This window comes from Pseudomonas libanensis, assembly GCF_001439685.1.
GTDB lineage: Bacteria > Pseudomonadota > Gammaproteobacteria > Pseudomonadales > Pseudomonadaceae > Aquipseudomonas > Aquipseudomonas libanensis.
Map to the genome: position 1 here is coordinate 1 of NZ_JYLH01000008.1, position 57,671 is coordinate 57,671.

The 57,671-nt window shown below is 58.7% G+C and carries 50 protein-coding genes and 2 tRNA genes (1 of these 52 running past the window's edge); 19 read left to right on the forward strand and 33 right to left on the reverse strand.

Going from position 1 to position 57,671, the window contains the following annotated elements:
- Positions 1-262: 262 nt before the first annotated feature.
- From msrQ to mrcB, 9 genes are all read right to left on the reverse strand, one after another.
- The gene (gene msrQ, locus TU73_RS13980) at positions 263-883 is read right to left on the reverse strand and encodes a protein-methionine-sulfoxide reductase heme-binding subunit MsrQ (protein ID WP_057012739.1); all 621 of its coding nucleotides are present in this window, start codon (positions 881-883) and stop codon (positions 263-265) included.
- Positions 883-1,896: a protein-methionine-sulfoxide reductase catalytic subunit MsrP gene (msrP, locus tag TU73_RS13985; RefSeq protein ID WP_057012740.1), complete on the reverse strand. Its 1,014-nt coding sequence runs from the start codon at positions 1,894-1,896 to the stop codon at positions 883-885. Before msrP ends, msrQ begins: the two co-directional genes overlap by 1 nt.
- 63 nt (positions 1,897-1,959) lie before the next feature.
- Positions 1,960-2,817 carry a CDP-diacylglycerol--serine O-phosphatidyltransferase gene (pssA, locus tag TU73_RS13990; protein ID WP_043050593.1) on the reverse strand — a complete coding sequence of 286 codons (858 nt, stop codon included), beginning with the start codon at positions 2,815-2,817 and terminating at the stop codon, positions 1,960-1,962.
- 144 nt (positions 2,818-2,961) lie between these two features.
- Positions 2,962-3,978, reverse strand: a complete 1,017-nt coding sequence (gene ilvC / locus TU73_RS13995) for a ketol-acid reductoisomerase (RefSeq protein WP_003176099.1) — start codon at positions 3,976-3,978, stop codon at positions 2,962-2,964.
- Positions 3,979-4,025: 47 nt separating this feature from the next.
- Positions 4,026-4,517 carry an acetolactate synthase small subunit gene (ilvN, locus tag TU73_RS14000; protein WP_003176102.1) on the reverse strand — a complete coding sequence of 164 codons (492 nt, stop codon included), beginning with the start codon at positions 4,515-4,517 and terminating at the stop codon, positions 4,026-4,028.
- A gap of 2 nt (positions 4,518-4,519) precedes the next feature.
- On the reverse strand, positions 4,520-6,244 hold the full coding sequence (locus tag TU73_RS14005) for an acetolactate synthase 3 large subunit (RefSeq protein WP_057012906.1): 1,725 nt from the start codon (positions 6,242-6,244) through the stop codon (positions 4,520-4,522).
- Between the two features lie 431 nt (positions 6,245-6,675).
- Positions 6,676-7,005, reverse strand: a complete 330-nt coding sequence (locus tag TU73_RS14010) for a YqcC family protein (protein WP_057012741.1) — start codon at positions 7,003-7,005, stop codon at positions 6,676-6,678.
- Complete coding sequence (locus TU73_RS14015) at positions 7,005-7,739, reverse strand: tetratricopeptide repeat protein (RefSeq protein WP_057012742.1); 735 nt, start codon at positions 7,737-7,739, stop codon at positions 7,005-7,007. The genes TU73_RS14010 and TU73_RS14015 overlap by 1 nt, the downstream gene beginning before the upstream one ends.
- Before the next feature lie 16 nt (positions 7,740-7,755).
- Positions 7,756-10,080, reverse strand: a complete 2,325-nt coding sequence (gene mrcB / locus TU73_RS14020) for a penicillin-binding protein 1B (protein ID WP_057012743.1) — start codon at positions 10,078-10,080, stop codon at positions 7,756-7,758.
- Positions 10,081-10,198: 118 nt separating this feature from the next.
- Between mrcB and TU73_RS14025 the strand changes: the two genes are divergently transcribed.
- The 3 genes from TU73_RS14025 to TU73_RS14035 all read left to right on the forward strand — a co-directional run bounded on the left by TU73_RS14025 (position 10,199) and on the right by TU73_RS14035 (position 12,668).
- The gene (locus TU73_RS14025; RefSeq protein ID WP_057012744.1) at positions 10,199-11,755 is read left to right on the forward strand and encodes a bifunctional aminoglycoside phosphotransferase/ATP-binding protein; all 1,557 of its coding nucleotides are present in this window, start codon (positions 10,199-10,201) and stop codon (positions 11,753-11,755) included.
- A gap of 92 nt (positions 11,756-11,847) precedes the next feature.
- Positions 11,848-12,192: a pentapeptide repeat-containing protein gene (locus TU73_RS14030; RefSeq protein ID WP_057012745.1), complete on the forward strand. Its 345-nt coding sequence runs from the start codon at positions 11,848-11,850 to the stop codon at positions 12,190-12,192.
- A 203-nt stretch (positions 12,193-12,395) separates the two neighbouring features.
- Positions 12,396-12,668 carry a TfoX/Sxy family protein gene (locus TU73_RS14035; protein ID WP_046069533.1) on the forward strand — a complete coding sequence of 91 codons (273 nt, stop codon included), beginning with the start codon at positions 12,396-12,398 and terminating at the stop codon, positions 12,666-12,668.
- A gap of 243 nt (positions 12,669-12,911) precedes the next feature.
- On the opposite strand, the gene TU73_RS14040 is transcribed toward TU73_RS14035, so the two are convergent.
- From TU73_RS14040 to TU73_RS14050, 3 genes are read right to left on the reverse strand one after another with little or no spacing between them, the layout of a single operon-like run.
- Complete coding sequence (locus TU73_RS14040; protein WP_057012746.1) at positions 12,912-13,679, reverse strand: heme ABC transporter ATP-binding protein; 768 nt, start codon at positions 13,677-13,679, stop codon at positions 12,912-12,914.
- The gene (locus TU73_RS14045; protein WP_057012747.1) at positions 13,679-14,716 is read right to left on the reverse strand and encodes a FecCD family ABC transporter permease; all 1,038 of its coding nucleotides are present in this window, start codon (positions 14,714-14,716) and stop codon (positions 13,679-13,681) included. Before TU73_RS14045 ends, TU73_RS14040 begins: the two co-directional genes overlap by 1 nt.
- Positions 14,713-15,591: a heme/hemin ABC transporter substrate-binding protein gene (locus TU73_RS14050; RefSeq protein ID WP_057012748.1), complete on the reverse strand. Its 879-nt coding sequence runs from the start codon at positions 15,589-15,591 to the stop codon at positions 14,713-14,715. Before TU73_RS14050 ends, TU73_RS14045 begins: the two co-directional genes overlap by 4 nt.
- A gap of 156 nt (positions 15,592-15,747) precedes the next feature.
- On the opposite strand from TU73_RS14050, the gene TU73_RS14055 reads away from it, so the two are divergent.
- Positions 15,748-16,065 (forward strand): Rieske (2Fe-2S) protein, encoded by a 318-nt coding sequence (locus TU73_RS14055; protein ID WP_057012749.1) that lies wholly within the window; start codon positions 15,748-15,750, stop codon positions 16,063-16,065.
- On the opposite strand, the gene sfsA is transcribed toward TU73_RS14055, so the two are convergent.
- Together sfsA and TU73_RS14065 are read right to left on the reverse strand one after the other, a co-directional pair.
- Positions 16,062-16,775: a DNA/RNA nuclease SfsA gene (gene sfsA / locus TU73_RS14060; RefSeq protein ID WP_057012750.1), complete on the reverse strand. Its 714-nt coding sequence runs from the start codon at positions 16,773-16,775 to the stop codon at positions 16,062-16,064. The two genes, TU73_RS14055 and sfsA, sit on opposite strands and share 4 nt — an antisense overlap.
- Entirely contained in the window at positions 16,775-17,947 is a 1,173-nt protein-coding gene (locus TU73_RS14065) for a pyridoxal phosphate-dependent aminotransferase (RefSeq protein WP_057012751.1), read from the reverse strand. The genes sfsA and TU73_RS14065 overlap by 1 nt, the downstream gene beginning before the upstream one ends.
- A gap of 321 nt (positions 17,948-18,268) precedes the next feature.
- Between TU73_RS14065 and dksA the strand changes: the two genes are divergently transcribed.
- The 14 genes from dksA to TU73_RS14135 all read left to right on the forward strand — a co-directional run bounded on the left by dksA (position 18,269) and on the right by TU73_RS14135 (position 37,838).
- Complete coding sequence (dksA, locus tag TU73_RS14070) at positions 18,269-18,703, forward strand: RNA polymerase-binding protein DksA (protein WP_005791430.1); 435 nt, start codon at positions 18,269-18,271, stop codon at positions 18,701-18,703.
- A gap of 83 nt (positions 18,704-18,786) precedes the next feature.
- A complete protein-coding gene (gene gluQRS, locus TU73_RS14075; protein WP_057012752.1) occupies positions 18,787-19,674 on the forward strand; it encodes a tRNA glutamyl-Q(34) synthetase GluQRS in 888 nt (295 codons plus the stop codon).
- Between the two features lie 62 nt (positions 19,675-19,736).
- Complete coding sequence (locus TU73_RS28985; RefSeq protein WP_003176118.1) at positions 19,737-19,913, forward strand: hypothetical protein; 177 nt, start codon at positions 19,737-19,739, stop codon at positions 19,911-19,913.
- On the forward strand, positions 19,897-22,851 hold the full coding sequence (locus TU73_RS14085; protein WP_162276331.1) for a sensor histidine kinase: 2,955 nt from the start codon (positions 19,897-19,899) through the stop codon (positions 22,849-22,851). Before TU73_RS28985 ends, TU73_RS14085 begins: the two co-directional genes overlap by 17 nt.
- A gap of 22 nt (positions 22,852-22,873) precedes the next feature.
- Positions 22,874-24,313 (forward strand): sigma-54-dependent transcriptional regulator, encoded by a 1,440-nt coding sequence (locus TU73_RS14090; RefSeq protein WP_057012754.1) that lies wholly within the window; start codon positions 22,874-22,876, stop codon positions 24,311-24,313.
- Positions 24,314-25,010: 697 nt separating this feature from the next.
- The gene (locus TU73_RS14095; protein ID WP_057012755.1) at positions 25,011-26,414 is read left to right on the forward strand and encodes a polynucleotide adenylyltransferase PcnB; all 1,404 of its coding nucleotides are present in this window, start codon (positions 25,011-25,013) and stop codon (positions 26,412-26,414) included.
- A gap of 2 nt (positions 26,415-26,416) precedes the next feature.
- Positions 26,417-26,902, forward strand: a complete 486-nt coding sequence (gene folK / locus TU73_RS14100; protein WP_057012756.1) for a 2-amino-4-hydroxy-6-hydroxymethyldihydropteridine diphosphokinase — start codon at positions 26,417-26,419, stop codon at positions 26,900-26,902.
- A 365-nt stretch (positions 26,903-27,267) separates the two neighbouring features.
- A complete protein-coding gene (panB, locus tag TU73_RS14105; RefSeq protein WP_057012757.1) occupies positions 27,268-28,068 on the forward strand; it encodes a 3-methyl-2-oxobutanoate hydroxymethyltransferase in 801 nt (266 codons plus the stop codon).
- A complete protein-coding gene (gene panC / locus TU73_RS14110; RefSeq protein ID WP_057012758.1) occupies positions 28,065-28,916 on the forward strand; it encodes a pantoate--beta-alanine ligase in 852 nt (283 codons plus the stop codon). Before panB ends, panC begins: the two co-directional genes overlap by 4 nt.
- A 225-nt stretch (positions 28,917-29,141) precedes the next feature.
- Positions 29,142-30,806, forward strand: coding sequence for a glucose-6-phosphate isomerase (gene pgi / locus TU73_RS14115; RefSeq protein WP_057012759.1), 1,665 nt, complete (start codon positions 29,142-29,144; stop codon positions 30,804-30,806).
- Between the two features lie 102 nt (positions 30,807-30,908).
- Positions 30,909-32,846 (forward strand): acetate--CoA ligase, encoded by a 1,938-nt coding sequence (gene acs / locus TU73_RS14120; protein ID WP_057012760.1) that lies wholly within the window; start codon positions 30,909-30,911, stop codon positions 32,844-32,846.
- 16 nt (positions 32,847-32,862) lie between these two features.
- Positions 32,863-33,732: an oxygenase MpaB family protein gene (locus TU73_RS14125; RefSeq protein WP_046069547.1), complete on the forward strand. Its 870-nt coding sequence runs from the start codon at positions 32,863-32,865 to the stop codon at positions 33,730-33,732.
- Between the two features lie 68 nt (positions 33,733-33,800).
- A complete protein-coding gene (locus tag TU73_RS14130; RefSeq protein WP_057012761.1) occupies positions 33,801-34,817 on the forward strand; it encodes a class I SAM-dependent rRNA methyltransferase in 1,017 nt (338 codons plus the stop codon).
- Between the two features lie 87 nt (positions 34,818-34,904).
- Complete coding sequence (locus TU73_RS14135) at positions 34,905-37,838, forward strand: DUF748 domain-containing protein (RefSeq protein ID WP_057012762.1); 2,934 nt, start codon at positions 34,905-34,907, stop codon at positions 37,836-37,838.
- A gap of 283 nt (positions 37,839-38,121) precedes the next feature.
- Here TU73_RS14135 and TU73_RS14140 read toward each other — a convergent pair whose 3' ends face one another.
- The 16 genes from TU73_RS14140 to rlmE all read right to left on the reverse strand — a co-directional run bounded on the left by TU73_RS14140 (position 38,122) and on the right by rlmE (position 54,338).
- Positions 38,122-38,742 (reverse strand): BON domain-containing protein, encoded by a 621-nt coding sequence (locus TU73_RS14140; RefSeq protein WP_057012763.1) that lies wholly within the window; start codon positions 38,740-38,742, stop codon positions 38,122-38,124.
- Between the two features lie 295 nt (positions 38,743-39,037).
- The gene (pnp, locus tag TU73_RS14145; RefSeq protein ID WP_057012764.1) at positions 39,038-41,143 is read right to left on the reverse strand and encodes a polyribonucleotide nucleotidyltransferase; all 2,106 of its coding nucleotides are present in this window, start codon (positions 41,141-41,143) and stop codon (positions 39,038-39,040) included.
- Positions 41,144-41,339: 196 nt separating this feature from the next.
- Entirely contained in the window at positions 41,340-41,609 is a 270-nt protein-coding gene (gene rpsO, locus TU73_RS14150) for a 30S ribosomal protein S15 (protein WP_003176135.1), read from the reverse strand.
- 115 nt (positions 41,610-41,724) lie between these two features.
- Entirely contained in the window at positions 41,725-42,642 is a 918-nt protein-coding gene (truB, locus tag TU73_RS14155; RefSeq protein ID WP_043051764.1) for a tRNA pseudouridine(55) synthase TruB, read from the reverse strand.
- 3 nt (positions 42,643-42,645) lie between these two features.
- Positions 42,646-43,041 carry a 30S ribosome-binding factor RbfA gene (rbfA, locus tag TU73_RS14160; RefSeq protein ID WP_003176137.1) on the reverse strand — a complete coding sequence of 132 codons (396 nt, stop codon included), beginning with the start codon at positions 43,039-43,041 and terminating at the stop codon, positions 42,646-42,648.
- Positions 43,042-43,200: 159 nt separating this feature from the next.
- Positions 43,201-45,717 (reverse strand): translation initiation factor IF-2, encoded by a 2,517-nt coding sequence (infB, locus tag TU73_RS14165; protein ID WP_057012765.1) that lies wholly within the window; start codon positions 45,715-45,717, stop codon positions 43,201-43,203.
- A gap of 27 nt (positions 45,718-45,744) precedes the next feature.
- The gene (gene nusA, locus TU73_RS14170; protein WP_043051766.1) at positions 45,745-47,226 is read right to left on the reverse strand and encodes a transcription termination factor NusA; all 1,482 of its coding nucleotides are present in this window, start codon (positions 47,224-47,226) and stop codon (positions 45,745-45,747) included.
- A 47-nt stretch (positions 47,227-47,273) separates the two neighbouring features.
- Positions 47,274-47,732 carry a ribosome maturation factor RimP gene (gene rimP / locus TU73_RS14175; protein ID WP_032862957.1) on the reverse strand — a complete coding sequence of 153 codons (459 nt, stop codon included), beginning with the start codon at positions 47,730-47,732 and terminating at the stop codon, positions 47,274-47,276.
- 140 nt (positions 47,733-47,872) lie between these two features.
- Positions 47,873-47,949: transfer RNA gene (locus TU73_RS14180), tRNA-Met, on the reverse strand.
- Positions 47,950-48,045: 96 nt separating this feature from the next.
- A tRNA-Leu gene (locus TU73_RS14185) sits at positions 48,046-48,131 on the reverse strand.
- A 21-nt stretch (positions 48,132-48,152) separates the two neighbouring features.
- Positions 48,153-48,536, reverse strand: coding sequence for a preprotein translocase subunit SecG (gene secG, locus TU73_RS14190; protein ID WP_003194191.1), 384 nt, complete (start codon positions 48,534-48,536; stop codon positions 48,153-48,155).
- 4 nt (positions 48,537-48,540) lie between these two features.
- On the reverse strand, positions 48,541-49,296 hold the full coding sequence (tpiA, locus tag TU73_RS14195) for a triose-phosphate isomerase (protein WP_043051841.1): 756 nt from the start codon (positions 49,294-49,296) through the stop codon (positions 48,541-48,543).
- 66 nt (positions 49,297-49,362) lie between these two features.
- The gene (gene glmM, locus TU73_RS14200; protein ID WP_043051840.1) at positions 49,363-50,700 is read right to left on the reverse strand and encodes a phosphoglucosamine mutase; all 1,338 of its coding nucleotides are present in this window, start codon (positions 50,698-50,700) and stop codon (positions 49,363-49,365) included.
- A 16-nt stretch (positions 50,701-50,716) separates the two neighbouring features.
- Positions 50,717-51,568 carry a dihydropteroate synthase gene (folP, locus tag TU73_RS14205; RefSeq protein ID WP_057012766.1) on the reverse strand — a complete coding sequence of 284 codons (852 nt, stop codon included), beginning with the start codon at positions 51,566-51,568 and terminating at the stop codon, positions 50,717-50,719.
- An 8-nt stretch (positions 51,569-51,576) separates the two neighbouring features.
- A complete protein-coding gene (gene ftsH, locus TU73_RS14210; RefSeq protein ID WP_046069552.1) occupies positions 51,577-53,487 on the reverse strand; it encodes an ATP-dependent zinc metalloprotease FtsH in 1,911 nt (636 codons plus the stop codon).
- Between the two features lie 200 nt (positions 53,488-53,687).
- Entirely contained in the window at positions 53,688-54,338 is a 651-nt protein-coding gene (rlmE, locus tag TU73_RS14215; RefSeq protein WP_034117848.1) for a 23S rRNA (uridine(2552)-2'-O)-methyltransferase RlmE, read from the reverse strand.
- 106 nt (positions 54,339-54,444) lie between these two features.
- On the opposite strand from rlmE, the gene yhbY reads away from it, so the two are divergent.
- Positions 54,445-54,753 carry a ribosome assembly RNA-binding protein YhbY gene (yhbY, locus tag TU73_RS14220; RefSeq protein WP_043048386.1) on the forward strand — a complete coding sequence of 103 codons (309 nt, stop codon included), beginning with the start codon at positions 54,445-54,447 and terminating at the stop codon, positions 54,751-54,753.
- 9 nt (positions 54,754-54,762) lie between these two features.
- Here the strand turns inward: yhbY and TU73_RS14225 are convergent, their stop codons facing one another.
- The 3 genes in view from TU73_RS14225 to carB are tightly spaced (at most 28 nt apart) and all read right to left on the reverse strand, a layout consistent with a single transcriptional unit that may run on beyond the window.
- Positions 54,763-55,167, reverse strand: a complete 405-nt coding sequence (locus tag TU73_RS14225) for a hypothetical protein (RefSeq protein ID WP_057012767.1) — start codon at positions 55,165-55,167, stop codon at positions 54,763-54,765.
- A 28-nt stretch (positions 55,168-55,195) separates the two neighbouring features.
- Positions 55,196-55,672, reverse strand: a complete 477-nt coding sequence (greA, locus tag TU73_RS14230) for a transcription elongation factor GreA (protein WP_057012907.1) — start codon at positions 55,670-55,672, stop codon at positions 55,196-55,198.
- Positions 55,673-55,674: 2 nt separating this feature from the next.
- Positions 55,675-57,671, reverse strand: partial view of a carbamoyl-phosphate synthase large subunit gene (gene carB / locus TU73_RS14235; RefSeq protein WP_057012768.1) — the 3' portion only. The gene runs 1,225 nt beyond the window's last position; 1,997 of the gene's 3,222 nt are visible here — the last part of the coding sequence; the start codon falls outside the window, past its right edge — the gene reads right to left on this strand; its stop codon occupies positions 55,675-55,677.

Here is a 57,671-nt window from a genome sequence, read left to right on the forward strand (position 1 = left end):
TGATTATTTTCAGAAGCTTTCGAAGATTTCTTCAACAACTTCAACCACTTGCGCTTCTGATCTCTCATCAGCGGGAGGCGAATTCTACAGCGTTACACGCTGCTGTCAACACCTCTTTTTCAACTTCCTTTAGGCTTCGATGAACTGAAGCAACTTGCTGCCGAAAACTTCATAACTCTTTGTTTACCAAGGAGTTTTCCGTTTCGACTGCGCCGGAAGTGGGGCGAATTATAGGCTTCCAGAATTTGCCGTCAAGGCTTAATTACACTTTTGTGGCAGAAGGTGCTTTTTTGCTAATAAGACGAGGAATTCGACGCATCACGGGCGGCCACCGCAGCACCAGGAGCAGCGCACCAATAGACGCATAGATAGCCCACTCCTTAAGATCGGCCCGAACTATCCACAGCATGTGCAGCAAGCCTAGCCCAAGAATTACGTAGACCAAGCGATGCAACTTCTTCCAGCGACTGCCCAACCATCGCTGGCTATAGCGATTCGATGTGACAGCCAGCACCAGTAGAGAAACAAACCCCAATGCACCGACAATTATGTAGGGCCGCTTGCGCAACTCCACGCCGAGCTGCGACCAATCCAGCCCCAGGACAAACACGCAATAAGCCGCCAGGTGCAGCACAACATAGGCAAAGCACCACAACCCCAACTGCCGGCGCACCGCTATCCAACCCGACCAACCGCTCAACTTCTGCAGCGGCGTCATCCCAAGGGTAATCAGCAATAGAATCAAGGTGCCCAGACCCAAGCGATCAACCAACACTTTTCCTGGATCAGGTCCCAGGGCAAAACTCCATGCCTCATAGAGCCAGAACAATGGCCACGCCGCCGCCGCGATAAACACGCCCAAACGCCAGATCGGATAGCGCATCAGTAGTTCTTCCGCAGATCGAGGTTGCTATATAAAGAAGCGACCTCGTCCGAGTATCCATTGAACATCTGCGTCTCGCGCACATTCGGGCTGAACAGTCCACTGGGGAGACGTCGCTCCCGCGCCTGGGTCCATCGCGGATGGTCGACCGTAGGGTTCACATTCGCATAAAACCCATACTCCTCGGCCGCAATGCTCTGCCAGGTGGTTTTCGGCTGTTCGCTGACTAGGCTGATCCGTACGATGGATTTCACACTCTTGAAGCCGTACTTCCACGGCACAACCAGGCGCAACGGCGCGCCATTCTGGTTAGGCAATTCGCGCCCATACATGCCAACAGCGAGGATCGCCAGTGGATTCATCGCTTCGTCCAGACGCAACCCTTCTACATAGGGCCAATCGATCAAGCCAAAACTTGAGCGCTGCCCCGGCATGCTCTTCGGGTCCTGAAGGGTCTCGAACCGGATGTACTTCGCTTTGGAGGTCGGCTCAACCTGCTTGAGCAACGCTGAGATCGGAAAGCCGATCCACGGGATTACCATCGACCAGGCTTCGACACAACGCAGGCGATAGGTGCGTTCTTCCAGTTCATAGGGTTTCATGAAGTCTTCCAAGGCATAGCGCCCCGGCTTGGCTACCTCACCATCAATCACAACACTCCAAGGCTCGGTCTTGAGCGAACCTGCATTCGCCGCCGGGTCGCCCTTGTCGGTACCGAACTCATAAAAGTTGTTGTAGTGGGTTGCGTCCTTGAACGGCGTGATTGCCTCGTCCTTGACCGTCACCACCTGCCACCTCGTACCAGGAAGCTTCTCGGCAAACCAGTTGGGCGCCCTGCCCGCTTCGACATCGGCATAGCGCGCTGCATCGTCCGCACTGGCCCAACGCGGCAAGCTACTGGCGGCAATACCGACCAGCGCACCACCGAGCAAGCTGCGGCGAGAGAAATAGAGCGATTCAGGCGTGACATCCGATTCGTGGCAATCGGAAGCTTTAGGCAACTTGATTAACATGGCAACTCCGCAGCATTGGAGAACTGATGCACCAATAGACTGCGGAGTATGGGGGAAATTACATTAAGACAATGTTTTGTCCCGGCGCAGATGCAGCAAGTACTGAATCGGCCCCGAAGCCGCGTAGACGAGGAACGCCAACAGCAGAATACGCGGCGGATCGCTGAACACTACTGCAAACACCAGCACCACCACGAGGATCGCCACAAAAGGCACGCGCCCCTTGAGATCCAGCTCCTTGAAGCTGTTGTACTTAATATTGCTGACCATCAGCATGCCGGCCGCCGCAACCATCAAGGCGACCAGGAACGACATTTTCGAGCCCTGAATACCGTAGTCACTAAATGCCCACACAATACCGGCTACAACACCTGCCGCTGCCGGACTGGCCAGACCGATGAAGTAGCGCTTGTCGGCGGTCCCGACCTGGGTATTGAAGCGCGCCAGGCGCAAAGCAGCACCGGCAACATAGATGAAGGCGACCATCCAGCCGACCTTGCCCATGTCACCCAATGCCCAGGCAAACGCCAGCAGCGCAGGTGCGACACCAAAGGCGACCATGTCCGACAGCGAGTCGTATTCGGCGCCGAAGGCACTCTGGGTATTGGTCATCCGCGCTACGCGCCCATCCAGGCCGTCGAGTACCATGGCCACGAAGATTGCGATGGCAGCAAAACCAAAATACTTGCTGGCACTCGCCGCATCACCTGCAGCCAGTGCACTTTGGGCACTCATGGAGTTGATGATGGAATAAAAGCCGGCAAACAGGTTCGCCGTCGTAAACAGATTGGGCAGAAGATAGATGCCACGATGCCGGACCTTACGGCCTTCGGCGTCATGCCCTTCTTCGACATGTTCATCGATCGGCAGCATGCTTTCGGCGTCGGAAGCCTGGTTTGGCTCTTCGGGACGTTCGCTCATGGACTTTACCTTGCAACGGTGTGAAAAAATTCGACAGATACTTGCGGCGAGTGTTCGCCCGCAAACGATGCAGCTTTATACCAGAACCGGCCCCTCAAACGAAAAAACGCGGCCTAAGCCGCGTTTTCCCTTGATGCGTACGACTTAGTTCTTGGCTTTGTCGACGATCTTGTTGGCACCGATCCACGGCATCATGGAGCGCAGTTGCTCGCCGATGACTTCGATGCCGTGAGCGGCGTTATTACGACGCTTGGCGGTCATCGAAGGGTAGCCGGTAGCGCCTTCGCTGATGAACATTTTGGCGTATTCGCCGTCCTGAATACGTTTCAGGGCGTTGCGCATGGCTTGGCGGGACTCGGCGTTGATCACTTCCGGGCCGGTCACGTACTCGCCGTATTCGGCGTTGTTGGAGATCGAGTAGTTCATGTTGGCGATACCGCCTTCGTACATGAGGTCAACGATCAGCTTCAGTTCGTGCAGGCATTCGAAGTAGGCCATTTCCGGCGCGTAGCCAGCTTCAACCAGAGTTTCGAAACCGGCTTTCACCAACTCAACGGTACCGCCGCACAGAACGGCTTGTTCGCCGAACAGGTCGGTTTCAGTCTCGTCCTTGAAAGTAGTTTCGATGATGCCAGTACGACCGCCACCAACGCCGGCTGCGTAGGACAGGGCAACGTTCTTGGCATTGCCCGAAGCGTCCTGGTAGATCGCGATCAGGTCAGGGATACCGCCGCCTTTGACGAACTCGGAACGCACGGTGTGGCCCGGCGCTTTCGGCGCGATCATGATCACGTCCAGGTCAGCGCGTGGCACAACCTGGTTGTAGTGAATCGCGAAACCGTGGGAGAAGGCCAGGGTGGCGCCTTTCTTGATGTTCGGCTCGATTTCGTTCTTGTACAGCGCGGACTGGAACTCGTCCGGAGTCAGGATCATGACCAGGTCGGCAGCTGCAACGGCGGAAGCGACGTCTGTCACTTTCAGGCCATGGGCCTCGGCCTTGGCAACGGTGGCCGAGCCTTTGCGCAGGCCAACAGTGACGTCTACGCCGGAATCTTTCAGGTTGCACGCTTGGGCGTGGCCCTGGGAACCGTAGCCGATGATGGCAACTTTCTTGCCCTGGATGATCGACAGGTCACAATCTTTATCGTAATAAACTTTCATGAGGTTCCTCTATATATCCAGGCCGTAAGGCCATTCGCTAATTTGGGTTAAATGCTGAGTACTTTGTCGCCACGGGCAATCCCGGTGACACCACTGCGTACGGTTTCCAGAATCGAGGCCGTCCCGATCGACTGGATGAAGCTGTCCAGCTTGTCGCTTGTACCGGTCAGTTGCACGGTATAAACGCTGGCGCTCACATCGACGATCTGCCCACGATAAATATCGGTAGTCCGTTTGATCTCGGCACGTTGGGCGCCCGTGGCCTTGACCTTGACCAGCATCAGTTCGCGCTCGATGTGGGCACTTTCCGACAGGTCGACCAGCTTGACCACTTCGATCAGCTTGTTGAGGTTCTTGGTGATCTGCTCGATCACCTCGTCGTGCCCCACGGTGGTCAACGTCAGGCGCGACAGGGTCGGGTCTTCGGTCGGGGCCACGGTCAGGCTTTCAATGTTGTAGTTGCGTTGCGAAAACAGGCCGACAACACGGGACAGGGCGCCGGGTTCGTTCTCCAGAAGCAGGGAGATAATATGCCGCATGATTAAGTACGCTCCGTCTTGTTCAGCCACATGTCGCGCATAGAGCCGTCTTTGATCTGCATCGGATAGACGTGCTCGCTGGTATCCACCTGAATATCGATGAACACCAGGCGGTCCTTCATGGCGAACGCCTCTTCCATCTTCGGCTTCAGATCTTTCAGATCGGTGATGCGAATGCCGACGTGGCCATAGGCTTCAACCAACTTGACGAAATCCGGCAACGATTCCATGTAGGAATGGGAGTGACGGCTACCGTAGCTCATGTCCTGCCACTGGCGAACCATGCCCAGTACACCGTTGTTCAGGCAAACGATCTTCACCGGAAGACCGTATTGCAGGCACGTCGACAGTTCCTGGATGTTCATCTGGATGCTGCCTTCACCGGTGACACAAGCGACATCGGCATCCGGGAAGCTCAGCTTCACGCCCATGGCTGCAGGGAAACCAAAGCCCATCGTGCCCAGGCCACCGGAGTTGATCCAGCGGTTAGGCTTGTCGAACGTGTAGTACTGGGCGGCGAACATCTGGTGCTGGCCCACGTCGGAGGTCACAAAGGCGTCGCCCTTGGTCACTTCGCACAGGGTTTCGATCACGGTTTGTGGCTTGATGATGCTGCCGTCGCCCTTGTCGTAAGGGAACAGGCCACGGTCACCGCGCCATTCGTCGATCTGCTTCCACCAACTGGCAACGGATTCCTTGTTCGGTGCCTCGCCAATGTCCTTCAGTGCAGCGACCATTTCGGTCAACACGCTTTCCACCGGCCCCACGATCGGCACATCGGCCTTGATGGTCTTGGAGATAGACGCCGGGTCGATGTCGATGTGGATGATCTTGGCATTCGGGCAGAACTTGCTCGCGCCGTTGATCACACGGTCATCGAACCGCGCGCCCACGGCCAGGATCACGTCGGCGTGGTGCATGGTCAGGTTGGCGGTATAGCTGCCGTGCATGCCAAGCATACCGACGAACTGACGATCAGAGCCCGGGAATGCACCGAGGCCCATCAGGGTGTTCGTCACCGGCAGGTTGAGCAACTTGGCCAACTCGGTCAGTGGAGCAGAACCACCACCCAGAATCACGCCACCGCCGGAGTAGAGCACTGGACGCTTGGCCGCCAGGAGCATTTCTGCCGCCTTGCGGATTTGCCCCGAGTGCCCACGCACGGCCGGGCTGTAGGAACGCAGCTTGGCTTTCTTCGGGAAGATGTATTCGAATTTCTCAGCCGGGTTGGTCATGTCTTTCGGGATATCGACCACCACAGGTCCCGGGCGACCGGACTGTGCGAGGTAGAACGCCTTCTTCATGATTTCCGGGATTTCCGATGCATGCTTGATCATGAAGCTGTGTTTCACGATCGGGCGGGAAATACCGATCATGTCGGTTTCCTGGAATGCATCGGTACCGACCATGGTGCTGGCGACCTGGCCGGAAATGATCACCATCGGGATGGAGTCCATATAGGCAGTCGCGATGCCGGTAATAGCGTTGGTTGCGCCTGGGCCGGACGTTACCAGTACCACGCCGGCTTTACCGGTGGCACGGGCGTAACCGTCAGCCATATGGGTCGCGGCCTGTTCGTGGCGAACCAGGATGTGGGTAACAGCCGGTTCCTTGAACAGTGCGTCGTAGACATGCAGCAGAGCACCACCTGGGTACCCGTAGATATAGTCGACGCCTTCGTCACGCAAAAAGCGGACGAGCATCTCACCGCCAGATAAAAGCTCCACGTTGTTCACCTCTAAAACGCCAGAATACCGTCCGTTAAAAACCGACGGGTCTTAATAGGTTTACTTCTCAACAGAGCATGAGCGACGGTGGTCGCCGACTACGTCAGCACTGACTGAGCAAGTATTGGGATCGTCCCAAGTGTTGCGGGCTTTTCCCACCCAGCGCGAGGTAACGCGTTGCGGGTGTTACAGGTCGGCGCGGATGTGCGCCTCATGATCTGCTGAGCGGGCCTGCTTCTGGCAGTCCCGATACAGCGGACTTTGGATTCTTCTGTTTCAGGCCGTTCAAGTCAAGCAATAATTGCGCTTTTTTCCAACTAAGCGCATGAGAACGTAGAAGAAATGGCTTTGAGGAGGGATAAAACTCGCCTGAATGTCGTCAAGCGGTAGAAATGTGCGCAAGACTGCCGAAAAAACCGGCAGTCAGGCAATTAACGAGCGTCGACGATCAATTGGTCGAACTTTTTCAGCGCATTGCGCAAGCCAAGGCTCTCCAACGGACGGTCGGCATAGACCATCTCGGCCATTTCCAGGATCCCCGACGCATTCGGCAATGGCAGGTCATGCTCCAGTATCTGCTTCATGCGCACGAGGAAGATCCATTGCAGCCATTGGTGGAAGTCCAGGGTATCGACTGAAAAGGGCTCGACGCTGTTGAGCGCTTCGGCACTTGGGGACACTTCGTCCCACCAGCCCTGCATACGCAGTTCGCGCTCAATCAGCAATAACTGTTCGGCAATCGCTGGAAAACGCACATCCATCAGAGGCTGACCTTGGCTTTCTGTCGTGCCTGGGCGGCACCCGCAGCATCGCCCTGGGCGGCACGTGCATCACCGATCAAGGCCCACAGGCTGGCTTGCAGGGCCGGGCGACCATTGGCCAGGGTCAGGCCACGGCGAGCGAATTGCTCCGCTTGGGGTGCATCGCCCTGGGCCATGCGCACCTGGGCCAGGCGATACAACACTTGTGGTTCGCGAGGCGCCACGCGCTGGGCGCGCTCAAGGCTCGAGGAGGCGCCATTCAAGTCGCCCCCCGCCTGCTGCTGTTGAGCGGTGGTGAGCAGCGCCAGCACCGGGCCATCCAGTTGTTCGTCAGCCGACAGCCCGCCGGCGCTGGATGCCGACGGAATCCCGCTTGGCGTCGATGGCATGGTGTAGGTGCCCTGGTTGACCGGCGCAGTTTGAATCGGCGCGGAATCCACCGGCCCGGAGGTGCTGGGGCCTGGAGTCCATGGCTCGGCACTGATAGGCGCCGAGGTCGCGGCACCACTGCCAGGCACCATGACAACCACGCCTGAATCCTGCGGTATCGCTTGGTTTGCAGCTTGGGCAGGACGCTTGACCACGGTCTGGCGAAAGCCGCCATTGGCCGAGATGCGGTCGTTATTAGAGACGGACGTGCTTGAGTCCACCACGGGAATAGAGCCGCGCTGCACGCTGGAGCAACCGCCGAGCAAAGCCAGAGCCGCAATCGCTGGAATCCACAACTTGTTCACTTGAAACCCTCTTTGCTTAATTCATCCAGCCCTTGACCCAATCCATCACCGATTCCGCGTCAGCAGGGGCACTGCCACCGCATGCGGCGCCGGGAGGTGGTTCGCTGCCGCGAATATACGGCATCTGTACCGCGCCCGGACAGTTGGCATCAGAGCCTTGGCCGGTGTGCGGGTCGATCCAGGCCTGCACGATATTGTCCGGCTGCGGCATGTTGAGCGGCAACGGGTCGGCCTTGCGCATGAAACTGGTCCACACCTGCAACGCACCGGTGGCACCGGTAAACGGAGTCTTGCCGTTATCGTCACGCCCCAGCCACACCACTGCCAATACATCCTGGCCAAAGCCCGCGAACCAGCTGTCACGCGAATCGTTACTGGTACCGGTCTTGCCGGCCAGGGTCAGGTTCGACGGCAGCACGTTATAGACCGAACGCCCCGTCCCCTCACGCATCACGCGCTGCATGGCGTTCTGGATCAGGTAGATAGAGCCCGCGTCGAAACGCTGCTGGATCTGGAACGGATAACGCTTGAGCGGTTCGCCATCGGCGGTCAGCACACTCCGGATACCGCGCATCGGCGTATTGAAGCCGCCGTTGGCCAGGGTTTGGTACATGGTGGCCACTTCCATGGGAGTCATGGCCGCAGCGCCGAGTAGCATGGACGGAAACGCCGGGAACTCACGTTCGACCCCCAGTCGCGCCACCGTCTTCAGCACATTCGGCACACCGACCTCAAGCCCAAGGCGTGAGGTCGAGATGTTGTAGGAATGCGCCAACCCCTGATACAGGAACACCGTGCCGTGGGAACGGCGGTCGAAGTTCTTGGGCGTCCAGACCTGGCCGTCAGCGCCTTTAACCGACAGCGGGTCATCCGACAGCCAACTGGTCAGCGTGTACTTGCTGGGTTTTTCCAATGCGCTCAAATAGACAGCAGGCTTGACCAGCGAGCCTATCGGACGCACAGCATCCAGCGCACGGTTGAAGCCGGCGAAGCTGGCCTGGCGGCTGCCGATCATGGCCTGGACTTCACCGGTCTCCGGGTTGGTCACGACCATGGCGGCCTCGACTTCATCCGAGCCTTTGCGGCCGGTCAGGCGCTTGAAAGTGTCGTTGACCGACGCCTCGGCCTTCATTTGCAGGATCGGATCGAAGCTGGTGAAGATCCGCAGGCCCTCTTCGGTCAAGTCTTCGTCACGGTAGTCTTCACGCAGCTGACGCTTGACCAGGTCGATAAAGCCGGGGAATGAGCTGTCCGCCAGCTTGCCGCGGGTGGTCACACCCAGTGGCATTTTCTTCGCGGTGGCCACCTGCTCGGCCGTGGCAACACCTTGCTGCTCCAGCACATCGAGTACCAGGTTACGGCGCTCAAGCGCACGCTCCGGGTTGCGGCGCGGGTTGTAATAGGACGGGCCCTTGACCATCCCCACCAGCAACGCGACTTGATGCAACTTCAACTCGGACAATGGCTGCCCAAAGAAGAATTGGCTGGCCAAGCCGAAACCGTGCACCGCGCGCTGGCCATCCTGACCGACGAATACCTCGTTGAGGTAGGCCTCGAGGATTTCCTGCTTGCTGTAATGCAGCTCCAGCAACATTGCCATCATGGCTTCAGTGAGTTTACGGGTCAGGCTGCGCTCACTGGTCAGGTAGAAGTTCTTGACCAGTTGCTGCGTGAGCGTACTGCCGCCCTGGGTCATCTTGCCGCCGGAGGTATTGACCCAAATGGCGCGGGCAATCGATTTCGGCGAGACGCCCCAGTGGCTGTAGAAGTCGCGGTCTTCCACTGCCACCAGGGTTTCCAGCAGGTACGGCGGAACCTGATCGAGTTTGATCAGGATGCGATCTTCAAGGTTTTTCGGGTAAATACCGCCGATCATCAAGGGTTCCAGGCGCACCACCGGCAGCTTGGAGCCATTGAGCGACGACAGCTCAGCCACATAGTCGCCGGAAAAACGCACGCGCACAGGCTGAGCTTTTTCCAGGCCTTCGTAGAACTGGAAGCCACGGGTGTTCAGGTCGACGGTATTACCGCTGACAGCCGCCGCGCCCGGGCCATTGCTCACGGGTTCGCGACGGTAGCCCAGTGCGTCGAGCTCGGTCAGGAAGTCTTCCTTGCTCAGCTTCTGGCCAGAGAACAACTCCAGCGGGCGTGCGTACACCTTGGCCGGAATGGTCCAGCGCTTGCCGGAGAACTTTTCCTGCACCACGGCATCCAGGTACACCGCAAAGCCGGCGATCACCACAAGGCCGACCAGGCCAAGCTTGAGCGCCCAGCCCAGCCAGGGGCGCAGGCTGCGGGAAGGAGGTTTTTTACGGGAACGGGGAGATCGGGTTCGAGTCATGGCGGCGGATTATACGCACTTTATTGATGATCAACATGAGCCGGACAGCGGTTTGCACGACTGTCATCAGCAGCCATAATGCCCACCATGATTTCTCCCCGACTTTGAAGGATCGCCCGTGAGCCAGTCCCTGATCGCTGCCCTGCAAAACCCGGCTTTGTACCCTCATCCGGTTGAAGCGTTTCAAGTCATCGAGACCCATATTTCCTGGGTGATACTGACAGGCGCCTACGCATATAAACTGAAGAAGCCGATGAACTTCGGCTTCCTGGACTTTACCCAACTGGAGGATCGCGGCCACTTCTGTCGCGAAGAACTGCGCCTCAACCAGCGCCTGACCGCAGATTTGTATCTGGAAGTGTTGCCAATTACCGGCACCTCCGAGGCACCGCAACTGGGCGGCGATGGCCCGGTGATCGAGTACGCGCTGAAGATGCGTCAGTTCCCGCAAAGCCAGATGCTCAGCACCCTGCAAGCAAACGGCGAACTGACCTGTGCGCACATCGACGAGATGGCCCAGCAGATTGCGCACTTCCACCTCACCGCCCCCAAGGTCCCACAAGAGCATCCGGCCGGCACGCCGGAGGAAGTGATGGCTCCGGTGCGCCAGAACTTCGACCAGATCCGCCCGTTTCTTAGCGACAAGGCCGACCTGACTCAACTGGAAGCCCTGCAAGCCTGGGCTGAAAGCAGTTTTGAGCGTCTCAAGCCCTTGCTGGAGCAGCGCAAGCTCAATGGCTATACCCGCGAATGCCACGGTGATATCCACCTGGGCAACGCGACCCTCATTGATGGTCACGTGGTGATCTTCGACTGCATCGAGTTCAACGAACCCTTTCGTTTTACCGACGTGTACGCAGACACCGCCTTTTTGGCCATGGACCTGGAAGATCGCGGCCTGAAAAGCCTGGCACGGCGTTTTATCAGCCAGTACCTGGAACTGACCGGTGACTACCAGGGCCTGGAGCTACTGAACTTCTATAAAGCCTACCGTGCGCTGGTTCGCGCCAAAGTTGCGCTGTTCAGCATGCCGAGCGAAGCAAGCCCGGTGCAACGCGCCAACACCCTGCGCCAGTACCGCAATTACGCCAACCTGGCGGAAAGCTACAGCACTATTCCGTCTCGCTTCCTGGCAATCACCCATGGCGTTTCAGCCGTGGGCAAGAGCCACGTCGCCATGCGCCTGGTCGAAGCCCTGGGCGCCGTGCGCCTGCGCTCGGATGTGGAACGCAAGCGCCTGTTTGGCGAGCAACAGATCGAAAACACACCACAGGCCGGTATCTACAATCATGAGGCCAGCGCTGCCACCTACGCGCGCCTGAACGAAATGGCCGACACCGTGCTGCGCGCCGGTTACCCGGTGGTGCTGGATGCGACTTTCTTGAAACGCGCTCAACGTGACGCGGCTGCCCAAGTCGCCGAAGCTACCGGAGCGCCATTCCTGATCCTCGATTGCAACGCGCCTCAAGCCGTTATTGCCAGTTGGCTGGCACAACGTCAGGCGGATAAAAACGACCCGTCCGACGCAACACTGAGCGTTATCGAAGAGCAGCAAGCCAGTCGTGAGCCGCTGACAGCACAGGAACTGTTGTTGAGCAAGCGTGTCGAGACCAATGAAAGCGGGACCCTCGACGCTTTAGTCGCTCATATCCGTCAGCGCTTGCCGGGCCTGTGAGAAATATTTCTTGGTCGTGTTGTCTACTTCGGCACACGACCCAGAAATAGTGGCACTATAATGGCGTCATAATTCCAACAGGAGTCGCCATTATGAGTCAGCCCAAGCTTCTCGATACCCCGCTCTATGCGCTCCTGCACAAGGACGACATCCGCGGCTTCAATCAGGAACGCCCTGAGGGTGGGCCCATCGACATGCGTGGTGGCGACTTCCGAGGCTTGGACCTGCGCGACCTGAACGCCAAGGCTGTTGACTTCACCGACGCCTATTTCCGTTCGGCCGACCTGCGCGGCCTGGATTTACGCGATTGCTCGCTGGAGGGCGCCAGCCTGGCCCACGCGCAGATTTCGGGGACTTATTTCCCATCCGAGCTCACGGCTGACGAGATCTTGATGTCAGTCAATTTCGGTACTCGCCTGCGCTACCGTACGAAGTAGCCTTCGCCCAGAACCCCCGGCTGAGTCCCAGACGCGCCGGGCGATTGCCGCCTGCCTGTCGCTAAAACCATCACACCATTCTTATAAGCTTTTCGCCAGCTTCTGACCAAAGAACCACGCTTTTCCTACTGAGCGCTACACTCATTTTCAGGCTGCCTGGTCACGACACCCACCGCACCATTCGGCCGTTGCAAGGAGCCTTGATGAACGATGAGCTGCAACACCTGAAAAACCTTGGCAAGACGTCAGCGCAGTGGCTGCATGCGGTGGGCATCCACAGCGCGTCCGACTTGCGTCGCCTGGGAGCGGTCGATGCTTACCGAGCCGTGCGAACTCGCGGCTTTCGAGCATCGAAAGTCCTGCTGTATGCAATTGAAGGCGCATTGATGGATGTGCACTGGAACGACATTCCCACGGAGCGCAAGGAGGCGCTGAACCGTCAGCTGGATGCTATGTCAACGCGTCAGAAAAACTAGATTGGCGTTCAGACCCAATGTTTTCAGGCATTACAAACGTGCGTTTGAGAAAACTGGATGAGTATGCAAAAACAAATGTTGACTCTCAAATGAGAATCGTTATGATTATCACAGCTGGTCGCGAGATCAGCCGATAACTGGAAGACCATTGGTTCGGACTCTCAGATTATCTCCTCATCAGGCTAATCACGGTTATTTGACCCGGCTCTTGCCGGGTCTTTTTTTGCCCGCATATAACTGAGCTCAGCGCGCAATGATCAGCGGGTGCCCCCGCTCCGGATGTGGCTGTACCAGAACCTCCAAGCCAAAGACGGCCTTGAGCGGTTCAGGTTGCAGGACTTTAGAGGGGGTATCCAAGGCATGGGGGCGTCCGTCTTTCAGCAACAGGATCCGGTCGCAGTAACGCGCGGCCAGGTTCAAGTCATGCAGGATCACCAGCACGGCAGCCCCTTTGTCGGCAAAGCTGCGAATGGCCTGCAACGTGGTGTGCTGGTGCAAAGGATCAAGCATCGACGTCGGCTCATCCAACAACAACGTCTGCCCCGCCTCACCTGGCCATAACTGCGCCAATACCCGCGCAAGATGCACACGCTGGCGCTCGCCCCCCGACAAAGCCAGGTAACTGCGACCACTCAAGTGGCCGACATCCGCCGCTTGCAGCGCCGCATTGATGATTGCGTCATCGCGCACTCGCCCGGTCTGATGGGGCAAGCGCCCCATGCCCACCACCTCTTCGACACGAAAAGCGAAATCCAGGGTTGAGCTTTGCGGTAACACCGCCAGGCGCTGGGCACGCTGCGCGCCGCCCAGGCTCTTCAACTCTTGCTGATCCAGCCATACTCTGCCCTGATCAGGCTGCAACTCCCCGCAGAGCGCCCCCAGCAAGGTACTTTTGCCGGCACCGTTCGGCCCCAGCACGCCCAGTACTTCGCCCGGCAACAGGTCCAAGGTGACATCGGCCAGCACGGTTTTACGCCCACGCCGTATCTGCAACGCATCAACTCGCAGCATCAGGCGCGCCCCCGCAGTAACAGGTAGAGAAAAAATGGCGCACCGATAAATGCAGTAACAATACCAATCGGCAGCTCCGCGGGCGCCAGGGCCAAGCGTGCTACCAGGTCTGCAAACAACAGCAAACTCGCCCCCGCCAACACCGAGGCCGGTAGCAACACCCGATGATCCGGCCCCGCCAGCAGCCGCACCAGGTGCGGCACCACCAAGCCGACAAAGCCAATCATCCCTGCCGCCGCTACCGCCGCACCAACGCCTAAGGCCGTGCAGAACACCAATTCCCGCTTGAGCCCCTCTACATCGATGCCCAGATGATTGGCCTCGGACTCTCCCAACAACAGCGCATTCAATGCCTTCGCCCGACGCGGCAACCACAGCGCCACGCCCGCGCTCACCAGCAACAAGGGCCACAACCGCGAATAGCTCGCACCATTGAGGCTGCCGAGGTTCCAGAACGTCAGGGTGCGCAAAGTGGCGTCATCGGCTAAATAGGTAAACAACCCGACCGCCGAACTGGCCAGCGCCGTAAGCGCGATACCAGCAAGCAGCATCGTCGCAACATTCGTCTGGCCATTGCGACGCCCCAGCCGATAGACCAGCGCCGTGACGCCCAGGCCACCGAGAAATGCGCACAACGACAACAGGTACGGCCCGAAGACATCCGGCAGCCCGCCAAAAAACGAACCGCCGACAATCGCCACCGCCGCCCCCAATGCTGCGCCGCTGGACACCCCCACCAACCCAGGATCGGCCAGCGGGTTGCGAAACAATCCCTGCATCGCGACCCCTGACAGCGCAAGCACCCCGCCGACCGCAAGGCCCAGCAAAGTTCGTGGCAGGCGAATCTGCCCCAGGATCAACTCGGCTTGTTCCAAGCCTGCCGCTTCAATCGGCACCCCCATCAATCTTAAAGCAGCCCTGAGCGTGTCCACCAATGGCAGGCTGACCGGGCCCAGGGCCAATGAGAGCCAGATCGCCAATAGACATAACAGCGACAGCCCGATGAACAGTGTTTTCGGCTTAACCAGAGTGGTCATGGAGCAGGCTTGGCCTGGGACGGATAAAACCCGGCGGACAGCTTCACCAAGCTTTGTGGCAACCGCGGCCCCAGGCCACCCACCAGTAGGGTCGGATCCAGCTCAAACACCCGCCCGCTCTTGGCTGCAGGTGTAGACGCAAGGATCGGATTTTCCTTGAACAAGGCTGCCCGCGCCGCATCGCCGGTGAGGGCGCGATCAGCAAACACCAGCACATCCGGGCTCAGCCCCGCCAGCGACTCCACTGAAAACGGTTTGTAACCCGTGTGCGTGGCCAGATTACGTCCGCCGGCCTGCTGCAACAGCCAATCGGCGGCCGTGTCCTTACCAGCAATCAGCGGCTTGCCACCGGCATGGCCCAGCAACAACAGCACACCCGGCGCCTTTTGCGTGGCCTGGGCCTTGGCCACCCAATTCTTTTGCTGCTCAAGCGCCTGCTCATAGCCGGCAAACAACGTGTTGGCCTTGGCCTCACTGCCGAGCAACGTCCCCAGGTGTTGAAGGTTGTCTTTCAAGGTCGGCAGATCCGGCTGGGCCGAGAACATATCCACCTGCACGCCAGCATTGCGAATCTGCGCCAGTACCGGTGGTGGCCCCATTTCCTCGGTGCCCACGAGGATTTGCGGTTGCAGGCTGAGAATACCTTCGGCCGACAACTGCCGTTGATAGCCAATGCTCGGCAACGCCTTCAGCGATTCGGGATGCTGACTGGTGGTATCCACCCCGACCAATTTCGATTCACCGCCCAGCGCCGCTACCCACTCCGATAGCGCCCCTCCGGCACTGACCCAGCGCTGTGGCAGCTCAGAGGCCTGCGCCCCGTGGTTGACCAGCAGTGAAGCAACAAGCGCAATAGCGCTGGTACTCAGACGCATAACAAGGTTTCCTTCCTAGGGCAGGGCCACTCGAGCGCTCATTGATGTGCCAGATAATCCCTGCCATGCATCGTATTGAGCACCCAGTCAGCTGACGGGCGAAGCGGGCATTTGATAATTGTTTGCATTTGAACGTCAAGGCACTTAAGGATTGAAATGAAGTTTCTCTGCGTCTCAGGCGACCTCGCGCCCAACAGCAGCCGCGGTTTTGATATCGATGGTCACAAGCTGTTGGCTGTACGCCGAGACGGCGTTGCCTACTTCTATCTCAACCGCTGCCCCCATCGCGGTATCCCGCTGGAATGGCAGCCCGACCGCTTCCTAGACGCCAGCGCCAGCCTGATCCAATGCGCGACCCATGGCGCGCTGTTCCTGATCGAAAGCGGTGAATGCATCGCCGGCCCCTGCGCAGGCCAGAGCCTCACGGCCCTGCCTGGTCGGGAAGACGCACAGGGATTATGGGTAGAACTCTAGCTACCAAGCAGCACATGCAATGGACGCTCGATGTAAATCTCTTGCGGCGTGACCCGTACGCCATACGCCAGCACCTCGACGCCCGCGGCCTTGGCCTCACGTAAAGCGGCAGCGTAGCCAGCATCGATTTCCACGGCGGGGCGCACCGCATCGACTCCCGATAGATTCACGCAATACAACTGCACCGCTCGCACGCCTGATCGAGACAGGTAAGCCAGCTCCCTCAGGTGCTTGGCCCCGCGCTGCGTCACCGCATCAGGAAAGGCCGCCACCGAAGTGTCGTCAAAGCCCAAGGTCACGCTTTTGACTTCGACGAACGCCGCACCCTGCGGGTAATCCAGGCGAAAATCGATCCGGCTCTTCTCCTGACCATAAGGCACTTCACGTTTCAACGCCGTGAAGCCATTGAGTTCAGTAATCACACCGGCACGCAGTGCTTCTTCCACCAGCTGATTGGCGCGCGCCGTGTTAACACACGCCAGGCGCCCCTGAGGCGTTTCAGCAATTTCCCAAGTGCCCGGCAACTTGCGCTTGGGATCGGTGGAACGACTGAACCAGACCTGACCACCTTCGACCATGCAATTGAGCATCGAGCCGGTGTTCGGGCAGTGAATGGTGAGCAACTCGCCGGTAACGGTTTCGATATCGGTGAGAAAACGCTTGTAGCGACGAATCAGCCGCGCTTCTTCGAGAGGAGGATGAAATCGCATCAGCCTTGCCAACTCCGCAAACCACGGGCGATGCGTTCCACCGCCTCTTGTAGCCGATCGAGGTTTTGCGTGTAGGCAAAACGCACATGGTGACCGGCTTGATAGCGGCCAAAGTCCAACCCAGGCGTAAAGGCCACATGCTCGGTTTCGAGAAAATGACGGCAGAACGCGAAGGCATCACCGCCAAACGCGCTGATATCGGCGTACAGGTAGAATGCACCCTCCGGCTCTACGGCAATGCCGAAACCCAGCTCGCGCAATGCAGGCAGCAAGAAATCGCGACGTCGACCGAATTCAGCGCGGCGCTCTTCAAGAATGCCCAGGGTTTGCGGGGTGAAACAGGCCAAGGCGGCGTATTGGGCCATGCTCGGCGCGCTGATGTAGAGGTTTTGCGCCAGCTTCTCCAGTTCACTGACCGCGTCCGGCGGCGCTACCAGCCACCCCAGGCGCCAGCCGGTCATGCCGAAATACTTCGAAAAACTATTCAGGACAAAGGCGTCATCGTCGACTTCCAGCACGCTGGCGGCGTCGGTGCCGTAGGTCAGGCCGTGGTAGATCTCGTCGACCACCAGATGACCGTTGCGCGCCTTTATCGCACTGGACAGCCCGGCCAATTCGCCTCGCGTAAGAATAGTCCCGGTGGGATTGGCCGGAGAGGCGACCAGCGCCCCCACACTGTCCTGGTCCCAGTGTCTGGCAACCAGGTCTGCGGTCAATTGGTAACGCACCTCCGGCCCCACCGGCACCAACTGGGCCGCGCCTTCTACCAACCGCAGGAAATGTCGGTTGCAAGGATAACCCGGGTCTGCCAGCAACCAGTGCTTGCCTGGGTCTACCAGCAGGCTGCTCGCTAACAACAAGGCGCCGGAGCCACCGGGGGTGATCAGAATGCGTTCGGGATCGACACTCAAGCCATAACGCTGCTGATAAAACCCGCTGATGGCCTCGCGCAATTCGGGCAACCCACGGGCTGCGGTATAGCGGGTCTTGCCGTTCGCCAGTGCGGCCTGGCCGGCCTGGATGATCGGTTCGGCCGTGGTGAAGTCCGGCTCGCCGATTTCCAGGTGGATCACATCATGGCCAGCGGCCTGCAGCTCATTGGCCCGTGCCAGTAACGCCATGACATGAAAAGGTTCGATAGCGCGACTGCGCGCACTGTAGGGCTGAGCCATTAGCCTTCCTTAACGGTGAGGACAAAATCAGGATTCTACCGAACCCTCGCGGTAAAACATGCTCTATTGCCTGCTCGGTCATCCAAGATGAACCCGGCAGGCGCCTGTAAAACGACTAAAATCAACATTCGAGCGGGTACATCCCCAGCCATGGCGGGCTGTTGCAGTTTGCAACCCCTTTTGCCGCGGAGCTCGACAACCGGGAGTGGCGCACCCTGAATCTATCTGGTAAGTTCGCCCGCTTGCAGCCGCAGGGCCGGCAGGTGTCGGTGACGTTGCAATCCTGCGCAATGGATTAGAAGAGTGAGAGGCGGTCTATTCATGTCCACCCAAGCAAAGCAACAGAGCATCAGCGGCTTCCAACCCTACGTTGAGTCGAAGGGCGAGGAATACATGGGCAAGCCCATGCGCGAGCACTTCTCCAAAATCCTGAAGCAGTGGAAACAGGACTTGATGCAGGAAGTCGACCGCACGGTTGACCATATGAAGGACGAAGCAGCCAATTTCCCGGACCCGGCCGACCGTGCCAGCCAGGAAGAGGAGTTCGCCCTCGAACTGCGCGCCCGTGATCGCGAGCGCAAGCTGATCAAGAAGATCGACAAGACCCTGCAATTGATCGAAGACGAGGAATATGGCTGGTGCGAATCCTGCGGCGTCGAGATCGGTATTCGCCGCCTGGAAGCCCGCCCAACCGCGGACCTGTGCGTAGACTGCAAGACCTTGGCTGAAATCAAGGAAAAACAGGTCGGCAAATAACCCTGCCGAACTGAACGAATGGGGCGTGCAAACGCCCCATTTTTGTTTCTGGCGTTTACCGCTTTTGCAGTAGTATCCGGCCCATGACAGCCTCTACCTATATCGGGCGTTTCGCCCCCACGCCCAGCGGCCATTTGCACTTCGGCTCCCTGGTTGCCGCCCTCGCCTCCTACCTCGATGCTCGCGCCCACCACGGTCGCTGGTTGATGCGCATGGAAGATCTCGACCCACCGCGTGAAGAGCCTGGCGCCCAGGCAGCGATCCTGCATGCCCTGGAAAGCTACGGCTTTGAATGGGATGGTGATCTGGTCCGACAGAGCGAGCGGCATGATGCCTACGCCAAAGTGCTGAACGACTTGTTCAACCACGGCCTGGCGTACGCCTGCACGTGCTCACGTAAGCAGCTGGAACCCTATAACGGGATTTACCCTGGCCTGTGCCGCAATGCCGGCCACGATCAGCAAGATGCCGCCATCCGTCTGCGCGTACCCGAACTGGAATACCACTTTACCGATCGCGTACAGGGTGAGTTCCGACAGCATCTGGGTCGCGATGCGGGTGATTTCATCATCCGTCGCCGCGATGGCCTCTACGCCTACCAATTGGCCGTGGTCCTCGACGACGCATGGCAAGGGATTACCGACATCGTGCGCGGCGCCGACCTGCTCGACTCCACACCGCGCCAGCTGTATCTGCAAGAGCTACTGGGCCTGCGCCAACCGCGTTACCTGCATGTGCCGCTGATCGTACAGCCGGACGGCCACAAGCTGGGCAAGTCCTACCGTTCACCGCCGTTGACGGCCGACCAGGCCACGCCTTTGCTGCTCCGGGCACTGCGCGCCCTTGGCCAGCCAGCCGGCGATGAACTGCTGCACGCCAGCCCACGGGAACTGCTGGATTGGGGCATTGCACACTGGGACGCCACCCGCATCCCGCGCACACTCACGTTGGCCGAAGCGCAATTGAGTTGAAGGCGCTTGCAGGTTGCCAGCCATCCGTTACCATCGCCGCAGATTTTTAATCAGAGGCCAACATGTACATCTATCGATTGGTCCTGCTGCTGGTCGTCGGGATCTACCTGTTTTCCCCCGCCATCATGGATTGGTGGATCGACGCCACGGGCGCCTGGTACCGCCCCTATCTGCTGTGGCTGATCCTGATCGTCGTGACTTTCATCCTGCAGAGCCAAAAAGATGCCGATGAGCTTTAGTCTCACCCAGATGCTGCTGATCAGCGCCGCCTACCTGGCTGCGTTGTTCGGTGTGGCCTGGATCAGTGAGCGCGGGATGATTCCGCGGGCGATCATTCGCCATCCGCTGACCTACACCTTGTCCCTGGGCGTGTACGCCAGTGCCTGGGCGTTCTATGGCACGGTAGGCCTGGCCTATCAGTACGGCTACGGCTTTCTCTCCAGCTACCTCGGGGTATCAGGCGCCTTCCTGCTGGCGCCGGTGCTGCTCTACCCGATCCTGAAAATCACCCGTACCTACCAGTTGTCGTCCTTGGCGGACCTATTCGCCTTTCGCTTTCGCAGCACCTGGGCCGGCGCGCTGACCACGATTTTCATGCTGATCGGCGTGCTGCCATTACTGGCCCTGCAAATCCAGGCGGTAGCCGACTCCATCAGCATCCTGACCCGCGAGCCAGTACAACACCTTGTTGCCCTGGCCTTCTGCGCGCTGATCAGCCTGTTTACGATTTTCTTCGGCTCGCGTCATATCGCCACCCGTGAGAAGCACGAAGGCCTGGTGTTTGCGATTGCCTTTGAGTCGGTCATCAAGCTGATCGCCATCGGCGGCGTCGGCCTCTACGCGCTTTACGGTGTGTTCGACGGCCCGCAGCAGCTGGAGCTCTGGCTGCTGCAAAACCAGACCGCCCTCGCCGCCTTGCATACTCCCTTGCAGGAAGGCCCCTGGCGCACACTGCTGCTGGTGTTCTTCGCCTCGGCGATCGTAATGCCGCACATGTATCACATGACCTTCACCGAAAACCTCAACCCCCGTTCGCTGGTCAGCGCCAGCTGGGGATTGCCGCTGTTCCTGCTGCTGATGAGCCTGGCGGTGCCGCTGATCCTGTGGGCCGGCCTGAAACTGGGGGCCACCACTAACCCTGAGTACTTCACCCTGGGCATCGGCATTGCCGCCAACAGCCCGGCCCTGGCGCTGCTGGCGTATGTCGGCGGTTTGTCGGCGGCCAGCGGGTTGATCATTGTCACGACGCTGGCGCTCTCGGGCATGGCACTCAACCACCTGGTGCTGCCGCTGTACCAGCCGCCGGCCGAAGGCAATATCTACCGCTGGTTGAAATGGACCCGCCGTGCGCTGATCATCGCGATCATCATGGCTGGCTACGGGTTCTACCTGCTGCTTGGCGCCGGGCAAGACCTGGCCAACCTCGGCATCGTCGCGTTTGTCGCCACCTTGCAGTTCCTGCCGGGCGTGTTGTCGGTGTTGTACTGGCCAACCGCCAATCGCCGTGGTTTTATTGCCGGGCTACTGGCGGGAATCCTGGTGTGGGTTGTCACCATGCTGCTACCGCTGGTCGGCAATTTGCAGGGTTTCTACATCCCGTTGTTGAACATGATCTACGTGCTCGACGACACCAGTTGGCACATGGCGGCCATTGCATCGCTGGCCGCCAACGTACTGATGTTTACCCTGATCTCACTGTTCACCAACGCCAGCCCCGAAGAAACCAGCGCTGCCGAAGCCTGCGCGGTGGACAACGTGCGCCGCCCGCAACGCCGCGAGCTGCATGCTGCCTCGCCCCAGGAGTTCGCCACGCAGCTGGCCAAGCCCCTGGGCGCGAAGGCGGCGCAAAAGGAAGTCGAGCAGGCACTGCGTGACCTCTACCTGCCGTTTGACGAGCGCCGCCCCTACGCTCTGCGCCGTCTGCGTGACCGTATCGAGGCCAACCTGTCCGGGCTGATGGGCCCCAGCGTGTCCCAGGACATGGTGGAAACCTTCTTGCCTTACAAGGCCGGCGGCGAAAACTACGTCACCGAAGACATCCATTTCATCGAAAGCCGGCTGGAGGATTACCATTCGCGCCTCACCGGCCTGGCCGCCGAGCTCGACGCCCTGCGCCGCTACCACCGCCAGACCCTGCAGGAACTGCCAATGGGCGTCTGCTCCCTGGCCAAGGACCAGGAGATCCTGATGTGGAACAAGGCCATGGAGGAACTCACCGGCATCGCCGCGCAACGAGTGGTGGGCTCGCGCCTGAACACCCTGGCAGATCCCTGGAAAGAACTGCTCCAGGGCTTTATCAACCTGCCCGATGAACACTTGCACAAGCAGCATCTGGCCCTCGATGGCCAGACTCGCTGGCTCAATCTGCACAAAGCCGCCATCGATGAACCCCTGGCGCCTGGTAACAGCGGCCTGGTATTGCTGGTGGAAGACCTGACCGACACACAAATGCTCGAAGACAAGCTGGTGCACTCCGAGCGCCTGGCCAGCATTGGCCGCCTGGCGGCGGGCGTGGCCCATGAAATCGGCAACCCGATCACCGGGATCGCCTGCCTTGCGCAGAACCTGCGGGAAGAGCGCGAAGAAGACGGCGAAATCACCGAAATCAGCGGACAAATCCTCGAGCAGACCAAGCGCGTCTCACGCATCGTGCAGTCACTGATGAGCTTCGCCCACTCCGGCGCGCATCAGAATCAGGATGAAGCGGTGTGCCTGGCCGAGGTGGCGCAGGATGCCATTGGGCTGCTGGCCTTGAACCGACGCAATTTCGAAGTACAGTTCTTCAATCTGTGTGATCCGGAACATTGGGTCGATGGCGACTCACAACGCCTGGCCCAAGTACTGATCAACCTGCTGTCCAATGCACGCGACGCGTCGCCGGCCGGCAGCGCGGTACGCGTCAAGAGCGAGGCTTTCGAGCATACGGTCGACCTGATCGTGGAAGACGAAGGCAGCGGCATTCCGCAAAACATCATGGACCGATTGTTCGAACCCTTCTTCACCACCAAGGACCCCGGTGAAGGAACCGGTCTGGGCCTTGCACTGGTCTATTCCATCGTTGAAGAGCATTATGGACAAATCACCATCGACAGCCCGGCTGACACAGAAAGCCAACGCGGCACCCGTATCAGGGTGACCTTGCCGCGTCATGTCGAAGCGACGTCCGCTGTGAACTGAGACCGTCGAGAGAATTGAATCAATGCCGCACATTTTGATCGTCGAAGACGAAACCATTATCCGCTCTGCCTTGCGCCGCCTGCTTGAACGTAATCAGTATCAGGTCAGCGAAGCCGGCTCGGTGCAGGAAGCCCAAGAGCGATTCAGCATTCCCACGTTCGACCTGATTGTCAGCGACCTGCGCCTGCCCGGAGCCCCGGGCACCGAGCTGATCAAGCTGGGCCAAGGCACCCCGGTGCTGATCATGACCAGCTACGCCAGCCTGCGCTCGGCGGTGGACTCGATGAAGATGGGCGCGGTGGACTACATCGCCAAGCCTTTCGATCACGATGAAATGCTCCAGGCCGTGGCCCGCATCCTGCGTGACCGTCAGTCGGCCACCAGCGCGCCTGCCGAACAGCGCCCAGCCGGTAAAACGACCAACGGCGCCGACAAGCCAGGTGTCGACAACAGTAACGGCGAGATCGGCATCATCGGCTCCTGCCCTCCGATGCAGGATCTGTACAGCAAGATCCGCAAAGTAGCGCCGACCGACTCCAATGTATTGATCCAGGGCGAGTCGGGGACCGGTAAGGAACTGGTAGCCCGCGCCCTGCACAACCTGTCCAAGCGTGCCAAGGCACCGATGATCTCAGTGAACTGCGCGGCGATCCCCGAATCCCTGATCGAGTCCGAATTGTTCGGCCACGAAAAAGGCGCGTTCACTGGCGCCAGCGCCGGGCGCGCGGGGTTGGTGGAAGCCGCAGACGGCGGCACCTTGTTCCTCGATGAGATCGGCGAGTTGCCCCTGGAAGCCCAGGCCCGCTTGCTGCGGGTGCTGCAGGAAGGCGAGATTCGACGCGTCGGTTCGGTGCAATCGCAAAAGGTCGATGTGCGACTGATTGCTGCGACACACCGTGACCTCAAGAGCCTGGCCAAGATCGGCCAGTTCCGTGAAGACTTGTATTACCGCCTGCATGTGATCGCCCTCAAGCTGCCGGCCCTGCGCGAGCGCGGCGCCGACGTCAACGAGATCGCCAGTGCATTCCTGTTGCGCCAGAGTGCGCGCATCAACCGTACCGACCTGAAATTTGCCGCAGACGCCGAGCAGGCGATCCGGCATTACTCGTGGCCGGGTAACGTGCGGGAACTGGAGAACGCTGTCGAGCGTGCGGTAATTCTGTCGGAGAGCCCGGAGATTTCCGCCGAGTTGCTGGGTATCGATATCGAGCTCAGTGACCTGGAAGACGATGACTTCATCGGCCTGGCCCCACAACAGGGCGGCGCTAGCAATACCAGCCATGAACCGACGGAAGATTTGTCATTGGAAGACTACTTCCAGCATTTCGTCCTCGAGCATCAGGACCATATGACCGAGACCGAACTGGCCCGCAAACTGGGTGTGAGTCGCAAGTGCCTGTGGGAGCGGCGCCAGCGCCTGGGCATTCCACGGCGCAAGACCGGGGTCGCCAGCGAAAGCTGAGGGGGCGCCCCCACAGGTAACACCTGTAGATGTGAAAAAACTGTTACCGCTGACTTTTCACGTAACAAAAGCCGGGGCTTACGGTAACGAAGCCCCGGCTTTTTTTTGCCCCCGAAAACTGCAAAACCACCTCAACCCCCTGATTTTGCTGGCCGGCACAAAAGTTGGCACGCACCCTGCTATATGCTTAGTACAAAAACAATAACAAGCTTTGTACAAGACAATAAAAATAAGACGAATCGACTCACGCATAACAAAAACAACACGGCGGAGGCGCAGCTAACTGATTCTTTTGGAGAGGCGTTGCATTTGGGGCTTGCCCCGCAACCAGGCCGAGAACAACAAAAACTGCCCTAAGGCAGAGCCTGAACTGGTTGGATCGTAGATCAGCAACACAGCGACCAAAGCAATCCGTTTGCTCTTGACTCTCGATTGGGAGTGTCATGAAGGTGAAGCTTCATGGCGAGGGCGATCAACAAAAACAAGAAGCCCGAAATCAATAATAAAAATAGAGCACGCAACTACTTCTGGGGGAGCTTCGGCTCCCCTTGTAGTTTCCGGCATTTGACGTTCTGAAACTTATGGCGCAATGCCTGTAGCTTGTTCCTACACCATCCCCCGACTAAATGCTAGAATCCCGGCCCATCATGCGGTCATTCTTCGTTATGGCCGAACATTCCTTCAAACAGTGCATCCCATGCTGAAGAAGTTGTTCCAGTCATTCCGTTCTCCCTTGCGTCGAACGCAACACAAACGCAGCACGCCTGAAGTGCTCAATAGCAGCCAGCATTCACTGCAACGGGCTCAATTCAGCCGTTATGCGGTGAACATCGTCGAACGTTTGCAGAACGCCGGCTACCAGGCTTACCTGGTGGGTGGTTGTGTACGCGACATGCTGCTCAATATCACGCCCAAGGATTTCGACGTCGCCACCAGCGCCACGCCTGAACAAGTGCGCGCCGAGTTTCGTAACGCACGCATCATCGGCCGGCGTTTCAAGCTGGTGCATATCCATTTTGGACGCGAAATCATCGAGGTCGCGACCTTCCGCGCCGGTCACCCGCAAAACGATGAAGAGGAAGACACCAATCAGTCTTCCCGCAACGAAAGCGGGCGCATCCTGCGTGATAACGTCTACGGCACCTTGGAAGAGGACGCGCAACGTCGCGACTTCACCATCAATGCCCTTTATTACGATCCGGTCAGCGAGCGAATCCTCGATTACGCCAATGGCGTACATGACATCCGCAATAACCTGATCCGCCTGATCGGCGACCCGACGCAGCGCTACCAGGAAGACCCGGTGCGCATGCTGCGCGCCGTGCGCTTCGCGGCCAAGCTCAACTTCGGCATCGAGAAACACACCGCTGCGCCGATTCGCGAGCTGGCGCCAATGCTGCGGGAAATCCCCTCGGCGCGTCTGTTCGAGGAAGTGCTCAAGTTGTTTCTCTCGGGCTATGCTGCCGACACCTTCGAAATGCTTGTCGACCTGCAGTTGTTCGATCCATTGTTCCCGGCCAGCGCCGAGGCCTTGGAATACAACCCAACGTACACCCACACGCTGATCAGCGAAGCGTTGGTCAACACTGACCTGCGCATCAAGCAGAACAAACCGGTAACCCCAGCGTTCCTGTTTGCCGCCCTATTGTGGCCAGCCCTGCCCAAGCGGGTGCTGCGCCTGCAGGACCGTGGAATGCCGCCGATCCCGGCCATGCAGGAAGCGGCACACGAGTTGATCGCCGAACAGTGCCAACGCATCGCCATCCCAAAACGCTTCACCATGCCGATCCGCGAGATCTGGGACATGCAGGAGCGCCTGCCGCGCCGCAGCGGCAAACGTGCCGACCTGCTGCTCGACAACCCGCGCTTCCGTGCTGGCTACGACTTCCTGCTGCTGCGCGAAAGCGCCGGTGAGCAGACCGATGGCCTGGGCGAATGGTGGACCGACTATCAGGACGCCAATGACAGCCAGCGCCGCGAAATGATTCGCGAGCTGGGTAGTAAAGGCGATAGTACCGGTGAAGGGCCGAAAAAGCGGCGCCGCAGCGGTAGCAAGCGTAAACGCAGCAGTACCGATGCCTCGGGCGCCGCGGGCGAATAAACGTGGAACGTATCTACATCGGCATGGGCAGCAACCTGGCTGCCCCGCAACAGCAATTGAGCAGCGCGATCACAGCATTGACGCAATTGCCTGACACCCATCTCGCCGGCGTGTCTGCCTTTTATCAAAGTGACTCCCTGCTCCCGGGCCAACCGCGCTACACCAACGCGGTTGCGGCCCTGGATAGCGATCTAGCGCCACTGGACCTGCTCGATGCACTGCAAGCCATCGAGAATGATCAGGGCCGCGAACGTCTTGAGCGCTGGGGCCCGCGCACACTGGATCTGGATATCCTGCTGTTCGGTGATCGCCTGATCGACGAGCCACGCCTCAAGGTGCCCCACTACCAGATGCATCTGCGGGCGTTTGTGCTTTACCCGCTGGCCGAGTTAGCTCCCGCCACCCTGCAACTGCCTGACGGTCGCCACTTGAGCGACCTGCTCACCGCCTGCCCATTCGTCGGCCTGGAACGCTTACCGCAAGAATGACTCGGTCAATGTGGGAGCTGGCTTGCCTGCGATGCAAGCGACTCGGTGTATCAGCCACACCGAGTGGATGCCATCGCAGGCAAGCCAGCTCCCACATTGGCTATTCAGTGCGGCCCAAACCCGTGCCCGCCTTGCTGAATCGCGTCAGTAACAGCGGTAACACCGCCTTCGTAACAATGCGGTAACACATCCAATTGACTTCCCGTGCCCTCCTCACGACTATAGGCGTCCCGCTGCCGCCAACCCGGCGCTACAGGGCGCAATTCAGGCCTTATAAGCACTGCTTTCAAGACAGTGCGCCTGTATAAACGAAGACTCACGCGCGTTACTCGCTGTTTCCAAGCGCCTGAACGAGGACCCTTTTCATGCCAGACATTACCCTGACCACCTTGCAGAGCCTCAAGCTCAAGGGTGAAAAAATCACCATGCTGACTTGCTATGATGCCACCTTCGCCAACGCCTGTTGCCAGGCCGGGGTTGAAGTGTTGTTGGTGGGCGATTCCCTGGGCATGGTTCTTCAAGGGAATGACAGCACCCTGCCCGTGACCACGGATGAACTTGCCTACCACACCGCCTGCGTCAAGCGTGGCAACGATGGCGCCTTGATCATTGCCGATCTGCCGTTCATGGGTTACGCCACCCTTGAGCAAACCTTTCTGAACGCCGGCAAACTGATGCAGGCCGGCGCCCACATGGTCAAAGTCGAAGGTGCCGTTTGGCTGGCCGAGTCGATCCGGTTGCTGGCAGAGCGCGGCGTACCGGTATGCGCGCACATGGGCCTGACGCCGCAGTCGGTCAATATCCTCGGCGGCTACAAGGTCCAAGGCCGCAATGAAGCCCAGGCCCGCCAGATGCGCGCCGATGCCATCGCCCTGGAACAAGCTGGCGCCGCGATGATCCTGCTGGAGTGCGTGCCTAGCGAACTGGCCGCAGAAATCACCCAGGCCGTCAAAGTGCCGGTGATCGGCATCGGCGCCGGTTCCGCCACCGATGGCCAAGTGCTGGTCCTGCACGACATGCTCGGCCTCTCGATAACCGGCCACGTGCCGAAGTTCGTGAAAAACTTCATGGCCGGCCAGGACAGCATCCACGCCGCACTGAGTGCCTACGTCAGCGAAGTCAAAAACGTTACTTTCCCAGGTGTTGAACACGGATTCTCGGCATGAACACCGTAAAAACCGTCCGCGAACTGCGGGCTGCCGTCACCCACGCCCGCAACGCCGGTAAACGCATCGGCTTTGTGCCCACCATGGGCAACCTGCACAGCGGCCACGCCACCTTGGTGACCAAGGCCGCGCAGCAAGCGGATTTCGTGGTGGCGAGCATTTTCGTCAACCCGCTGCAATTCGGCGCTGGCGAAGACCTGGACAAATATCCACGCACATTGGCCGCCGACCAGGAAAAACTCCTGCAGGCCGGCTGCAACCTGCTGTTTGCGCCCACTGTCGAGGAAATGTACCCCGATGGCATGAACGGCCAGACCCGTGTCAGCGTCCCACAGCTGTCCGAAGGCTTGTGCGGCGCCAGCCGCCCAGGCCACTTCGAAGGCGTGGCCACGGTGGTCAGCAAGCTGTTCAACATGGTCCAGCCTGACATGGCCGTATTTGGCCAGAAGGACTACCAACAGTTGGCGGTGATCCGCGCCATGGTCCGCGACCTGAACATGCCGATCCAGATCATCGGTGAGCCCACCGTGCGCGCAGAGGACGGCCTCGCGCTGTCATCACGCAACGGTTACCTCACCGAGGAGCAACGTGCGGTCGCGCCGGTGCTGTACCGCGCGCTCAGCCAGATCGCCACGGCCATCAAAGGCGGTGATCATGATTTCGCCAAGCTTCGCGCCGAGCACATCCAGCAGATTGAAGCCGCAGGGCTGCGCATGGACTACCTGGAAGTGCGCCAAGGCGTGCATCTGCGCCCGGCCACGGCTGAAGATCGGGATGTCGTGATCCTGGTCGCCGCTTATCTGGGGGCGACACGCCTCATTGATAACCTGCACCTGAACCTCGCCTGACCCCGCTTTAATCCACAACCTGTTGCCCCGACCGCCGTGCCGGTATAAAAAAGTACCGGCCACAGCGCAGACAAAGCCAAGACATATCGACACGCTAGGTTTAATGTAATCGCCCTGCGCTACGGTTAGCGCTGTCTGGAACCCAGTCCTTGATATAAGACTGGATGTTCCGGGCTTTGAAGTGTCCTAAAGGCAGTCCCCGTAATAAAAAGGAAACCCGCAGCGATGGCGTACTACCGCACCCCTCATGACGTTACCGCGCTGCCCGCCTGGCAAGCGCTTACCCAACATCGCCAAGCCATGCAGGATTTCAGCATGCGCGACGCGTTCAATGCCGATCCCCAGCGTTTTTCCCAGTTCACTTTGAGCAGCTGCGGACTTTTCCTCGATTACTCGAAAAACCTGATCACCAGCGAAACCCGCGACCTGCTGGTGGGCCTGGCCAAGGAAGTGAACCTCAAAGGCGCGATCGACGCGTTGTACGCCGGTGAGCCGGTCAACTCCTCCGAAGGCCGCCCTGCCCTGCACACCGCCCTGCGCCGCCCGGTGGGCGACAAGCTGTCGGTCAACGGCGTGAACATCATGCCGGACGTGCACAAGGTGCTGAACCAGATCACCGACCTGGTCGGCCGCATCCACGACGGCCTGTGGCGCGGCTACACCGAGAAGCCGATCACCGACGTGGTGAACATTGGCATCGGTGGCTCGTTCCTCGGCCCGGAGCTGGTCTCCGAGGCCCTGCTGTCCTACGCCCATAAAGGCGTGCGCTGCCACTACCTGGCGAACATCGATGGCAGCGAGTTCCACGAGCTGACCATGAAGCTGCGCGCCGAGACCACGCTGTTCATCGTTTCGTCGAAATCCTTCAACACCCTTGAAACCCTGAAGAACGCCCAGGCCGCTCGTGCCTGGTACCTGGCCCAGGGCGGCTCGGAAGCCGAGCTGTATCGCCACTTCATCGCCGTTTCCAGCAACAACGCCGCGGCCGTGGCCTTCGGGATTCGCGAAGAAAACATCTTCCCGATGTGGGACTGGGTGGGCGGGCGTTACTCGCTGTGGTCCGCCATCGGCTTGCCAATCGCCCTGGCGATCGGCATGTCCAACTTCAAGGAACTGCTGTCCGGTGCCTACACCATGGACCAGCATTTCCAGAACGCCCCGTTCGAAGACAACATGCCGGTACTACTGGGCTTGCTCGGCGTGTGGTACGGCAACTTCTGGGGTGCGCAGAGCCATGCGATCCTGCCGTACGATCATTACCTGCGTAACATCACCAAGCATTTGCAACAGTTGGACATGGAATCCAACGGCAAGAGCGTGCGCCAGGACGGCACGCCGGTGTCCACCGATACCGGCCCGGTGATCTGGGGCGGCGTAGGCTGCAACGGGCAGCACGCCTACCATCAGCTGCTGCACCAGGGGACCCAACTGATCCCGGCCGACTTCATCGTGCCGATCGTCAGCTTCAACCCGGTGTCCGACCACCATCAGTGGCTGTACGCCAATTGCCTGTCCCAGAGCCAGGCCCTGATGCTAGGCAAGACCCGCAGCGAAGCCGAAGCCGAGCTGCGTGAGAAGGGCCTGCCGGAAGCAGAGGTGCAGAAGCTGGCACCGCACAAGGTGATCCCGGGCAACCGTCCGAGCAACACCATCGTGGTCGAACGCATCAGCCCCCGCCGCCTGGGCGCACTGGTGGCGATGTATGAGCACAAGGTGTTCGTGCAAAGCGTCATCTGGGGCATCAATGCCTTTGACCAATGGGGCGTGGAACTTGGCAAGGAGCTGGGCAAGGGCGTGTACAACCGTCTGACCGGCGCCGAAGAAACCTTGGCAGACGATGCCTCGACCCAGGGCCTGATCAACTACTTCCGCGGTCGCCACCGCGGCTGAAGCTGGTCTCGAGGCCAACGTACGTTTGGACGTTGGCCTTGAACCCACCTGCCACAGGGTGCATCTTTATTACTTGTCGCAAAACAAGAATAAGGATCGCTCATGTTCGATATCAGCACGTTCCCCACCGCCGATGCCGTCCGCCGGGCTGCGCAGCTCAGTCAAGAGGACTACCAGCGCCTCTATCGCCAATCCATCGAACAGCCGGACACCTTCTGGGCCGAACAGGCCGAGGGCTTTCTCGACTGGATAACGCCATGGCACAGCGTCCAGCAGTCAGACATCAAGACCGGCGCCGCCCAATGGTTTGCCGGTGGCCGACTGAATGTCAGCTACAACTGCATCGACCGTCACCTGGCAAAGCGCGCCGATCAGCCGGCCTTTATCTGGGAAGGCGATGATCCGACAAAATCCTGCAAAATCACCTATCGCCAACTTCATCAAAACGTCAGCCGTTTGGCCAACGTCCTGAAAAGCCGTGGCGTGAAAAAAGGCGACCGCGTGTGCATCTACATGCCAATGATTCCGGAAGCGGCCTACGCCATGCTGGCCTGTACGCGAATTGGCGCGGTGCACTCGGTGGTGTTTGGCGGCTTTTCACCTGACGCCCTGCGTGACCGTATTCTCGACGCCGATTGCCGTACCGTGATTACCGCCGACGAAGGCGTGCGCGGGGGTAAGCCCGTGGCGTTGAAGCAGAACGTCGATAAAGCCCTGGCCAGTTGCCCGGATGTCAGCACTGTAGTGGTGGTGGAGCGCACCGGGGCAAACGTGAACTGGAACGAGGGCCGCGACCTCAGGTATCAGACCGCCCTGGAAGCCGCCAGCGACAACTGCCCGCCCGAGCCGATGGATGCCGAAGATCCACTGTTCATCCTTTATACCTCCGGCAGCACCGGCAAACCCAAGGGTGTGCTGCACACCACCGGCGGCTACCTGCTGCAAGCAGCGATGACCTTCAAGTACGTGCTCGATTACCAAGAGGGCGAAGTGTTCTGGTGCACCGCCGATGTGGGCTGGGTCACCGGCCACAGCTACATTGTCTATGGCCCGCTGGCCAATGGCGCGACCTCGCTGATGTTCGAAGGCGTGCCAAGTTACCCGGACAGCTCGCGGTTCTGGCAGGTGATCGACAAGCACCAAGTGAATATTTTCTATACCGCGCCCACCGCGTTGCGCGCCCTGATGCGTGAAGGCCACGGTCCGTTGGAGAGTAGCTCCCGCGCCAGCCTGCGCCTGCTCGGCAGCGTCGGCGAGCCCATCAACCCGGAGGCCTGGGACTGGTATTTCAACGCGGTCGGCGAACAGCGCTGCCCGATTGTCGATACCTGGTGGCAGACCGAAACCGGCGGCATCATGCTCAGCCCGCTGGTCAGCGCCCAGCGCATCAAGCCGGGCTGCGCCACCCAGCCAATGTTCGGCGTACAGCCGGTGCTGCTGGATGAGCAGGGCAAGGAAATCAGCGGCGCCGGCAGTGGCGTGCTGGCGATCAAGGCCAGCTGGCCGGGGCAGATTCGCAGCGTCTATGGTGACCCGCAACGCATGATCGACACCTACTTCAAACCCTATCCCGGCTACTACTTCACCGGCGACGGCGCGCGACGCGATGAAGACGGTGACTACTGGATCACAGGGCGGATCGACGATGTGATCAACGTATCGGGCCATCGCATCGGCACTGCCGAGGTAGAGAGCGCCTTGGTGCTGCATGACCAAATCGCCGAAGCTGCTGTGGTCGGCTACCCCCACGACGTTAAAGGCCAGGGCATCTATGCCTTTGTGACCCCAATGAACGGTGTCGAGCCCAGCGATGCGTTGAAAAAACACCTGCTGGACCTGGTCAGCAAGGAAATCGGCAGCTTTGCCAAGCCAGAACTGATCCAATGGGCGCCTGCCCTGCCGAAAACCCGCTCCGGCAAGATCATGCGGCGCATCCTGCGCAAGATCGCCTGCAACGAACTGGACAGCCTGGGAGATACCTCGACCCTGGCCGACCCGAGCGTCGTAGACGGTTTGATCGACAAACGCCTGAACCGATAGGAACACCCGAGTCGCCATGGAATTTATCCGCAGCCGCATCGAAACCCAGTTGATGAGCCTGACCGGTTTGTCACTGGGCCAACTGGACCTGGAGAACCCCAAGGGCGATCCGGGCCTGTTCGGGCCGGACTCGGTCAGTTGGCAAGTGCATGGCGACTTCAGCAGCATGCTGATCGGCGGCATCAGTGCCTTGATGCTGCAAGCCTTGCACCCACTGGCCCTGGCCGGCGTGTGGGACCATTCGAACTTCCGCCAGGACATGCTGGGGCGCTTGCGACGAACCTCGCAGTTCATTTCCGGCACCACCTTCGGCTCACGCAAGGATGCAGAGTGGCTGATCGAAAAAGTGCGCACCATTCACCTGCAGGTGGTCGGCCACGCGCCGGATGGGCGACCTTATGCGGCCAGCGATCCCGAGCTGCTGACCTGGGTGCATGTGGCCGAGGTGAGCAACTTTCTGGCCGCTCACCTGCGTTATCGCAACCCCCGGCTTTCAGGTCGCGACCAGGATCGCTACTACAGCGAAATAGCTCTGGTCGCCGAACGCCTGGGCGCGCGGCATGTGCCGCGTTCACGCCAGGAAATTTCGGATTATCTGGTGCGTATCCGCCCGCAACTGCTGTGCGACGAGCGCAGCCGTGAGGTGCTGCGCCTGCTGCTCGAGGCTCCTGCCCCGAGCACGTTGGCCAAACCCTTCGGCAGCCTGATGATGCAGGCCGGGATCGACCTGCTGCCCGACTGGGCAAGCGCGATGCTTGACCAACAGCAGAGCCCGCTGCAACGCCAGATGATCCGCGCCGGGGTCAAGCGCAGTGCGCCACTGCTGCGCTGGGCGATGCGCAACGGTTCGGTGCAGCGCGCCCATCGGCGAATGGGGCTGATGTAGGTAGCGGCCCATAGCTGTTAAACTCCGCGCCCATAATGCCCTCATTTACCGCAAGCAAGGCGCGCTCCATGACTCCCTTGAATCAGGCGCTGCGCGCCGCCCTCGATTATCGCCAAGACCTGATCAACCAACTGCACGCCCAGGGTACGGACTGCTATCGGTTGTTCCATGGCAGTCAGGAAGGTGCCGGTGGCCTGACCATCGACCGCTACGGTCCGCAATTGCTGGTGCAGAGCTTCCACCAGTCCCTGGAAAGCGCAGACCTGCTGGACCTGCACCAGATGATCAACCAGCACATGGGCCTGGAATTGCTGCTGGTATACAACGACCGCGCCCGTGGTAACTCGCGCATCGACCGCGAAGACACGGTGTACCGCGCAGCGCCCGCGGCACTGGAAGACCTGGTCGGCCACGAATGGGGCCTCAACTATCGTGTGCGTGGGCGTCATGCGGGGCAAGACCCCCTGCTGTTCCTCGACCTGCGCAATACCCGTGGCTGGGTCAAGGACCATAGTGCCGGTAAAAGCGTGCTGAACCTGTTCGCCTACACCTGTGGCGTAGGCTTAAGCGCGGCGGCAGGCGGGGCACGCGAGGTGTGCAACCTGGACTTTGCCGAGGGCAACCTGGCGGTTGGGCGTGAAAACGGCCTGCTCAACCCGCAGTTGCCAGCAATGGATTTTGTGCAGTCTGATTACTTCCCGGCGATTCGCCAACTGGCGGGCCTGCCGATCACCCAGCGTCGCGGCCAGAAATTGCCGGGTTATCCACGCCTGGAGCAGCGCCAATATGACCTGGTACTCCTCGACCCTCCCGCCTGGGCCAAGAGCGCCTTCGGCACCGTCGACTTGCTGCGCGACTATCAGAGCCTGCTCAAGCCCGCGCTGCTGGCCACCACCGACAATGGCGTGCTGATTTGCTGCAACAACCTGGCGAAGGTCAGCATGGATGACTGGCGCGAGCAGGTGCTGCGTTGCGCAGAAAAAGCCGGCCGCCCTGTACGTGACTGGCAAATCATGACACCCGGAGCCGACTTTCCATCCAGAGACCAGCAACCGCCATTGAAGACCTTGATCCTGCATTTGTAGGAAGTTTCCCAGCGCCCACGGTTCTTCGGAACCGAATTCCCGTGCCATACTCCAAGGCACTCTCGTTTGACATAGATGGCGTCACCCATGCCCAAAGGATTGATTCGCGCCGCAGGCGCCTTGTTGACCGCCCTTGCTTTGTACAGCTTGCTGGGCTTTCTGATCTTACCGGGCATTGCCCTTCGCATCGCCAACCAACAGTTGGCCAACTACGCCACGGTGCCAGCGCGAATCGAGCGCATCGAGCTCAACCCGTTCAGCCTCGAACTGACATTGTGGGGCCTGAAGATCGGTGAGCCGGGCAAAGAACAAGTGGGTTTCGAGCGCTTCTACGCCAACCTGCAAGTGGACAGTCTCTGGACCCGAGCCCTGCACCTGGCCGATGTGCAACTGGACCAGCCCAAGACCGAACTGCTGTTCGACAAATCCGGCCAACTTAATCTGGCGCAGTTGTTCAAGCTGCCACCGAGCGAGCCGACCCCGGCCGATCCCGACGCCAAGCCGTTCCCACTGCGTATCGACAGCATCAAGCTGGCGGGCGGCAACCTGCACTTCCAGGACCTGCGCCCCAGCGAACCCATCGAATTTCTCTACGACAAACTCGACTTCGAGCTGAAAAACCTCAGCACCTTGCCCGAAGACAACGCCGACATGACCCTGGTCGCCGCGGGCCCTGACGGTGGGCAGATCGACTGGAAAGGTAATTTCAGCCTGGTGCCGATCACATCCGAAGGCACCTTGAAAGTCACCGACGGCAAGATGAAAGCCTGGTGGCCCTATGTACGTGACGCCCTGCCTTTGGTACTGGAAGACGGTGTGCTCAACTTCAGCACCGACTATAAATTCAGCCTGGCAAAAGAGACCGAACTGAACCTGACCAACACCGCCGCCAGCATCGCGCCCTTCGCGATCAAGGCGCCGGATGGCCGGCCATTGGCCCGCCTGGAGCGCCTGGACGTCAGCGAAACCACGGTAGACCTGGCCAAGCAGCAGGTGGTGGTCGGCAAGATTCGCAGCAACAAGCTGGAAACCTGGGCGGCCCGTGAAGCCGATGGGCAGTTGGATTGGCAGAAACTGTTCGCCAGCCAGCCGAGCAAACCAGCCACGACACCGCAACCGGCCACTGCGCCAGCCACTGCCGATGCCCCTCAAGCGCAACCGCCAGTCCCGAGCAAACCCTGGCAGGTGCTGCTCAAGGACGTGCAACTGCGTAACTACCAGGTGCACCTGGCCGACCGCCAGGCCCAGCCTGCGGTCGCGCTGGAGCTGGGCCCATTGAATGTCGATGTGCAGAACTTCGACAGCCTCAACCAGAGCCCCTTTACCTTGAAGGTCGACACCGGCCTGGGCAAGCAAGGCAAGATCCAGGCGACTGGCGAGGTTAACCTCAACCCCGTCAGTGCCAAGCTGAAAGTGAACACCCAGGACATCGATCTGCGGGTTGCCCAGTCGTATATCAGCCCGTTTATTCGCCTGGAACTGCGCAGCGGCATGCTGGGCAGCAACCTGGATGTGAACCTCAAAAGCACCGAGCCGTTGGCCCTACAAGTCACCGGCCGCGCCCAGGTTGATCAGTTGCATACCCTGGACACCCTCAAGACCCGCGACTTCCTCAAGTGGCAGCGCCTGGTGCTGGAAGGCGTGAACTACCAGCACGGTCAAAGCCTGTCGATCGACAAGGTCAACCTGCTGCAACCGTATGCGCGCTTCATGATCAACGACGATCGCACCACCAACATCGATGACTTGCTGGTTCCACAGCCGGCAGACAGCGGCAATAAGTCGGCCGCCAAACCCGCAGCCAGCAACGAAAAGCCACTGGGCATTCATATCGGCCAGATCGCGATCAACGATGGTTCTGCCAACTTTGCCGACTTCAGCCTCACCCCCAACTTCGCCACCGCGATCCAACAGCTCAACGGCCAGATTGGCACCATCGACAGCCGCCAGGCCAAGCCGGCCAGCGTCGACATAAAGGGCAAGGTAGACCGCTACGCGCCAGTGACCATCAAAGGCAGCGTGAACCCGTTTGATCCGATGGCATCCTTGGATATCGCTACCAGCTTCAAACGTGTCGAGTTGACTAACCTGACGCCTTACTCAGGCAAGTTCGCAGGTTTCCGTATCCGCAAGGGCCGTTTGAATCTCGACTTGCACTACGTGATCATCAAGGGCCAGTTGAAGGCTGAAAACAAAGTAGTGGTTGAACAACTGCAGCTGGGTGAAAAAGTTGACAGCTCCGACGCGGTGGACTTGCCGATTCGCCTGGCGGTTGCCCTGCTCAAGGATTCCGACGGCAAGATCTCCATCGAACTGCCGGTGAGCGGCGACCTGAATAACCCTCAATTCAGCGTGATGCCGATTGTGTGGCAGACCCTGCGTAACCTCGTAGTACGGGCAGCAACCGCGCCGTTCAAGTTTATCGGCGGGCTGGTGACTGGTGGCGGCTCGGAAGACCTGGGTAATGTATCGTTCGACGCCGGCTCCAGTGAGCTGAACAAAGATGCCGAAAGCGCTTTGAACACCCTGGCCAAGGCGTTGAAAGAGCGCCCTACCCTGCGCCTGGAAATCGAAGGTACGGCTGCCGCAAGCAGCGACGGGCCGTTCCTGGCCGCACAACGGCTGGAACGTGAATACCAATACAACTATTACAAGATCCTCCAGCGCCGTGGCGACAAAGTCCCGGCCCAGGCCTCATTGCTGGTGGTACCGGAGAAGGAAAAGGCACCATTGCTGGAAGGCATCTACCGCACCCGCTTGAAACAGCAGCCACCGGCCGAGTGGAAAGACCTGGGCAGCGATGAGCGCTCGGCGAAGCTCAAGGACGGTGTGATCAAGTTCTGGAGTGGCAGTGACGTGCTACTACGCCAGTTGGGGCAGGACCGAGCCAGCACTATCAAGGATTACCTGGTAGACAAGGGCCAGCTGGAAGATGACCGCGTGTACTTCATCGATGCGCAACTGGGACAGGCCGAGAAAGATGGCCGCGTGATCACTCCCATGCACTTGGATGCTGAGTAACTTCTAAGCACCGCCCATCCTAATGTGGGAGCTGGCTTGCCTGCGATAGCATCACCTCGGTGCAACTGAATGACCGAGGTGCCAGCATCTCAGGCAAGCCAGCTACCACATTTTTTGGCCTGATCATCCTGTCTCAGCCTGAAATAGAACAGGCCCCGACACAAGTGCCGGGGCCTGTAATGACCACATCCGTGTGGTCGGTCGCATGAACTCCAGAGGTGCATCGGGTGGATATCTAACTCACCCTAAGCCGCCGCCGTCTAGTTCAGACGAAAAGGGCGCGTTACTCTGCTTTCAGGCCATCGGCCGATACAGCTTTAACGCCTTTGATTTTCTTGGCAATTGCGACTGCGGTTTCTTTCTGCGATGCAGTTACAGCAGCCGCGGACGACAGGGAAACCACACCTTTGTTGGTCTCTACCTTGATATCGGTACCAGGAATACCTTTCTCGGTAACCAGGTCAGCCTTCACTTTAGTAGTGATCCAAGTGTCGCTGGTCGCGCCTTTGGCATCAGCAGCGGCACCTTTGGTTTTATCAATACCGTCAGCTTTGGTAGCGCCGCCAGCCAACAGGCCGTCAGCAGAAACAGCAGTTACGCCTTTGATTTTCTTGGTAATGGCTACAGCGGTCGCTTTCTGCGAGTCGGAGATAGCTACGTCGGAAGAAAGGGAAACCACGCCTTTGTTGGTTTCTACCTTGATGTCCGAACCAGGAATGCCTTTTTCAGTCAGCAGATCAGCTTTTACTTTAGTGGTGATCCAGGTATCCGAGGTGGACTCTTTGGCCTTGGTCATTTCACCAGCCGCCAGAGTCATAGGGGCTTGGGAAGTCTGAGCAAAGGCCACGCTAGCACCCATGGCCAAGGTCAGAGCGGTAGCGGTAGCGAGAGCGAACTTCTTCATACGAGTAACTCCTGTTTTATTAAAAGTCTGCAGTGTGTAAACCTTGATGCTGCAGCGTTAACAGGGATAGTGCAGACGGCGTGCCAAGTCGAAAACCCTGAATAAACTCTTATAAATCAATGAGTTAAAAAAACGACCAATTTTCGAAATCGTGCAACTTGCATGAAATCCGTCGTACCTGCATGCAAGTTGCGGTTTTTGGCGGTTGGCTAAATGGCTGATTTTGCTTAATTTTCCAGCACCCATAAAAAAAGGACTCCGAGGAGTCCCTTTTTTCAGCCTGAACTACGAGAGATTAAACGCCCGAAGCCTTGGCTGCTGCTACGTCCTTGATGGACAGCTTGATACGGCCGCGGTTGTCCACGTCCAGTACCAGCACTTCGACTTCCTGGCCTTCTTTCAGAATGTCGGTCACTTTCTCAACGCGAGCGTCGCTCAACATGGAGATGTGAACCAGACCATCCTTGCCCGGCAGGATGTTGACGAATGCGCCGAAGTCGACGATGCGCTCAACCTTGCCGACGTAAATCTTGCCGATCTCAGCCTCAGCGGTGATACCCAGGACGCGCTGGCGTGCAGCTTCAGCCGCTTCCTTGGTTTCGCCGAAGATCTTGATCGAGCCGTCGTCTTCGATGTCGATCGAAGCCTTGGTCTCTTCACAGATCGCACGAATGGTCGCGCCGCCTTTACCGATAACATCACGGATTTTGTCGGTGTCGATTTTCATCGCGATCATGGTCGGAGCATTTTCCGACAGTTCGGTACGGGACTGACCAATGATCTGGTTCATCTGGCCGAGGATGTTCAGGCGCGCTTCCAGGGCTTGGCCCAGGGCGATTTCCATGATCTCTTCGGTGATGCCCTTGATCTTGATGTCCATCTGCAGCGCGGTAACACCTTTAGCGGTACCGGCTACTTTGAAGTCCATGTCGCCCAGGTGGTCTTCGTCACCCAGGATGTCGGTCAGGATGGCGAACTTCTCGCCTTCTTTAACCAGGCCCATGGCGATACCGGCAACCGGTGCCTTCATTGGCACACCGGCGTCCATCAGAGCCAGGGAAGCACCGCAGACCGAAGCCATGGAGCTGGAACCGTTGGACTCGGTGATTTCCGATACCACACGGATGGTGTACGGGAACACGTCAGCGGCAGGCAGCATGGCCTGAACCGAACGACGGGCCAGACGGCCGTGACCGATTTCGCGACGACCAGCACCGCCCATACGACCACACTCGCCCACCGAGAACGGAGGGAAGTTGTAGTGCAGCATGAAGGGGTCTTTTTTCTCGCCTTCCAGGGTGTCCAGCAGTTGTGCGTCACGGGCAGTACCCAGGGTCGCAACCACCAGGGCCTGGGTTTCGCCACGGGTGAACAGCGCCGAACCGTGAGTCTTCGGCAGAACGCCGACTTCGATGTTCAGCGGACGCACAGTGCGAGTGTCGCGACCGTCAATACGCGGCTTGCCGTTAACGATGTTTTCGCGAACGGTGCGGTACTCGATCTCACCGAAAGCAGCTTTGACTTCGCTGGCGGAAGGCTGGCCTTCTTCGCCGGACAGCTTGGCGACGACCTGGTCCTTCAGCTCGCCCAGACGAGCGTAACGGTCGGCCTTGACGGTGATGGTGTAGGCGTCGGAGATGGCAGCGCCGAACTCGGAGCGGATCGCGCCCAGCAGTTCGGTGGCTTCCGGGGCAGCAGCCCAGGTCCAGGTTGGCTTGGCAGCTTCGGCAGCCAACTCTTTAACCGCGTTGATCACCACCTGGAACTCGTCGTGAGCAAACAGTACGGCACCCAGCATCTGGTCTTCGGTCAGCTCTTTGGCTTCCGATTCAACCATCAATACGGCTTCGGACGTACCGGCAACGACCATGTCCAGGCTCGAAGCTTTCTGTTGCTCGTAAGTCGGGTTCAGCAGGTAGCCGGTGCTTTCGTGGAAAGCAACGCGCGCCGCGCCGATCGGACCATCGAAAGGAATGCCGGAGATGGCCAGGGCAGCCGAGGTACCGATCATCGCAGCGATGTCCGGATCGGTTTTCTTGCTGGTGGAAACCACGGTGCAGACAACCTGCACTTCGTTCATGAAGCCTTCTGGGAACAGCGGACGGATCGGACGGTCGATCAGTCGGGAAGTCAGGGTTTCTTTCTCGGAAGGACGGCCTTCGCGCTTGAAGAAACCGCCAGGGATCTTACCGGCAGCGTAAGTCTTTTCCTGGTAGTGAACGGACAGGGGGAAGAAGCCTTTGCTCGGGTCAGCGGTCTTGGCGCCAACAACGGTCACCAGTACGGTAACGTCGTCGTCAACGGTAACCAGCACTGCGCCGGAGGCTTGACGGGCGATACGGCCTGTCTCGAGGGTAACGGTCGACTGACCGAACTGGAATTTTTTGATAACCGGGTTCACGGTGTCCTACCTTCTTTGTGGCTCTTGGGGGAACTTGTCTTCTTACGAAATTCTTGGGCAATGTCGGGAATCGGCCCAACCCTTGTCCAGGGGTAAAACGTGTATCCAGATAAAACTTGAGGCTGGGAGCCTACCATGGGCCAGCGGGAATCCCACTGACACACGGCAGACAACCAACCTCTAGCGCAATCGCTGATTAGCGACGCAGACCCAGGCGACCGATCAGAGCCTGATAACGACCCAGATCCTTGCCTTTCAGGTAGTCCAGCAGCTTACGGCGCTGGTTTACCATGCGGATCAGACCACGACGGGAGTGGTGATCTTTACCGTTGGCCTTGAAGTGACCTTGCAGCTTGTTGATGTTGTGGGTCAGCAGTGCAACTTGCACTTCTGGCGAACCAGTGTCACCAACAGCTTGCTGATAGTCAGCTACGATTTGTGCTTTTTCTTGAACGTCGAGAGCCATGAGGCAATCCTTTTTTCAGGAAACCACCCAAAGGGTGATCTCAATAGGCCGAGGGCATACCCCCGTATCTATAAATGAGAAGTGACCATGCCTATTAACAGCCACCCTCGTTCGGTCATTCTGACCGAATCAGTCGACGCGGCGCGATACGCCCGTCCTCGCTCACTTCACCGATACCGATAAAGCGACCGTTATGATCCTGTACCCGCACCATGCCGAACTTCGGGGCATCCGGGGCGCGTACCGGCTGGCCGTTAAGCCAGTAGAACGCGCTGTGCTCCGAGAAGTGCAGCAATGGCCAATCGAGCAAACCGCTGTCCGATGGCATCAGGAAGCGATCAACTGCTTCGTTGCCGCCTTCGGCATGCACGGCTTCCAACTCTTCCAGCGTCACCGTCTGGGCCAGGCTGAAAGGGCCGGCCTGGGTGCGTCGCAGTTCTGCAACGTACGCGCCGCAACCGAGCTTTTCACCGATATCTTCCACCAGGGTACGGATATAGGTGCCTTTGCTGCAGTCAACGGCCAAGCGGGCAGTGTCGCCTTCACAGGCGAGCAATTCCAAGCGCGCAATAGTAACAGAACGCGGTTCGCGCTCCACTACTTCGCCCGCACGTGCCAGCTTGTAAAGTGGCTGTCCATCCCGCTTGAGGGCCGAGTACATCGGCGGTATCTGACTGATTTCCCCGCGAAAAGCCGGTAAAGCAGCTTCGATATCAGCACGACCAACGGTCACCTCGCGTACCTGCAGAACATCACCTTCGGCGTCGGCCGTGGTGGTGGTCTTGCCCAATTGCATCAGGGTTTCATAACCCTTGTCGGAATCGAGCAGGTATTGGGAGAACTTGGTGGCCTCGCCAAAGCACAACGGCAACACGCCGGTGGCCAGCGGATCAAGGCTGCCGGTGTGCCCTGCCTTCTCGGCATTGAGCAACCAGCGGACCTTCTGCAGCGCGGCATTGGAGGTAAAGCCAATGGGCTTGTCCAGCAGAATGATGCCGCTGACATTGCGACGGATACGTTTGACCTGAGCCACCGCTTACTCCTTGGCGTCTTCAGGTGTGGACGGATGCTGACTGTCTTCCGCTACCGCACGCTCGATCAGGGCCGACAGGTGCGCACCACGAACAACGCTTTCGTCGTAGTGGAAGTGCAACTGGGGGACGCTGCGCAGCTTCATTTCACGGGCCAACTGCATGCGCAGGAAACCTGCGGCCGAGTTGAGCACCTTGATGCTTTGTGCGATTTCTTCGCTGTTGTCCTGCCCCATCACGGTGATGAAGATCTTGGCGTGACCTACGTCACGGCTCACCTCGACAGCGGTGATGGTGACCAGGCCAACGCGGGGGTCTTTGACTTCGCGACGAATCAGTTGGGCCAGCTCGCGCTGCATCTGATCACCGATACGCTGGGTACGGCTGTATTCTTTTGCCATGTCTTGTTACCTGTTACTGCCACACGGTGAAACCCGTGGGGTCTGAAAGCGGCAAACGCCCGGCCTGACAGAAGCCAGACCGGGCGTTGCGTTTAGAGTCCTGACACAGCGCCAGGCATTTGCATGCCGGGACGCCGCGCGGCCCTTGAAGTGCGCGAGTTAGAGGCTGCGAGCAACCTGAACCTTCTCGTAGACTTCGATCTTGTCGCCAGGCTTGACGTCGTTGTAGCTCTTGACGCCGATACCGCATTCCATGCCAGCACGCACTTCGGAAGCGTCATCCTTGAAGCGGCGCAGGGATTCCAGCTCGCCTTCGAAGATAACGATGTCTTCACGCAGTACACGGATTGGACGGTTACGGTGCACAACACCTTCGATAACCATGCAACCGGCGATCGCGCCGAATTTCGGCGAGCGGAACACGTCACGCACCTCGGCCACACCCAGGATGTTCTCCCGGACGTCGCTGCCAAGCATGCCGGTGAGGGCTTTCTTGACGTCTTCGATGATGTCGTAGATGACGTTGTAGTAACGCATGTCCAGGCCTTCCTGCTCGACGATCTTCCGTGCGCCAGCATCGGCACGCACGTTGAAGCCGAACAGTACAGCGTTGGAAGCCAGTGCCAGGTTGGCGTCGGATTCGGTGATACCACCTACGCCGCCACCGACAACACGCACTTGCACTTCGTCGTTACCCAGGCCGTTCAAGGCGCCGTTCAACGCTTCGAGGGAACCACGGACGTCAGATTTGAGGACGATGTTGAGCGTCTTCTTCTCTGCCTGGCCCATGTTTTCGAAGATGTTTTCCAGCTTGCCGGCGTGAGCACGAGCCAGTTTGACTTCGCGGAACTTGCCTTGACGGAACAGAGCCACTTCACGGGCTTTCTTCTCGTCAGCAACCACGCTCATCTCGTCGCCAGCGTCCGGGGTACCGTCCAGGCCGAGGATCTCGACAGGGATGGAAGGACCGGCTTCTTTGATAGGCTTGCCGTTCTCGTCGAGCATGGCACGTACACGGCCATAGTTCGAACCGACCAGCACCATGTCGCCTTGGCGCAGGGTACCGTCTTGAACCAGAACAGTTGCAACCGGGCCACGACCTTTGTCGAGACGCGATTCAACCACAACACCGCGACCTGGGGCCGATGGGGTTGCCTTGAGTTCGAGAACTTCGGCTTGCAGCAGGACCGCTTCGAGCAGTTCGTCTACGCCAGTACCGACTTTCGCCGAGACCGAAACGAATGGCGTATCACCGCCCCACTCTTCGGAAGTCACGCCGTGAACCGAAAGCTCGCTACGGATGCGATCGAGATCAGCGCCCGGCTTGTCGATTTTGTTCACTGCAACAACCAGTGGAACACCCGCGGCCTTGGCGTGCTGGACAGCTTCAATGGTCTGCGGCATTACGCCGTCGTCCGCTGCAACGACCAGGATCACGATGTCGGTCGCCTTGGCACCACGGGCACGCATTGCGGTAAACGCGGCGTGACCCGGGGTATCGAGGAAGGTGACCATGCCGCGTTCGGTTTCAACGTGGTACGCACCGATGTGCTGAGTAATACCGCCGGCTTCGCCCGCAGCTACCTTGGCACGACGAATGTAGTCGAGCAGCGAAGTCTTACCATGGTCAACGTGACCCATTACGGTCACAACTGGCGCACGGGAGAAGGTCTCACCTTCAAACTTCAGGGACTCGGCCAGGGAATCTTCCAGGGCAGTGTCGCTGACCAGGGTCACTTTGTGGCCCAGCTCTTCAGCCACGAGTTGAGCAGTTTCCTGATCAAGCACCTGGTTGATGGTCGCTGGAGTACCCAGTTTAAACATGAACTTGATGATTTCAGCCGCCTTGACCGACATCTGATTGGCGAGATCGCCAACAGTGATGGTCTCGCCGATCTGCACATCACGCACGACAGGGCCGGTTGGGCTCTGGAAACCGTGGGCGTTGCGTTTTTTCAGCTTGGCCTTGCCGCGACCACCACGACGGAAGCCATCGCTTTCTTCGTCGGTAGTACGTGGGGCAACGCGTGGAGCAGGCGCCTTCTCTTTGACCGAAGCACGATGCGGAGCGTTTTTGCGCTCGCCATCACCACCACCACCGCGACGATTGTTATCGTCGGCACGGGGCTTGTCTGGACGACGAGGTTCGTCGCGCTTGCGGGCATCTGCTGCAGGAGCAGGTGCAGCGGCAACCGGGGCGGCCTCACGCACAGCTTCAACAGGGGCGGCGACCGCTTCAGTGGCAGCAGCTTGCGCAGCAGCAGGCTGGCGACGCGCTTCTTCTTCGGCGCGACGCTTGGCTTCTTCTTCAGCCTTCTGACGGGCAGCATTTTCTACTGCGCGACGCTCTTCCAGTTCGCGTTTGCGCTCGGCTTCGATTTCTTCCGGGCTGCGCTGTACGAAGACTTTCTTCTTGCGCACTTCAACGCTGATGCTCTTGCTACCCGCAACACGCAGGGTGCTGGTGGTTTTGCGCTGCAATGTAATCTTGCGCGGTTCTTCCACTTTCGCCTTGTGGCTGCTCTTCAAGTGAGTCAGCAAAGACTGCTTCTCACTATCGCTCACACCTTCATCGGCGGCGGTGTGCGGCAGACCTGCCTCACGCATCTGCTGCAACAGGCGCTCTACCGGTGTTTTGACCTCATCGGCCAGTTGTTTCACCGTGACTTGCGTCATGCACTTCTCTCCTCAGGCCGCGCCTAATTACTCGAACCAATGGGCTCGGGCGGCCATGATCAACTTGCCGGCACGATCATCGTCAATGCCGTCGATGTCGAGCAGATCGTCAATAGACTGCTCGGCCAGGTCTTCGCGGGTAATTACGCCGCGCACCGCCAGTTCCATCGCCAAATCCTTGTCCATACCCTCAAGCGAGAGCAGGTCTTCGGCCGGATGGGCGTCTGCCAGCTTTTCCTCAGTAGCGATGGCTTTAGTCAACAAACGATCCTTGGCCCGAGCGCGAAGCTCGTTGACGGTGTCTTCGTCAAAGCCGTCGATGTTGAGCATTTCTTCCAACGGTACGTAGGCAATCTCTTCCAGGCTGGTGAAGCCTTCATCTACCAGTACCTGCGCCAGGTCTTCATCGACTTCCAGCTCTTCGATAAAGTTGCGCAGGATGTCACCGGTTTCAGCTTGCTGCTTAGCCTGGATGTCCGATTCGGTCATCACGTTCAGGGTCCAACCGGTCAGTTGGCTGGCCAGACGCACGTTCTGACCACCACGACCAATGGCCTGAGCCAGATTGTCTGCGCCAACGGCGATGTCCATCGCATGGGCATCCTCGTCAACGATAATTGCCGCCACTTCAGCCGGCGACATCGCATTGATCACAAACTGCGCAGGGTTATCGTCCCACAGAACGATGTCTACACGCTCACCGCCCAATTCGCCCGACACTGCCTGGACGCGCGAACCGCGCATACCAATGCAGGCGCCTTGCGGATCAATGCGCTTGTCCTTGGAGCGGACCGCGATCTTGGCACGCGAACCCGGGTCCCGGGATGCAGCCATGACTTCGATCAGACCTTCAGCGATTTCCGGCACTTCGATGCGGAACAGCTCGATCAGCATTTCCGGCGCGGTACGCGACAGGATCAACTGAGGGCCGCGGTTCTCGGTGCGGATTTCCTTGAGCAGCGCACGCAGACGCACGCCAACACGGAAGGTTTCGCGAGAGATGATGTCTTCACGGGCCAGCAACGCTTCCGCATTGTTACCCAGGTCGACGATCACGTTGTCGCGGGTGACTTTTTTCACGGTGCCGGAGATGATTTCCCCCAGGCGCTCGCGATAAGCGTCAACGACTTGAGCGCGCTCGGCTTCGCGAACCTTCTGCACGATGACCTGCTTGGCAGTCTGGGCAGCAATACGGCCGAACTCGATCGATTCGATCTTTTCTTCGACGACATCACCGACCTGGGCACCAGGGTGCGTCTGCGCAACCTTGCTCGGCCAGGTTTCGATGGCCGGATCATCAAGATCGGCTTCTTCGACGACCGTCCAGCGACGGAAGGTCTCATAGGCACCGGTGTGGCGGTTGATTTCCACACGCAGATCAACTTCATCTTCAAAACGCTTTTTGGTAGCAGTGGCCAGGGCCAGCTCCAGCGCTTCAAAAATCACGTTTGCCGGTACGCCCTTTTCATTGGATACCGACTCAACAACCAGCAGTACTTCTTTGCTCATCGTACGCCTCGCCTTTCGCAAGCCATTGGATCCGCGGGATCCGCGTCTCAGTCAAAACTGGGAATAATGTTGGCCTTGTCGATCATATCGATCGGCAACAGGAACTCATGGTCTTCTACCTGCACCACGACATCCTGCTCTTCTACACCGCGCAGAAGGCCCTGAAAGTTGCGTCGCCCTTCGAACGGGGAGCGCAGCTTGATCTTCACTTGTTCACCGACATATTTAGCAAACTGCTCGATAGTGAACAGTGGGCGTTCCATGCCTGGCGAGGAAACTTCGAGGGTGTATTCAACGGCGATGGGATCTTCAACATCCAGCACACCGCTGATCTGACGGCTGACAATGGCACAATCGTCGACCAGCACGCCGCCCTCTTTATCGATATAAACGCGCAACATTGAGTGGCGACCTTGAGCCGAAAACTCAATACCCCAGCATTCATAGCCTAGGGCCACGACCACCGGGGCCAGCAAGGCCTGCAACTCTTCTAGCTTGCTCGACACCTGAACCCCCTCGTGCATGTATGTGCATGCTGTGCAAAATAAAAAAATGGGCGAAACGCCCATCCTTGAAACGCCGTCGAACAGCGGCGTTGAAAGTGTCCAGCTAACAAAAAGCCCCTTAAAAGGGGCTCCGCTAAAACTGGTTGCGGGGGCCGGATTTGAACCGACGACCTTCGGGTTATGAGCCCGACGAGCTACCAGACTGCTCCACCCCGCGACAAAGCTGGGGCGGAAGTATACGACCGATCCCTTACAGGGTCAATGTAACCTTCCACCTACAAGAAAGCCCGCAACAGCGGGCTCTCCTGATAATTGGTACCGAGAAGGGGACTCGAACCCCTACACCCTATGGGCACAACCACCTCAAGGTTGCGTGTCTACCAATTCCACCACCTCGGCAATACAGTGTTTACAACCTTCTTACTTCTGCTCTTGAGCTGGAGGCACGTCAGTCGCTGGAGTAGCCGACTTTTGCTCTTGAAGCACCGGGACATCATCAGAAGCCGGTTTTGCTTTTGGTACTTCCAACACTGCTGGGTTTGGGAGACCTACTTGAGTCAGCACATGAGCCTTCTCTTTAGCAAAGTAACCTAACCCCAAGCTGGTTATGAAGAAACCGGCGGCAAGTATAGCAGTAAACTTACTAAGAAAGGTAGAGGAACCTTGGCTTCCGAACACAGTATTTGAAGCACCTGCACCGAAAGACGCACCAGCATCCGCACCTTTACCCTGTTGCAACAAAACCAGAGCAACTACGCTCAAGGCAGCCAACAGATGAAAAACGACTACGACTGTTTCCAGCATTTTTTCAGTTTCCCGCGGCGCGACAGATCGCACCGAACTCATCTGCATTCAGGGAGGCTCCACCAATGAGCCCCCCATCGATATCCGGCATGCCGAACAGTTCGACCGCATTGGCCGCCTTCACGCTGCCGCCGTATAGAAGCCGCACACCTTGTGCGACCTCAGAATTCTCTGCCGCCAACTGCGCGCGAATGGCTGCATGCACATCCTGCGCTTGTTGCGGTGTAGCAGTCAGCCCGGTACCAATGGCCCAGACCGGCTCGTAAGCAATCACTGCCTTTGCAAACGCACCAACACCCAGCTCCTCGATGATGCTGCCCAGCTGACGCGAGACAACTTCAAGAGTCTTGCCCGATTCGCGCTGCTCCAGGGTCTCCCCTATGCACAGCACCGGAATCAAGCCACAAGCCTGTGCCGCGGCGAACTTGCGATTGAGTGTCCCATCACGCTCGCCCATCATCTGACGACGTTCGGAGTGCCCGACAAGCACATAGGAACAACCCGCATCTACCAACTGACTTGGCGAAATCTCGCCAGTCAACGCACCTTGCATGGGTTCCACCGCAGAGTTCTGCGCGCCGACCTGAATCGACTTGCCTTTCAAGCCATCAACCACTTGGTTGATATGCAAGCAAGGCGGGAACACCGCGACATCAACACCGCCAGGCAAGGCCAAGTGACGAAGGCCGTTGATCAGCTCAGCGACACTGGCGCGGGTACCGTGCATCTTCCAGTTACCAGCTACCATAGTGCGACGCATGCTGTACCTCGTCGGTCAAAGTGGGCGCAGATGTTACCCAACCACATCATCACTGGCAAGCCGAATTCAGGCGCAAACTTCAGTTACCAGTTTTGCCAGGTCTTCGGCATGGCCGCGAACCTGGGTTTCGTCCTCGCCTTCGACCATGACGCGCACCAGAGGCTCTGTGCCGGACTTGCGCAATAACACACGCCCACGCCCAGCCATAGCCTGGGTCACACGCTCGCAAGCCTCTTTGACTGCGGGGTGCTCAATTGGGTTTTCGCCACCGGCGAAACGCACATTTAGAAGCACTTGCGGGCATTTGCGCAGGGCTTGGCGTGCCTGCGCCAGGCTCTCTTCACGGCGACGCAAGGCCAGCAAAACCTGCAGCGCGGCGATGATCGCATCGCCAGTGGTGGTGTGCTGGAAGCAAACAACATGCCCCGAATTCTCCCCACCAACCAACCAATTGCGTTCCAGCAACTCGGCGATCACATAACGGTCACCAACATTGGCACGAATAAACGGGATACCCAGTTCGGCCAGCGCCAGTTCGAGCCCCAGGTTACTCATCAAGGTACCAACGACACCACCGTGCAGCTTGTTACGCTCATGCAGGTCACGAGCAATGATGAACAGCAGGTCATCACCGTCCACGATCATGCCGGTGTGATCCACCATCAGGACCCGGTCCCCATCGCCGTCGAAAGCGATGCCCAGGTCTGCGTGCTCGGCCAGGACAGCCGCCTGCAGCTGCTCCATGTGGGTGGAGCCACAATTATCGTTGATGTTCAAGCCATTAGGCTGTGCGGACAGTACCGTGACCTGCGCGCCCAACTCCTTGAAGACGCTCGGCGCTACCTTATAGGTCGCACCATGGGCACAATCGACGACGATCTTCAACCCGGCAAAATTGGTACTGCTTGGAACGCTACTTTTGCAGAATTCGATATAACGGCCGGATGCGTCATTAATGCGCGACACTTTGCCTAGCTTGCTGGATTCAACCACCGTCATCGGCGCATCCAGCAGCTCTTCGATCATCAGTTCGATCTCGTCAGGCAACTTGGTGCCCTGCCCGGAAAAGAACTTGATGCCATTGTCATCATGAGGGTTATGAGAAGCACTGATCACAATCCCAGCCTCAGCGTGGAACGTGCGCGTCAGGTATGCGATCGCCGGTGTGGGCATGGGCCCCAGCAGCATCACATCGGCTCCGGCGGCCGACAAGCCGGCCTCCAGCGCTGACTCAAACATGTAACCCGAGATACGGGTATCTTTGCCTACCAGGATGCGACAAGCGCCCATGCTGCGGAACGCCATGCCTGCCGCCCAGCCCAGCTTGAGCATGAAATCAGGAGTAATCGGAAATTCGCCGACCCGACCACGAATACCGTCGGTGCCAAAATATTTTTTAGTCATAAGTGCTCCATCATTCTTATTCGGCTGATTCTACAGCAGCGAGCATGCGCACCACATCGACCGTTTCGGCGACATCATGCACACGCAAAATACGTGCGCCCTTGGTCACGGCAAGCGCCGCAAGCGCCAGGCCGCCATACAAGCGCTCACCCACCGGGCGATTCAAGGCGAGCCCGATCATGCTCTTGCGCGAGACGCCGACCAACAGCGGGCGACCAAGGGTATGCAAGGCATCCAAGTGCTTGAACAGGCTCAGATTGTGCTCCAGGGTCTTGGCGAAGCCAAATCCCGGATCAAGGATAATCTTCTCAGGTGCAATTCCCACAGCCACGCACTGGGCCATCCTGTCAGCAAGAAACCGATTTACTTCGCCGACCAGGTCGTTGTAGTGCGGATTATCCTGCATATTGCCGGGCTCACCCATCATATGCATCAGACAGACAGGCAGACCGGTCGCTGCGGCGGCATCAAGGGCACCATCACGTCGCAACGAACGTACGTCGTTAATAAGTCCCGCCCCCAGACGAGCAGTTTCGCGCATCACCGCCGGAGTGGAAGTGTCCACCGAGATGATCACATCCAGCTCGCGGGCGATGCGCTCCACGACTGGGGCCACCCGCTCCAACTCTTCCAAAGGCGAAACAACACGAGCGCCAGGCCGGGTCGATTCACCACCGACATCAATCAAAGTCGCGCCAGCAGCCACCATCGCCTCGGCGTGGCGCAACGCAGCGTCTACCTGGCTGAAACGGCCGCCATCGGAAAAGGAATCAGGAGTTACATTGAGAATGCCCATGACATGTGTATGGGCCAAATCAAGAACCCGGTTGCCGCAAGGCAACCGGGTAGAGGACAACGCAGAAGTCATTTCAAACCTTAATGGTCAGCCGCCGGGCCACCGATCGGGGCTTCAGGAAGTTCATTCTGGACTACGGGCGGGGTGCCCGAGGTACCCGAACCACCTTCCCAATCACGAGGCTCACGCGGCGTACGGCCAGCCATGATGTCATCGATCTGGTCAGCATCGATGGTCTCATACTTCATCAGCGCATCAGCCATGGCGTCAAGTTTGTCGCGGTTATCCGTCAGGATCTGCTTGGCCGTACCGTAGCATTGGTCAATGATGCTGCGAACCTCGGAGTCGATCAGCTTGGCTGTCTCACCCGAGAAGCTGGCGCTCTGACCGCCACCACCACGACCCAGGAACACTTCACCCTCTTCCTCGGCATACATCAGGGGACCCAGCTTTTCCGACAAGCCCCACTTGGTCACCATGTTCCGGGCAATCTGGCTGGCACGCATGATGTCGTTGGACGCGCCGGTGGTCACACCGTCGAAACCAAGGGTCATTTCTTCCGCAATCCGGCCGCCGTACAGCGAACAGATCTGGCTGATCAGTGCTCGCTTGGAAAGGCTATAGCGATCCTCCTCCGGCAGGAACATAGTCACACCCAGGGCCCGACCGCGCGGGATGATCGACACTTTGTAGACCGGGTCATGCTCAGGCACAACGCGACCGACAATAGCGTGACCCGCCTCGTGATAAGCGGTGTTCTGCTTCTCTTTCTCGGACATGACCATGGATTTGCGCTCGGCGCCCATCATGATCTTGTCTTTAGCCAGCTCGAACTCTTTCATTTCAACGATACGCTTGCCGGTACGAGCAGCGAACAAGGAAGCCTCGTTGACCAGGTTGGCCAGGTCAGCACCGGAGAACCCAGGCGTACCACGGGCAATCACAGCCGGTGCCACGTCGTCACCCATTGGCACTTTGCGCATGTGTACTTTCAGGATCTGTTCACGGCCACGGATATCCGGCAGGCCTACCACAACCTGACGGTCGAAACGGCCCGGACGCAGCAATGCAGGGTCCAGCACGTCCGGACGGTTGGTTGCAGCGATGACGATAATGCCGTCATTCATCTCGAAACCATCCATCTCGACCAGCAACTGGTTAAGAGTCTGCTCGCGCTCGTCGTGACCGCCGCCCATGCCGGCGCCACGATGGCGACCAACGGCATCGATTTCGTCGATAAAGATGATGCACGGCGCGTGCTTCTTGGCCTGTTCGAACATATCGCGAACACGGCTGGCACCCACGCCGACAAACATCTCGACAAAGTCAGAACCGGAAATAGTGAAGAAAGGCACCTTGGCCTCACCGGCAATCGCCTTGGCCAACAAGGTTTTGCCGGTACCCGGAGGACCAACCATCAGCACGCCGCGAGGAATACGGCCACCCAGGCGCTGGAATTTGCCCGGATCACGCAGGAACTCAACCAGCTCACCGACTTCTTCCTTGGCCTCGTCGCAACCGGCAACGTCAGCCAGGGTGGTCTTCACCTGGTCTTCGGAGAGAAGGCGCGCCTTGCTCTTGCCGAAGCTCATCGGCCCGCCCTTGCCTCCCGCGCCGCCTTGCATCTGGCGCATGAAGAACATGAACACAGCAATAATCACCAGGATCGGGAAGCTGGCTACCAGGAGCTGGGTCCAGATACTCTGCTGCTCCGGCTGCTTGCCTTCCACAACGACCTTGTTATCCACCAGGTCGCCGATCAGCCCATTGTCCTGAATTGCCGGACGAATGGTCTTGAAGCTGTCGCCATCAATGCGCTTACCGGTAATCACGTAGCCATCAACCGCTACGCGTTCGACCTTGCCATCCTTAACTTGCTGGATGAAGTCGGAATAGTTGAGGGTCTGCGGCTCGTTAGGGCTGGAGAAGTTGTTCATCACCGTCACCAGGACAGCCGCGATGATCAACCACAGGATCAGATTCTTTGCCATATCGTTCAATTAACTACCCTCTGAAGCAAGCTCCGCTACTGGCGCGCGCTTCGCATGATATTCACCGGCCTAACTTACTACATTACCTACATCTCTGGCAGGCGCCGTCTGTAACCCTTTGTGAAACTTTGACCACACAATATTCGTAAAGCCTCATGACGAAAGCGATATAAAAAAACCTATCGCCTTCCTCGAAATTCTCAAAAACGCTCTTCGCTCGCCGCGCCTTCGACACCGCGGAAGCCGCGGCACAACAGGTATTGCTCCCTGGACCTGTCCCGGGAGGAGTCCGGCTTACGCGTCTGAACCTTATCGAACAACTTGCGGATGTTCTTGTGGTACTCGTCGAAACCTTCCCCCTGGAACACTTTCACCAGGAAATCACCACCTGGACGCAATACGCGCCCCGCCAGATCCAATGCCAATTCACACAGGAACATGGCTCGCGGCATATCAACAGCCGGTAATCCACTCATATTGGGGGCCATGTCGGAAATCACAAGGTCTACCTGCGAATTTCCTACAGCCTCCAGAATCTCGGCCAGCACCGCGTCCTGGGTAAAATCACCGTGCACGAAGGTGACATCCGGGATGCTGTCCATCTCAAGGATGTCGGAAGCGATCAGCCGACCTTGCCCACCAATCAGACGACTGGTCACTTGGGACCAGCCACCGGGGGCCGCACCCAGGTCGATAACGCTCATGCCTGGACGAATCAACTTGTCCTTGTCCTGGATCTCCAGCAGCTTGTAGCTGGCCCGGGAGCGATACCCATCCTTCTGCGCCTTTTTGACGTAAGGATCGTTGAAATGTTCTTGCAGCCACTTAAGGCTAGTTTTGGAACGGGCCACGGGCCACCTCGAAAAATAAAACGGGTCGTGATTAACTGGGCGGTCCCGGACTCGCTCGGGTAAACTGGCCGCCGCTTTTTACAAGATCAGACGCAGGGGTCAGATTATGCCGCTCACTCAAGAGCAGAAGAAACAGTACAAATCCATTGGCCACCATCTGAAACCAGTTCTGATTGTGGCAGACAACGGGTTGACTGAAGGTGTGTTAGCCGAATTTGAACGCGCACTGAACGATCACGAGCTGATCAAGATCAAGGTCAACATCCTTGATCGCGAAGCGCGCCTGGCTGCCGTTGCAGAACTGTGCAAGGCGGGCAAGGCGGACCTGGTCCAGGTTATCGGCAAGATGGCGCTGCTGTATCGCAAGAACTTCAGCGTCAACAAGCAACTGTCGAACGTACACCGTTTCAAGTAACAAAAAGGGTCACGGGCGTGCTTCGCGCGCCCTGCCACTCCATCCCGGGACCGGCTGCATCACCAGCACCAGGCCGGAGAACCCTAGCACAAGATAGCTGAACAGCCGCCAGCGCAACGCTTCCGGCAGCCACACATGCACCACGCAAAACATCGCGCACGCATACAGCGCCATCAACAGCAGTTGCCCACGAATATCTCGCCACAGACTCCCCAAGCCTTCAGCCCTGATCAGCACTAATGCCTGAAGCATTACGCACGCCGCCGCAAAACCTACCAGCAGCGCACTCAATAATCCGTCGACCTCGTCGATCAGCAGCGGTGCCAGGCCAATCAGGCCCAGCGCCGGTAATACGCCAATATGTAACAGCCACAGGCCACCGACCCAAAGCATCTGGGAGAGCTGCCAAAGCATGGCGCCCGCACGAAGCGGGCGCCTTTTTTCAGATGTGACGAACTTCAACAATCTCGTACTCGATCACGCCGCCAGGGGTTTTCACAGACACCACATCCCCCTCTTCCTTGGCAATCAAGGCGCGGGCAAGTGGAGAACCGACGGAGATCTTGCCAAGTTTGAAGTCAGCCTCGTCTTCACCCACGATTTGGTAGACCACGCGTTCATCCGTCTCAACGTTGGCGATTTCCACCGTGGTGCCGAAGATCACCTTGCCAGTATGCGGGATGGTCGTGACATCGATAATCACCGCATTCTGCATGCGGCCCTCGATATCACGAATCCGCGCCTCGACCATACCCTGCTGCTCGCGGGCAGCGTGGTATTCGGCGTTTTCCTTCAAGTCACCCAGCTCGCGGGCCGTACCGATGTCCTGGCTCAGCTTTGGACGTACGACCTTGGTCAGATGGGCGTGCTCCTCTTCCAGGGCCTTGGCACCCTGAACGGTCATTGGGTATTTGGTTATGCTCATGCCTTCAATCCCGCATGTAAATCCTGCAAGCGACGCACGGTCTTTTCCGGACCGAACTTGAGCGCTTCGCAGATGGCTTCGCCAGCAGCAATGGTGGTGGTGCAGTAGATCTTGTGCTGCAAGGCATTACGACGAATGGAGTAGGAGTCCGCGATCGACTGGCGACCTTCGGTGGTGTTGATGATCAGGGTGACTTCGTCATTCTTGATCATGTCGACCACGTGCGGACGGCCTTCCGTCACCTTGTTCACGCGACGTACTTTCAGGCCGGCAGCTTCGATCAGCTTGGCGGTCCCGGCGGTAGCCACGACTTCAAAGCCCAAGTTGATCAGATCACGGGCAACCCCTGCAACCAGTGGCTTGTCGTCGTCACGCACGCTGATAAATGCAGTACCGCCGGTCGGCAGCACTTCACTGGCACCCATCTGGGCTTTGGCGAACGCTTCACCGAAGGTATCGCCCACGCCCATCACTTCACCGGTGGACTTCATCTCAGGGCCCAGGATCGGGTCCACACCAGGGAATTTGGCGAATGGGAATACCGCCTCTTTCACACTGTAGAAGTTTGGAATGATTTCCTTGGTGAAGCCGATTTCCTTCAAGGTCTTACCGGCCATTACGCGAGCAGCGATCATGGCCAGGGACACACCAATGCATTTGGACACGAACGGTACGGTACGCGAAGCACGCGGGTTGACTTCGATGACGTAGATGTCTTCGCCTTGCAGCGCCAACTGTACGTTCATCAGGCCGACCACACCCAGCTCCAGAGCCATTTTCTTGACCTGCTCGCGCATCTCGTCCTGGATGTGTGCCGGCAACGAGTACGGCGGCAGCGAGCATGCGGAGTCACCGGAGTGAACGCCCGCTTGCTCGATATGCTGCATGATTGCGCCGATCACCACGTCAGTACCGTCGCAAACCGCATCCACGTCCATTTCGATAGCGCAGTTGAGGAAGTGATCCAGCAGCACCGGGCTGTCGTTGGACACTTTCACCGCATCACGCAGGTAGCGCTTGAGCTCGTCTTCTTCGTAGACGATTTCCATCGCCCGTCCGCCCAGTACGTAGGACGGACGCACCACCAATGGGTAGCCGATCTTGCTGGCCGCACGGATGGCTTCGTCTTCGCTGCGCACGGTCGCGTTTGGCGGCTGACGCAGGTTAAGGCGCTCAACCATCTGCTGGAAGCGCTCACGATCTTCGGCACGGTCGATAGCGTCCGGGCTGGTGCCGATAATCGGCACACCGGCGGCTTCGAGGGCACGCGCCAGCTTCAGCGGAGTTTGGCCGCCGTACTGGACGATTACACCTTTTGGCTTCTCGACGCGACAGATTTCCAGTACGTCTTCCAGGGTTACCGGCTCGAAGTACAGACGGTCGGACGTGTCGTAGTCAGTGGAAACAGTTTCCGGGTTGCAGTTGACCATGATGGTCTCGTACCCGTCTTCGCGCAGCGCAAGGGCGGCGTGCACACAGCAATAGTCGAACTCGATGCCCTGGCCGATACGGTTCGGACCACCACCCAGGATGATGATTTTATCGCGATCCGACGGCGCGGCTTCGCACTCTTCCTCGTAGGTGGAGTACATGTAGGCAGTGTCGGTGGCGAACTCGGCTGCGCAGGTGTCAACGCGCTTGTAGACCGGGAAGATATCCAGCTTGTGACGATGGGTACGCAGGTTCTTCTCGGTTACACCCAGCAGCTTGGCCAAGCGCTGATCGGAGAAGCCTTTGCGCTTGAGACGGAACATCAAGTCGCGGTCGATAGACGACAGACCGAGCGTCTTGACCTTCTCTTCTTCCTTGATCAGATCTTCGATCTGCACAAGGAACCACGGGTCGATCATATTCATGCCGAAGATATCTTCGACGCTCAGGCCGGCGCGGAAGGCGTCAGCCACGTACCAGATACGCTCGGCGCCCGGCACGGTCAGCTCGCGCTTGAGGATGCTCATGCTTTCCGGGTTGCTCAGGTCGAGCTTCTCGTCCA

Coding starts and splice junctions, on each gene's coding strand:
- pssA (WP_043050593.1), bottom strand. CDS start 2,817: ATGAGCGAACGTCCCGAAGAGCCAAACCAGGCTTCCGACGCCGAAAGC.
- acs (WP_057012760.1), top strand. CDS start 30,909: ATGTTCGATATCAGCACGTTCCCCACCGCCGATGCCGTCCGCCGGGCT.
- TU73_RS14095 (WP_057012755.1), top strand. CDS start 25,011: ATGCTGAAGAAGTTGTTCCAGTCATTCCGTTCTCCCTTGCGTCGAACG.
- TU73_RS14090 (WP_057012754.1), top strand. CDS start 22,874: ATGCCGCACATTTTGATCGTCGAAGACGAAACCATTATCCGCTCTGCC.
- TU73_RS14010 (WP_057012741.1), bottom strand. CDS start 7,005: ATGGATGTGCGTTTTCCAGCGATTGCCGAACAGTTATTGCTGATTGAG.
- gluQRS (WP_057012752.1), top strand. CDS start 18,787: ATGACAGCCTCTACCTATATCGGGCGTTTCGCCCCCACGCCCAGCGGC.
- infB (WP_057012765.1), bottom strand. CDS start 45,717: ATGACGCAAGTCACGGTGAAACAACTGGCCGATGAGGTCAAAACACCG.
- tpiA (WP_043051841.1), bottom strand. CDS start 49,296: ATGCGTCGCACTATGGTAGCTGGTAACTGGAAGATGCACGGTACCCGC.
- TU73_RS14050 (WP_057012748.1), bottom strand. CDS start 15,591: ATGCGTCTGAGTACCAGCGCTATTGCGCTTGTTGCTTCACTGCTGGTC.
- dksA (WP_005791430.1), top strand. CDS start 18,269: ATGTCCACCCAAGCAAAGCAACAGAGCATCAGCGGCTTCCAACCCTAC.
- glmM (WP_043051840.1), bottom strand. CDS start 50,700: ATGACTAAAAAATATTTTGGCACCGACGGTATTCGTGGTCGGGTCGGC.
- nusA (WP_043051766.1), bottom strand. CDS start 47,226: ATGAGCAAAGAAGTACTGCTGGTTGTTGAGTCGGTATCCAATGAAAAG.
- TU73_RS14040 (WP_057012746.1), bottom strand. CDS start 13,679: ATGCTGCGAGTTGATGCGTTGCAGATACGGCGTGGGCGTAAAACCGTG.
- TU73_RS14135 (WP_057012762.1), top strand. CDS start 34,905: ATGCCCAAAGGATTGATTCGCGCCGCAGGCGCCTTGTTGACCGCCCTT.
- TU73_RS14085 (WP_162276331.1), top strand. CDS start 19,897: ATGCCGATGAGCTTTAGTCTCACCCAGATGCTGCTGATCAGCGCCGCC.
- pgi (WP_057012759.1), top strand. CDS start 29,142: ATGGCGTACTACCGCACCCCTCATGACGTTACCGCGCTGCCCGCCTGG.
- TU73_RS14045 (WP_057012747.1), bottom strand. CDS start 14,716: ATGACCACTCTGGTTAAGCCGAAAACACTGTTCATCGGGCTGTCGCTG.
- msrP (WP_057012740.1), bottom strand. CDS start 1,896: ATGTTAATCAAGTTGCCTAAAGCTTCCGATTGCCACGAATCGGATGTC.
- TU73_RS14130 (WP_057012761.1), top strand. CDS start 33,801: ATGACTCCCTTGAATCAGGCGCTGCGCGCCGCCCTCGATTATCGCCAA.
- TU73_RS14035 (WP_046069533.1), top strand. CDS start 12,396: ATGAACGATGAGCTGCAACACCTGAAAAACCTTGGCAAGACGTCAGCG.
- rpsO (WP_003176135.1), bottom strand. CDS start 41,609: ATGGCTCTCGACGTTCAAGAAAAAGCACAAATCGTAGCTGACTATCAG.
- TU73_RS14030 (WP_057012745.1), top strand. CDS start 11,848: ATGAGTCAGCCCAAGCTTCTCGATACCCCGCTCTATGCGCTCCTGCAC.
- ilvN (WP_003176102.1), bottom strand. CDS start 4,517: ATGCGGCATATTATCTCCCTGCTTCTGGAGAACGAACCCGGCGCCCTG.
- TU73_RS28985 (WP_003176118.1), top strand. CDS start 19,737: ATGTACATCTATCGATTGGTCCTGCTGCTGGTCGTCGGGATCTACCTG.
- secG (WP_003194191.1), bottom strand. CDS start 48,536: ATGCTGGAAACAGTCGTAGTCGTTTTTCATCTGTTGGCTGCCTTGAGC.
- mrcB (WP_057012743.1), bottom strand. CDS start 10,080: ATGACTCGAACCCGATCTCCCCGTTCCCGTAAAAAACCTCCTTCCCGC.
- msrQ (WP_057012739.1), bottom strand. CDS start 883: ATGCGCTATCCGATCTGGCGTTTGGGCGTGTTTATCGCGGCGGCGGCG.
- ilvC (WP_003176099.1), bottom strand. CDS start 3,978: ATGAAAGTTTATTACGATAAAGATTGTGACCTGTCGATCATCCAGGGC.
- folP (WP_057012766.1), bottom strand. CDS start 51,568: ATGACTTCTGCGTTGTCCTCTACCCGGTTGCCTTGCGGCAACCGGGTT.
- panC (WP_057012758.1), top strand. CDS start 28,065: ATGAACACCGTAAAAACCGTCCGCGAACTGCGGGCTGCCGTCACCCAC.
- yhbY (WP_043048386.1), top strand. CDS start 54,445: ATGCCGCTCACTCAAGAGCAGAAGAAACAGTACAAATCCATTGGCCAC.
- TU73_RS14065 (WP_057012751.1), bottom strand. CDS start 17,947: ATGGCTCAGCCCTACAGTGCGCGCAGTCGCGCTATCGAACCTTTTCAT.
- TU73_RS14140 (WP_057012763.1), bottom strand. CDS start 38,742: ATGAAGAAGTTCGCTCTCGCTACCGCTACCGCTCTGACCTTGGCCATG.
- sfsA (WP_057012750.1), bottom strand. CDS start 16,775: ATGCGATTTCATCCTCCTCTCGAAGAAGCGCGGCTGATTCGTCGCTAC.
- rbfA (WP_003176137.1), bottom strand. CDS start 43,041: ATGGCAAAAGAATACAGCCGTACCCAGCGTATCGGTGATCAGATGCAG.
- panB (WP_057012757.1), top strand. CDS start 27,268: ATGCCAGACATTACCCTGACCACCTTGCAGAGCCTCAAGCTCAAGGGT.
- ftsH (WP_046069552.1), bottom strand. CDS start 53,487: ATGGCAAAGAATCTGATCCTGTGGTTGATCATCGCGGCTGTCCTGGTG.
- TU73_RS14125 (WP_046069547.1), top strand. CDS start 32,863: ATGGAATTTATCCGCAGCCGCATCGAAACCCAGTTGATGAGCCTGACC.
- TU73_RS14055 (WP_057012749.1), top strand. CDS start 15,748: ATGAAGTTTCTCTGCGTCTCAGGCGACCTCGCGCCCAACAGCAGCCGC.
- TU73_RS14225 (WP_057012767.1), bottom strand. CDS start 55,167: ATGCTTTGGCAGCTCTCCCAGATGCTTTGGGTCGGTGGCCTGTGGCTG.